This window comes from Enterobacter sp. Ag1 (assembly GCA_000277545.1).
Lineage (GTDB): Bacteria > Pseudomonadota > Gammaproteobacteria > Enterobacterales > Enterobacteriaceae > Cedecea.
Genome location: AKXM01000024.1, coordinates 57,672 through 113,533, shown reverse-complemented (window position 1 = coordinate 113,533; position 55,862 = coordinate 57,672). Strand labels below are relative to the sequence as shown.

Genomic DNA, 55,862 nt, shown 5'->3' with positions numbered 1-55,862 from the left:
CTCTCAGACCAGCTAGGGATCGTCGCCTAGGTGAGCCATTACCCCACCTACTAGCTAATCCCATCTGGGTTCATCTGATGGCAAGAGGCCCGAAGGTCCCCCTCTTTGGTCTTGCGACGTTATGCGGTATTAGCTACCGTTTCCAGTAGTTATCCCCCTCCATCAGGCAGATCCCCAGACATTACTCACCCGTCCGCCGCTCGTCACCCAGGAGCAAGCTCCCTGTGCTACCGCTCGACTTGCATGTGTTAGGCCTGCCGCCAGCGTTCAATCTGAGCCATGATCAAACTCTTCAATTTAAAAGTGTTTGATGCTCAAAGAATTAAAACTGTTTATAAAATCAGTAGTCACTCTTCAAGACTTGATATTTGTTTGCATCCGGAGATGCTGAGATATCAATCCTGCGAGTGCCCACACAGATTGTCTGATAAATTGTTAAAGAGCAGTGAGTCAGTCGCTTTCGCTTGCTAACTCGAGGTGGCGTATATTACGCTTTCCTCTTTCAGAGTCAAGCGTTTATTTTCGCTTTCGTCTGACTGACTGCCGGGTTGTGAAGCCGCTTTCGAAGCCGCTTCGCCGTGTCAGTGGAGGCGCATTATAGGGAGTTCTCAGAGCCTGACAACCCCTAATTTGAAAAAAACTTTCAAGCGTCGTTTTTTTACTCAAAACGGCACTAAAGTGCCAGTTTTTCGAGCCTTTCAAAGCCGTAACGTTGTAAAACGGGCATTAATTGCGCAGTTTCAGGCGTGAATGCCATACAATAGGCAATATTCGGATCTGCAGACGCCGCTTCAGGCGCTTCATGTTCCAGTAACCAAACGGTACGCCTTGCAATCGCGGCACCGGAATCAATCAGCCTCGTCCCCTCAGGTAACACTTCCAACAGTTCTTCCTGTAATAAAGGGAAATGCGTGCAGCCTAATACAACGGTATCCGGCGGCTCCGACATCCGTAACCACGGCCGCAGGATTTTACGCAGCTCGTCCAGCGGTACAGGCTCACCATGAAGCTTCGCCTCCGCCAGCTCCACCAGTTCGGCAGACCCCAGCATCTCAATTTTGCATTCGGTAGCAAATCGGGAGATAAGCTCGTGGGTATAAGGACGCTTGACCGTGCCGCGTGTTGCCAACAGACCCACAACCCCATTTGTCGTCAAACGCGCAGCCGGTTTAATCGCAGGCACAACGCCAACAACAGGGAAGTCGAACTTTTCGCGTAAAGCAGGGAGGGAAACAGTGCTTGCGGTATTACAGGCAATAACAGCGAGGGCTAAAGGATAATGCTGCTGGACAGCAGTCACTATTGAGACCACCCGGTCGACGATAAACTCTTCGCTCTTTTCGCCGTATGGAAACGCCACGTTATCGAAGGCGTAGATGTAATGAAGATCCGGCAGAAGCTGCCGAATCTCATTGTAGACGGACAGCCCACCAACGCCGGAGTCAAAAACCAGCACGGTGGGATGTGCATCAGAAGGTGTAGCTGCCAGACAAGGTGTATTCCCGTCCTGCAGTATGGTAGCCATAAACCGTCTCGTAATCTTTATCGAACAGGTTAGCTATTTTACCACGAACTGTAAGATGTGAGGTGACTGGATACGACAAGGCAACATCCCACAGGCTTACACCGCCCATTTTCACGGTTTGATAGGTATTGAAATCGGTATCGTAGCGTGAGCCCAGGTAATGATAAGTTACGCTCCAGTCCAGATCGTAGAGCGCCCAGTCAAGCTGGTACTTCACCTGTTGCTTAGCGCGACGCGCCAACGGTGCATCGGTCAGGCCATTGCGAGCGTCAACATAGTCATAGCTAACGCTGTGCTGCACGGGCCCGGTATCAAAGGAAGCCGTCCCTTCAATGCCTTTGATATTGGCCTTGCCTACGTTGTAATAGCTGTTCGTCCCGCTGTTGAAGTCGATCAGGTTATCAACAAGGTTGCGGTAACCCGAAACGCGCCAGTTCACGCCGGAAGTTAACCCTTCAAATGCGCCTTCCCACTGACGGCTTTCTTCTGGATTCAGATCTCTGTTCCCGTAGAAGCCAAACAGCTGCCCCTGGTTTGGCGCCTTAAACGCCGTACCGTAGGAGGCAATAAAGCGATACCCCTCAACAAATTCCCATGCCGCACTACTCTGCCAGGTGCCGTGATTACCGAACTCTGAGTTGTTATCGTTACGCGCGGCACCTTCAAAGGTGAAATCACCCAGCTTTTGCAGCGCTGTCAAATAGACGCCAGTATTACGCTGGTCGTAGCCGTCAGTTACATAGTTAGTACCCGGTTCAGTGCTTTGCTTCTGCCAGTCAACGCCCGCCCCAACATTTCCTGCACCGAGATCAACAGAGTTAGTCCACTGCAGGTTGTACTGCTTAATTTCATCCAGGGTAGCGCTTGAGTCGTAGCGCCCGAGGCGTGGATCGAAATTGTAATCTTTGCTGTGGCCGTAGCTGGAAATCAGCTGTGAGTGGAAGATATCGTTACTAAAGCGCAGTCCCGCGTCCCATGTCTGGCTGTAAAGCTGCCGGGTATCCACCAGCACGCCGGGGATATAGCTGCTGCCGTCATAGGCCGTACGGTTATCGTAGCCGTAGCCACGCACAAAGCCGCTCCATTGCTCAGAAAAGCTGTGCTCAAGCGCTCCGTAAAGAGATTTACTCATAAAGCCGTCGCGATCGGGCTGACGCAGGCCGCCGGTATTACCCTCAGCCACAACGTCAAAACCTTTGGTGTACTCATAGTTGCCAGCCAGAGTCACGCGAGTGCTATCCCCCAGCTTTTGCTGCGTGCTGGCGTCATAGTTCTGGTAGCCGTTTGAGCCCACTCCCGCCGTCAGCGTTGTGCCGTCTTTATCTCGGGTGGTGATAATGTTGATGACACCGCCGATAGCATCAGAGCCATAGACAGCTGAACGAGGCCCACGGATGTACTCTACGCGCTGAACAAGAGAGACTGGAATCTGGCTGAGGTCGGAAGAGCCGGTCACGCCGGCCTGATTAAGGCGGATGCCGTCAATCAGCACCAGCACATGGCTGGAATTAGTCCCGCGAATAAACACTGAGGAGAGCTGACCAAGGCCACCATTTTGCGCAATATCTACCCCCGGCAGGCGGCGCATCACGTCAGTCAGAGATTTTGACTGCCAGCGATCGATATCTTCACGCGTAACCACCGACGTCGGCGCCAGAACGCTATTCACCGGCTGCTGAAAACGATTCGCAGTCACTACCAGGGTATTGCCAGTGTTGCTGTCCTGCGCCCAAACTGAAAAAGCCGTTGCGGACAGAGCCGTCAACAGCGAAACCTTCTTTATCATCATTTATATAAGCACCCGCTTTCGACCAGGATGCCGCAGATATGGCAAATAGCACGCGATAGCCATATCACTTGCGACGTCGTTCCGGCAGGTCTTCGGGCTTGGGGGCTTAATTAAGATGAGGACTTCCCGCTTATATAAGAAAGCAGTGTCTGCATAATGCGTTCATCTTGCCGTTCCTTACCGCTGCGCGTCAGCCCCAGAATCACACTGGGTTCCCTTTTAACTCTCAGGAGGCCGGAAAAGCCATGCTACCGTTAGGCTTATACGGATGTCCAGACTTCCGGCTGAACTTCTTAACGCGATCGGGCTGGACATCCCGGGTCGAATCCCTACAATCGCCGCGTAGTTTGTATTCATTGACCGACTGGATGGCTAGCCATGACCCCTGAACACCTCCCGACAGATCAGTACGACGCGCAACTGGCGGAAAAAGTCACTCGCCTCGAAGGCATGATGGCGCCTTTTGCCGCACCGGCCCCGGAGGTATTCCGCTCACCGGTAAGTCACTATCGCATGCGAGCTGAGTTCCGCATCTGGCATGAAGGTGACGACCTGTATCACATCATGTTCGATCAGCAGACTAAAAGCCGCATCCGGGTCAACAGCTTCCCGGCGGCCAGCGAGCTGATTAACGCCCTGATGCCAGCTATGCTGGATGGCGTCCGCGATATTCCAGCCCTGCGCCACAAGCTGTTCCAGATTGACTACCTGACTACCCTGAGCAATCAGGCCGTAGTGTCTTTGCTCTACCACCGCAAGCTGGATGATGAATGGCAGCAGCATGCCGAGGCGCTGCGCGACAGCCTGCGCGCCCGCGGCTTTAACGTGCATTTGATTGGCCGTGCAACAAAAACCAAGATTGAGCTGGACCAGGATTTTATCGACGAACGCCTGCCGGTTGCCGGTAAAGAGATGATTTACCGCCAGGTTGAGAACAGCTTCACTCAGCCAAACGCGGCCATGAATATTCAGATGCTGGAATGGGCGCTGAGCGCGACAGAAAATTCAAGCGGCGACCTGCTGGAGCTCTACTGCGGGAACGGCAACTTCTCGCTGGCTCTGGCCCGCAACTTCGACCGTGTGCTGGCGACCGAAATAGCTAAACCGTCCGTGGCTGCGGCGCAGTACAACATCGCAGCCAACAATATTGATAACGTGCAGATTATCCGCATGGCGGCGGAAGAGTTTACCCAGGCGATGAACGGCGTAAGGGAGTTTAACCGCCTGCAGGGAATCGATCTCAAAAGCTATCAGTGCGAAACCATTTTTGTCGATCCGCCGCGCAGCGGCCTGGATGCTGACACGGTAAAAATGGTGCAGGCCTACCCGCACATCCTTTATATCTCCTGCAATCCACAGACGCTGTGCGAGAACCTGGAAACATTATCCCAGACTCACAGCATCACCCGTCTGGCGCTGTTTGATCAGTTCCCGTACACGCATCACATGGAATGCGGCGTACTGCTCACGCGCAAATAGAAAAAGGACGCCTCGGCGTCCTTTTTGCTATTTATCGGGCTTACTCAGCCGCTTCTGATTTGCGGGAGCGAACTTTAAACAAAATCCAGAACAGCACAACCACCGACAGAATCGAAGGGATAAAGTTAGAGCCAATCGCCGGGTATTCAACGCGAACCACTGAACTATAAAGCAACACACCTAACACAAAACAGGCTGCAGCAAGGCTCGGTAACCCAACCGGCATCGTACGGTTCTGATAGCGCTGATGCAGGCAACAAACCGCCAGCACCAGAGCAATAATAGGAAATATCGAGAACGGAACAACCGAGCTGAACAGCGCGGCAAAAGATCCGTTAATCGACAGACCAGCGATTAACGCCAGCGCCAGCGTACCTCTATCTTGTAACTGTTTCATTGCTCGTTCCTTCACTCTTCGGATAAATGAGCCAGTGCCATTTTTTCTTGTTCCCGGCGATACCAGTAGTAAGCCCCTTTCGAGATCATACGTAGCTGCAACACCAGTCGCTCTTCGAGCTGGCGACGCTGTTCAATATCAACGTCCAGCGCTTCGGCACCTGCACTAAAAACAATCGTGACCATCGCTTCCGCCTGCGCTTCGGTGAAGCTGCGAGGCATGCGATTTTCGAGTTCTAAATAGTCGGCAAGTTCCGCAATGAAGTGCTGAATTTCACGGGCAACCGCGGCACGAAACGCCGCAGACGTGCCTGAACGTTCACGCAACAACAGGCGGAAAGCGTTAGGGTTATTGCCGATAAACTCCATGAACGTTGACACTGAGGTACGGATCACGCTGCCGCCTTTGGCGATGCGCTGCCGCGCCTGCCGCATTAACTGCCGCAGCATCAGGCCACTTTCGTCTACCATTGTAAGACCGAGTTCATCAACATCGCGGAAATGGCGATAAAATGACGTTGGCGCAATACCGGCTTCGCGGGCAACTTCACGCAGGCTCAGGCTGGCAAAGCTTCTTTCGGCGCTTAGCTGGCTAAATGCCGCCTCGACTAAAGAACGCCTGGTTCTCTCTTTTTGTTGCGCTCTTACACCCATCATATTGCCTGAATCCTTCAAACAGAGCTGGAACTATATCAGAGAATCAAGCTACCGCTTTTATAGTGTATTGTGAATGATTGTTTACGGAACATTGACCTGCCCAGGCGGGAAAAAGCACAACGAGAATTGGGGAAATTCCTGGTTGATGTTACCATCGTGTTGCCTTTATGTATAAAAACAGGTAAGCCTTACCATGCCACAAACCTACGATTATGACGCAATAGTGATTGGTTCCGGTCCCGGAGGCGAAGGTGCCGCCATGGGGCTGGTGAAACAAGGAGCCAGGGTAGCGGTGATTGAGCGCTACCACAATGTCGGCGGCGGTTGCACCCATTGGGGCACCATCCCTTCGAAAGCCCTCCGCCACGCCGTCAGCCGCATTATTGAATTCAATCAAAACCCGCTCTACAGCGACCACACTCACCTTCTCCGCTCCTCTTTTGCCGACATCCTGAACCACGCCGACAGCGTGATTAACCAGCAAACCCGCATGCGCCAGGGCTTTTACGAGCGTAACCGCTGCGAGATGCTGCAGGGCGATGCGCACTTTGTGGATGAGCACACTGTCGAGCTTCTGTGCCACGATGGGTCGGTCGAAACCTACACCGCCGAGAAGTTTGTCATTGCCTGCGGTTCTCGCCCTTACCGCCCGCCAGAAGTTGATTTTACCCACCCACGTATCTACGACAGCGACTCAATTCTCAGCCTGCATCACGAACCGCGCCATGTGATCATCTATGGTGCCGGGGTGATCGGCTGTGAGTACGCATCGATCTTCCGCGGGATGAACGTCAAAGTTGATCTGATCAACACTCGCGATCGCCTGCTGGCTTTCCTCGATCAGGAAATGTCGGATTCACTTTCCTATCACTTCTGGAACAGCGGCGTGGTTATTCGCCACAACGAAGAGTTTGAGAAGATTGAAGGCGTGGACGACGGCGTGATTGTTTCTCTGAAGTCCGGCAAAAAAGTGAAGGCGGATTGCCTGCTTTACGCCAACGGACGTACCGGGAATACAGATTCACTGGCGCTGGAAAATATCGGGCTCGAAGCCGACAGCCGTGGACTCATCAAGGTCAACAGCATGTACCAGACCGCGCTGCCGCATATTTACGCGGTGGGCGACGTGATCGGTTATCCAAGCCTGGCTTCAGCAGCCTACGATCAAGGCCGTATCGCCGCTCAGGCGCTGGTGAAAGGGGAAGCCACGGGGCATCTGATCGAAGACATTCCGACCGGCATCTACACCATTCCAGAAATCAGCTCCGTGGGCAAAACGGAACAACAGCTAACCTCGATGAAAGTACCTTACGAAGTGGGCCGGGCGCAGTTTAAACATCTCGCGCGGGCGCAAATCGTGGGTATGAACGTTGGGACGCTGAAAATTCTGTTCCACCGTGAGACGAAAGAAATTCTGGGGATCCACTGCTTTGGCGAGCGCGCGGCCGAAATCATTCACATCGGCCAGGCGATAATGGAGCAGAAAGGTGGCGGTAACACCATTGAGTACTTCGTTAACACCACCTTTAACTACCCAACAATGGCGGAAGCCTATCGGGTAGCGGCGCTTAACGGCTTAAATCGCCTGTTTTAGCGCTGAGTCGAAATGGCCATCCATCTGCGTACGGATGGCCTCTGCCAGCTGCTCATAGCGGCTGCGCAGCGGTGATCCCGGACGATAAACCAGGCCGACGGTACGACGCGGTTCTGGTTTATAACACGGCAGATAAACTACGCCGTCTCGCTGGCGTTCATGCGGCACAGCCAGGGCTGGCAAAAGCGTGATGCCACTTCCTGCAGCCACCATGTTACGCAGCGTCTCTAAGCTTGTTGCCCGGAAATGGGTATCTTCATCCGCACCCGCTTCAAAGCAAAAGCCCATAGCCTGATCGCGCAGGCAGTGCCCGTCTTCCAGCATCAGCAGCTTTTCACCGGCCAGATCGGACATCGGCACGCGGTCACGGTTCGCCCACGGGTGATCCTGATAAACCGCCAGCACCATCGGCTCATCAAACAACGGCACCTCGATAAACGCTTCGCTCTCTTTTACCAGCGCCAGAATGGCACAGTCCAGCTTGCCGCTGTCGAGCTGCGCCAGCAGCTGATGGGTCTGGGCTTCATGCAGATACATTTCCAGCTTAGGGAAAGTCTGATGCAGCATAGGAATAATTTGCGGCAGCAGGTAAGGCCCCACGGTTGGGATCAGGCCAATATGCAGCGGGCCGGACATGGCTTCGCCCTGCTGGCTTGCCATCTCTTTCAGTACTTTGACTTCACGCAGCACCGTCCGCGCCTGATCCACCAGCAGCAACCCCGCCTGGGTGAACAGCACTTTACGGCTGGTACGCTCCAGCAGCATAACGCCCAGTTCATCTTCCAGCTTGCGAATCTGGCCGCTCAGGGTCGGCTGGCTAACGTGACAGGCATCCGCTGCCCGACGAAAATGGCGGTGCTCGGCCAGCGCCACCAGGTATTCAAGATCTCGAATATTCATTCTCTATCCTCCTGCGCCACGATAGTTCATGGCGATAGATAGCATAGCAACGAACGATTATCCCTATCAAGCAATGTTGGTGAATAATAGCCAGCAACAGCAAGGCGCATCGCTCTGACTTACCCCAGAACGACGCGCGGCTGCAGAGACTCTCTGTTCTCTGAACCTGACGAATTATTAAAGCCAACGTGAACTTTTAGCGGACAGTATGTCCGCTTTTTTTTGTTCAAATTTCGAGGGGATTAGACCAGGCGCTGTTTCGCGTCGGCGATAGCCTGAGCAACCTGCTTAGGTGAAACACCGCCTTTCGCGGCGCGCTTGTCGAGGCAGGATTGCAACGACAGAATCGGATAAACGTCGTCGCCAATAACCGCGCTGAATTTCTGCAGGTCGGCCAGGGTTAAGGCTTCCAGCGCTTTACCTTGTTTAATTGCTTCCACGACAGCCTCGCCGACAATGTGGTGAGCTTCACGGAACGGCACGCCTTTAGCAACAAGGTAATCCGCCAGCTCGGTGGCGTTGGCATAGCCTTGCTCAGCGGCTTCCTGGCAGCGAGGACGTTTAACCTGAATGCCGTCCAGCACCAGCACGGACATATGCAGACAATCAAGCCAGGTATCGAGGGCGTCGAACAGGCCTTCTTTGTCTTCCTGCATATCTTTGTTATATGCCAGCGGCAGGCCTTTGAGGGTCATCATCATGCCGGTCAGGGCACCCTGCACGCGGCCGCACTTGCCGCGGATCAGCTCCAGCGCATCCGGGTTTTTCTTCTGCGGCATCAGGGAGGAACCAGAAGTCACGCGATCGGACAGCTCAACAAAACCGGCCTCCCCGGTGTTGAAGAAGATCAGATCTTCTGCAAAACGGGACAGGTGAACCATGCCGATAGAAGCGTTGGACAGCAATTCCAGCACATGATCGCGGTCAGAAACGCTGTCGAGGCTATTGCGGGTCGCGGAAGCAAAACCTAACCAGCCGGCAAGCTGTTCGCGGTCAATTTCATAGGCGGTGCCTGCCAGCGCGCCGCTGCCCAGCGGGCTGACGTCCAGGCGCTGCAGAGTGCTTTGCAAACGGCTTTCATCGCGCGCCAGCATCTCGACGTACGCCAGGCACCAGTGAGCAAAAGTGACCGGCTGCGCGCGCTGCAGGTGTGTATAACCCGGCATCACCGCATCCTGATTGGCTTCGGCTGTTTCAATTAATGCTTGCTGTACCTGGCGGGTGGCAGCCAGCAGCTCGCTGATTTGCATTTTGCACCACAGCTTCAGGTCGGTGGCGACCTGATCGTTGCGGCTACGGCCAGTGTGGAGTTTTTTACCCAGCGCACCGACTTTATCGATCAGCTTGCCTTCCACCCAGCTGTGAATATCTTCCGCGTCGCTTTCCAGAATAGCCTGCGGGTTAACCTGCACTTCTTCCAGCAAGACTTTCAGGGCCTGCTCAAGCTGCTGTTGCTCAGCTTCAGTCAGCACGCCCACGGTGACCAACGCTTTGGACCAGGCGACAGAACCTACGATGTCTTGCTCAGCCAGGCGATAGTCAAAGCGTAAAGAGTCATTGAATTGCTTAAACCGTTGATCGGCTGCCTGAGTAAAACGCCCACCCCAAAGTGCCATAGTCATGCTCCATTCATCATATTGATATTCGTTTGCCCCTCACGCATTCCCGGCCTGGGAACACGTGAGGGTAAAAAATTACTTCTTAAGTTCGTTCAGCGCACGGATACGGGAAGAGAGCGAGAACAGACGGATAAAGCCGCCCGCGTGGCTGTGATCGTAAACTTCATCTTCGCCAAAGGTCGCAAACTCTTCGCTGTAGAGGCTGTTCGGGGATTTTTTCTGAATTGCCGTCACCTGGCCTTTATACAGCTGCAGCACAACTTCGCCGTTCACTTCTTCCGCCAGCGACTCGGCAGATGCCTGCAGAGATTTACGCAGAGGTGCAAACCAGCGGCCATCGTACACAACGTAGGACATTTCGAGACCCAACTGCTCACGCCATTTGAAAGAGTCACGATCCAGCACCAGCTGCTCAACGCCACGCAGAGCAGCCATCATAATGGTGCCCCCTGGGGTTTCATAGCAACCACGAGACTTAATACCCACCAGACGGTTTTCAACGATATCGATACGGCCAATACCGTGCCTGGCCCCGATAGCGTTCAGGGTTTCCAGACACTTGAATGGGCTCATCGCTTCGCCGTTCACGGCCACAACCTTGCCCTGCTTAACGGTCACAGTGACCTGTTCAGCCTGATCCGGCGCTTCCTGCGGGTCAACGGTCCACACCCAACAGTCTTTGTTCGGGGCATTCCACGGGCTTTCCAGCACGCCGCCTTCGGTAGAAATGTGCCAGGCGTTTTCGTCACGGCTGTAGATTTTTTCCAGTGAGGCCGTCGTCGGGATATCACGCTCTTTCAGGTAATCGAGCAGCGCTTCACGGGAACGCAGGTTCCACTCACGCCACGGGGCAACAACCTTCAGATGCGGAGCCAGCGCGGCCCAGGTAGATTCAAAACGCACCTGGTCGTTACCTTTACCGGTTGCACCGTGGCACAGCGCATCTGCGCCCACTTTATTCGCCACATCCACCAGCGCTTTAGCGATCAGCGGACGCGCCATAGAAGTGCCGAGCAGATAGCTGCCTTCATACAGCGCCCCGGTCTGCAGCACAGGGTAAACATAGTCGCTGATAAACTCTTCACGTGCATCGACCACGTAGCACTCAGACGCCCCGGAGCGCAGCGCTTTCTGCTCAACGCCTTTCAGATCTTCACGATCCTGACCTATATCCACCACGCAGGCGACCACTTCGCAGCCGCCGTAGTTCTCTTTCAGCCATGGAATGATGGCTGAAGTGTCGAGGCCGCCAGAGTATGCGAGAACGATTTTTTTGATGCCGTGATTTTGCATTGTCTTGTCCTTGTTAAAACTATTCTTTGTCTATGCCAGAATCCGGGTGCCGATAGCCACACCGTTGAATAAAGAGGGTAGCTGATCCGCGTGGCGCCATGAGGCAATATCCACCGGGCGTCCCAGGGTACGGGCCGCATCCAGCGCCGCGTTCACTTTCACAATCATGCCGTCGGTAATAATGCCTTGCTCAATCAGCTGTTCGGCTTTGGCCGCCGTCATCTCAGCGATGCGCTGACCTTTACCGTCCAGGATACCGCTCACGTCGGACAACAGAATCAAATCCGCGCCGAGCGTTGCGGCCAGCGCCGTTGCCGCCTGATCCGCATTGACGTTCATCAGCTCGCCTTCAGTGGTCACACCGATGGAGCTAACAATCGGCAGGAAGCCGTTTTCCAGCAGCGTATTAATCAGTTTTGGCGAACCCGGTTTAGCCAGGCCGACGTGACCAAGCGCTTCGTCAAGCTGAGTCACCGTAACGCTATCCCCGTCACCGAGGCTCAAGCCAACGCCGTTAATGCCATGCTTCTTCGCCCAGGCCAGCAGAGTCTTGTTGGCCGTGCCCGCCAGCGCACCGGTAATAATGTCAATCTGGTCGGCAGGCGTCACACGCAGGCCGTTTTTCTTTTGTACCGGCAGCGCCAGCTTCTTCATCAGCTCATCCACCAGGCAACCGCCGCCGTGAACAATCACCAGCGAACGCTGATGGGACTGGCGATAGTTCACCAGCGCGGTAAACAGGCGCTCCAACGCCTCTTCGCTATCCAGCAGCACGCCGCCCAATTTGATAATTAAAGGATTCATCATTTCACCCGACCGACGGTTAAATAAGGGACTGCGTTTCGGCAAAGCCAAAACGAATATTAAGACACTGTACTGCCTGCGCCGCGGCACCTTTCAGCAGGTTATCCTCGGTGGCAACAACAATCAGGTGCTCATCCTGCACGGCAAAGCCGATGTCGCAGAACGGCAGGCCAACCACATTTTTCAGCGCAGGAACGCCTTTTTCGTACAGGCGAACCAGCGGCTTGTCGCCGTAGGCCTGGGTAAACGTCTCCGCGATCTGCTGCTGCGTAACGCCAGCTTTCAGGCGACAGGTAATCGTCGCCAAAATGCCACGCGGGAAATTGCCGAGGTGCGGGGTGAAAATCACCGACGCGCCAAGATGGGTAGCGATTTCTGGTTGATGGCGATGATTAAACACGCCGTAAGGCTGCAGGCTAACTTCGCAGAAGCTGTTGGAAATCGCGGCCTTGCGCCCGGCACCGCTGACGCCGCTGGTAGCGTTGATCACCGGCCACTGGTTCAAATCCAGCAGATCGGCATCAATCAGCGGCTTCAGCGCCAGCTGAGACGCCGTCGGATAGCAGCCCGGCACGGCAATTAAATTGCTCTCTTTGAGCGCAGCACCCTGCCATTCGGCCAAGCCATAAACCGCTTTTTCCAGCAGCTCAGGATGCTGATGGGTAAAACCGTAATAACGTTCATAGAACGCCGGGTCGTTAACGCGGAACGCGCCTGAGAGATCGATCACCACGCAGCCTGCCGCCAGGAACTGCGGAGCCAGATCGTGGCTGACTTCGTGGGCGGTGGCGAGGAACACCACATCCACACCCTCGCTGAACTCGCTGATGTCGGACATCGCCTGCAGCGGCAGATCAACAATGCCCTTTAACTGCGGATGCAAATCAGATATCAATTTTCCTGCATCTGAACTTTGCGCTGAAACCGTCAAAGCGGTTATGTTCATATCAGGATGGCGATTCAAATAGCTTACAAGCTCTGCGCCTGCATAACCGCTTGCACCCACAATCAGCGTATTCAACATCTGGGTCGTTCACCTTGTCTTTTCGGTCTGCTCAGAGTGCCAGCCTGACGCTTTCACCCACGTCCGTTAGCGTGGTTTTTTATTCACCGGAACGCTTAACTGTTCCTTTACGCTCAACGTTATTGTATTTTTATTCACAATTAATGCATGAATATTGATACTATCCTAACCTAAGGCCTGTCAACAGTGAAGATGAAATTACCGCCTTTTATCGAGATCTACCGCGCCCTGATCGCGACACCTTCCATCAGCGCCACCGACAGCGCGCTGGATCAAAGCAATGAGTCTTTAATCAATTTACTGGCGGGCTGGTTCCGCGACCTCGGTTTTAACGTCGAAATTCAGCCTGTGCCAGGCACTCGCAATAAATTCAATATGCTGGCGAGCAGCGGCCAGGGCGCTGGCGGCCTGTTACTGGCAGGGCACACCGATACTGTGCCGTTCGACGATGGCCGCTGGACGCGGGACCCGTTTACCCTGACCGAGCACGACAACAAGCTTTACGGCCTGGGTACCGCCGACATGAAAGGGTTCTTCGCGTTCATTCTGGATGCCCTGCGCGACGTGGATGTGACAACCCTGAAAAAGCCGCTCTACATATTGGCCACCGCCGATGAAGAGACCACCATGGCAGGTGCACGCTATTTCGCTGAAACAACCTCGCTTCGTCCGGACTGTGCGATCATCGGTGAACCGACATCGCTACAGCCGGTACGTGCGCACAAAGGACACTTGTCTAATGCCATTCGTATTCTGGGGCAGTCCGGCCACTCGAGCGATCCGGCGCGTGGCGTTAACGCCATTGAACTGATGCATGATGCCATCGGCCACATTCTCACGCTGCGCAATACGCTGAAAGATCGCTATCACCATGACGCCTTCACCGTGCCGTATCCAACCCTCAACTTAGGGCACATTAACGGCGGCGACGCGGCAAACCGCATTTGTGCATGTTGCGAACTTCACATGGATATTCGCCCGCTGCCGGGTATGACATTAAACGATCTGAACGGTTTACTGACCGAAGCATTAGAACCGGTAAGCCAGCGCTGGCCTGGTCGCCTGACGGTCTCTGAACTTCATCCGCCGATTCCAGGCTACGAATGCCCGCCGGACCACCAGCTCGTGCAGGTCGTTGAGAAACTGCTCGGCGCGCAAACGGAAGTGGTGAACTACTGCACCGAAGCACCGTTTATCCAGACCGTATGCCCAACGCTGGTGCTTGGTCCTGGCTCCATCAACCAGGCTCACCAGCCGGATGAATACATCGATACCCGCTTCATCAAGCCAACCCGGGAGTTAATTACTCAGGTAGTGCATCATTTTTGTTGGCATTAATTAATCGCGGTAAAAGGGGGTTTTACCCCCTTTTTAATCTGGAATAATCAGTATTCCTATAAGAAATGCTTATATGCGAAGTTGGTAATTAAATTTCATAAATTCGCGTCATTTCCTCGTTTGCTGAAACGATTTCGTAGCAATTGACGAATGGTTTATGACGTGGCTTTATAAAAGGCGGTGTTGAACCTTCACGGGTGAAATTAAGTTACATAATAGATTGGGCTGGAGTCATATGAACGAACGCTATTCTGCTTTGCGAAGTAATGTCAGCATGCTCGGAAAACTGCTCGGAGATACCATCAAAGATGCGCTGGGAGAAAATATCCTCGACCGCGTAGAAACGATCCGTAAGTTATCCAAGTCCTCCCGCGCCGGTAATGAAGCCAATCGTCAGGAGCTGCTGAGCACGCTGCAGAACCTCTCAAATGATGAACTGCTCCCCGTCGCCCGCGCCTTTAGCCAGTTTCTTAATCTTGCCAACACCGCAGAGCAGTACCACAGCATCTCCGCGACGGGCGAAGCGGCCAGCAACCCAGAAGTCATCGCTAAAACGCTGCAAAAACTGAAAAGTCAGCCGAGCATCAGCGAAGCAGACATTCGGGCAGCCGTTGAGTCTCTCTCTCTGGAGCTGGTGCTCACCGCTCACCCTACCGAGATCACTCGCCGTACCCTGATTCATAAACTGGTCGAAGTGAACAGCTGTCTGAAGCAGCTCGACCACAGCGATCTCGCCGACTACGAGCGCAACCAAATCATGCGCCGCCTGCGTCAGCTGGTTGCTCAGGCATGGCATACCGACGAAATTCGTAAGCATCGCCCTTCCCCGGTCGACGAAGCCAAATGGGGCTTCGCGGTGGTAGAAAACAGTCTGTGGGAAGGGGTGCCAAACTACCTGCGTGAGCTTAACGAACAGCTCGAAGAGAATCTGAATTACAAACTGCCGGTGGACTTCGTCCCGGTACGCTTTACCTCCTGGATGGGCGGCGACCGCGACGGCAACCCGAACGTAACGTCCGAAATCACCCGTCACGTCCTGCTTCTCAGCCGCTGGAAAGCCACCGACCTGTTCCTGCGCGATATCGCGGTCCTGGTTTCCGAGCTGTCGATGGTGGAATGCACGGCGGAGCTTAGCGAACTGGCAGGGCCGGATGCGGGCCAGGAACCTTATCGCCACATCATGAAAGGCCTGCGCCAGCAGCTGCTCTCCACCCAGGCCTGGCTTGAAGCCCGCCTGAAAGGCCAGCGTCTGCCGAAGCCGGAAGGTCTGCTCATTCAAAACGAGCAGCTTTGGGATCCGCTCTACGCCTGTTATCAATCCCTGCAGGCCTGCGGCATGGGCATCATCGCTAACGGGCAGTTGCTGGACACCCTGCGCCGCGTGAAATGCTTCGGCGTGCCGCTGGTACGCATTGATATTCGCCAGGAAAGCACGCGCCACAGCGAAGCGCTGGGCGAAATGACCCGCTATCTTGGCATCGGCGACTACGAAAGCTGGTCAGAGGCTGATAAACAAGCCTTCCTGATCCGCGAACTGAACTCCAAGCGCCCTCTGCTGCCTCGCCAGTGGGAGCCAAGCGCTGACACTCAGGAAGTGCTGGAAACCTGCAAAGTGGTAGCCGAAGCGCCACGCGGTTCCATTGCTGCCTACGTTATTTCGATGGCCAAGACGCCGTCAGACGTGCTGGCCGTTCACCTGCTGCTGAAAGAAGCGGGCTGTACCTTCGCCCTGCCGGTTGCGCCACTGTTTGAAACCCTCGACGACCTGAATAACGCCGACGACGTCATGACCCAGTTGCTGAATATCGACTGGTACCGTGGCTTTATCCAGGGCAAACAGATGGTGATGATTGGCTATTCCGACTCGGCGAAAGATGCTGGCGTGATGGCCGCATCCTGGGCGCAATATGAAGCGCAAGATGCGCTGATCAAAACCTGTGAGAAAGCCGGTATCGCCCTGACGTTATTCCACGGGCGCGGCGGCTCCATTGGCCGTGGCGGTGCGCCAGCGCACGCAGCTCTGCTTTCTCAGCCACCAGGCAGCCTGAAAGGTGGCCTGCGCGTCACCGAGCAAGGTGAGATGATTCGCTTTAAATACGGCCTGCCAGAAATCACCATCAGCAGCCTGTCGCTCTACACCAGCGCGATCCTTGAAGCTAACCTGCTGCCGCCGCCAGAGCCGAAGAAAGAGTGGATTCAGATCATGAACTCACTTTCTGCGACGTCCTGCGAGATGTATCGCGGCTATATTCGCGAGAACACAGACTTCGTGCCGTATTTCCGTTCCGCCACGCCGGAGCTGGAATTGGGCAAACTGCCGTTGGGCTCTCGCCCAGCTAAACGTCGTCCAAACGGCGGGGTAGAATCTTTACGTGCGATCCCGTGGATCTTCGCCTGGACCCAAAACCGCCTGATGCTGCCGGCCTGGCTGGGCGCAGGCGCGGCGCTGCAAAAGGTCGTGGAAGAAGGCAAGCAAAGCGAGCTGGAAACAATGTGCCGCGACTGGCCGTTCTTCTCCACTCGCCTTGGCATGCTGGAGATGGTGTTTGCCAAAGCCGACCTTTGGCTGGCGGAATACTACGATCAGCGCCTGGTGAAGCCAGAGCTGTGGAAACTGGGCAAACAACTACGTGACCAGCTGGAAGCCGACATCAAAGTCGTGCTGGATATCGCCAACGACTCACACCTGATGGAAGATTTACCGTGGATTGCCGAGTCGATTACCCTGCGTAATATCTATACCGATCCGCTGAACGTCCTGCAGGCCGAACTGCTGCACCGCTCGCGCCAATCGGAAGAGAAAGGCGAAGCGCCTGATGCCCGCGTAGAGCAAGCCCTGATGGTCACCATCGCCGGGGTTGCCGCCGGGATGCGTAATACCGGCTAAGATTTTTTAGCTTTGTCATTTCCCCCGCAAACGCGGGGGTTTTTATTTCTAACTAGTGAAAACGCTCATCGCCACTCAACGTACTTAACACGTTTATTGCCCCCGCCATCTTCAACAAATAAACAACAAAAAACCAAAAGCATTGGCCGTATAAATATCCCCGGAACAAGCCTGAAATTACGCTGTCATTATTCCGACACATTTTCTATATTGTGCGCAAAAGTCATCCAGCAATGGGTGACTTTTTTCGTGAGTACAAGCCACCGTAGCGTTCATAACTAAGGCTTACTTAAGGTTTTCTCATTACGGTTAATGATAATTTAATAGCACAGGCAAGAGTATGCACTTCACATTGAAACAGTCTGAACGTAAGTTCAGCATTAAAGCCCTTGGATGGGTTTTACTCTACTTTTGGTATTTTTCCTCGGTTTTGCAGATTGCCATCTTAACAACAGGCTACAGCGGTACAACAGGGCTGCGTGACTCCTTACTGTTTAGCTCTCTGTGGTTTATTCCTGTATTTCTGTTTCCACAGCGTACGCGCATTATTGCCGCCTTTATTGGCGTTATCCTTTGGGCAGCCTCAATCGCCGCCCTGGGTTACTACGTTGTCTACGGGCAGGAGTTCTCGCAAAGCGTTCTGTTTGTGATGTTCGAAACAAACGCCAGCGAGGCCAGCGAATACCTGAGTCAGTATTTCAGCCTGAAGCTGCTGCTCATTGCGGTTGCCTATACGCTGGGTGCCATCTTTCTTTGGACCCGTCTGCGCCCGGTTTATATTCCAAACCCGTGGCGCTGGTTGGTTTCCTTCGCCATCCTGTTCGGCCTGGTGCTCAATCCGGTGGGTAAAGAGTGGCTTATCAACAAACGCAGCCTTGGCGAATCCTTCTCCAGTATTTCTTATCGCCTTGAGCCTGCGGCCCCCTGGCAGTTTATCGTCGCCTATACCGAATATCGCCAGCAGTTGGACAGCCTGAATAACCTGCTAACGTCCAACAATGCGCTGCCGCCGTTGGCTAACCTGAAAGACGCCTCCGGTAATGCGCCGCGCACTTTGGTACTGGTTATTGGTGAGTCAACGCAGCGTGGCCGCATGAGCCTGTACGGCTACCACCGCCAGACAACGCCAGAGCTGGATGAGTTGCATAAAACTGACCCGCAAATGACGGTGTTTAACGACGTCGTCACTTCACGTCCTTACACCATTGAAATTCTGCAGCAGGCGCTGACGTTTGCAGACGAGAAAGATCCGGATCTCTACCTGACTAAGCCTTCGCTGATGAACCTGATGAAGCAGGCCGGGTACAAAACCTTCTGGATCACTAACCAGCAGACCATGACCGAACGCAACACCATGCTGGCCGTATTCTCAAAGCAGACTGACAAACAATATTATATGAACCAGCAGCGTACCCAGAGCGCGCGCGAATACGACACGAACGTCCTCGCGCCGTTTAAAGAGGTTCTGGCCGACCCTGCACCGAAAAAATTCATTATTGTGCACCTGCTCGGCACGCATATTCGGTATGACTTCCGCTACCCGGAAAACTGGAACAAGTTTGATGGTAAAACGGACGATTTACCGGCTGGATTAACCAAAGATCAGCAAGAATCCTACAACAGTTACGATAACGCCAACCTGTTTAACGACCACGTGGTTTCCACGCTGATCAAAGACTACAAGGCCAGCGATCCTAACGGCTTCCTGCTCTATTTCTCTGACCACGGGGAAGAGGTTTACGACACACCGCCGCATCAGACCCAGGGGCGTAACGAAAACAAACCTACGCGTCATATGTACACCATCCCGTTCATCGTCTGGACGTCACCGACCTGGCAGCAGGCCCACCCGCGTGACTTCTCGGGAGATATAAACCGCAAATACAGCAGCTCAGAACTGATTCATACCTGGTCTGATTTAGCCGGTTTAAGCTATGACGGCTACGACGCAACACGGGCCATCACCAGCCCGCAGTTTGTCGAAGCGACCCGCTGGATTGGTAACCCGTATGATAAAAATGCGCTGCGGGATTACGATGCGCTGCCTTACGGCGATAGCGGCAGTAATCAGTAACGCTTTTAGCCCGTAAAGTAAAAAGCCCCGCTCACAGTTGAACGGGGCTTTTTTAATGTGAAATCAATGTCTACAGCTTGGGTCGAACGCCTAAAGTGTGGCAGATCGCATAGCTCATTTCCGCCCGGTTAAGCGTGTAGAAGTGGAAATCCTTCACGCCTTCCCGGCTCAGGATTTTCACCATATCCATGGCAATGTTCGCGCCCACCAACTGGCGGGTTTCGGCATCGTTATCCAGGCCTTCAAACATTTGTGCCATCCACGACGGAATACGCACGTTAGTCATATCGGCAAATTTCTTCGCCTGCCGGAAGTTTGAGACAGGCAGAATACCCGGGATTATCTCGACATCAATGCCTGTGGCCGCACAGCGATCGCGGAAGCGAAGATAGCTTTCAACATCAAAGAAGAATTGAGTAATCGCGCGGTTAGCACCGGCTTCAATTTTACGGCGCAGGCTGAGTAAATCCGCCTGGGCGCTTTTGGCTTCGGGATGGACTTCCGGATAGGCCGCAACGGAAATATCAAAGTCGCCGACTTCCTTGAGCAGCCCCACCAGGTCAGAAGCATACATATCCGGCTTACCGCTGCCAGGCGGTAGATCACCACGCAATGCAACGATATGGCGGATGCCGTTGTTCCAGTAGTCCTGCGCAATCGCCTGCAGTTCATCCCGCGTTGCATCGACACAGGTCAGATGCGGGGCTGCTTCAAGGCCAGTACGCTCTTTGATGCCTTTGATGATGCTGTGGGTACGGTCACGCTCGCCGGAGTTCGCCCCGTAGGTCACGGAAACAAACGTTGGTTTCAGGATGCTTAGCCTGTCGATAGACTTCCACAGGGTTTGTTCCATTTCACTGCTGCGCGGCGGGAAAAACTCAAAGGAAACATGAATATGCCCGGCCACTTCGGCCAGACTCTGGTTCAGCGCTTCCCGCTGATTCGCGTGAAAAAAGCTCATACCCTTACCTCGTCAATCGCATCGTTATCGTGTGGTGGCGTTTTATTGCTATCCAGACGTTTAGACGTCCAGATAGAAAGATGACCGAAAAGGCGAAAGTCGTCAATGAAAATGTCACCACAAAATGTGGAGGAATTCTCACATAAGATGAATTTTTTTCAGGAGAAACGGAGAAAGGGACATGCAGGAAAACGCACTCTCTTCCAAAGAAAGAGAGTGCGGGAAAGAAACTACAGCAGTTGTGCCAGGCGGTTCAGATCGGACTGAATGGCCCCGGCGGTAACATCGCGCCCGGCGCCAGGCCCGCGGATCACCAGCGGGTTGTCACGGTACCAGCGGCTTTCAATCGCGAAGACGTTGTCACACGGCAGCAGAGCGGCAAGCGGATGCTCTGCCCGCACGGCTTCAACCCCCACGCGAGCCTTGCCGTTCGCATCAAACCGGGCCACATAACGCAGCACCAGCCCCATCTCCTGGGCCGCCTCGAGCCGCTGCAGCATTTGCTCGTTCAGCTCATCACCGTTTTCAAAGAAATGGTCAATGGAGCCGCCTTCACAACCTGCGGGCACCAGAGATTCCACACGGACCTGATCCGGCTCGATGTCATAACCCGCCTCACGGGCCAGGATCACCAGCTTACGCATGACGTCTTTACCGGACAGGTCCACGCGCGGATCTGGCTCGGTTAGCCCCTGCTGCCAGGCCTGATCAACCAGTTCAGTAAACGGCACTGTGCCGTCAAACTGCAGGAACAGCCATGAAAGCGTCCCCGAGAAAATACCGCTGATAGCCAGAATAGCATCGCCGCTGTCACGCAGGTCGCGAACCGTATGGTTAACCGGCAGCCCTGCGCCCACCGTGGCGTTATACAGCCAGTGCCTGCCCGTTTTCTCAAACGCATCACGAATCTGGCGATACTTCTGGCCGTTCCCTGCGCCGGCAAGCTTATTGGCGCTGATCACATGGAAGCCATGGCTGGCGAAGTCCAGGTATTGATCGGCGAGCTGCTCGCTGGCGGTCACGTCCAGTACCACTAAATCATCATACGGATGAGCCCGCATCCACAGGAACAGCGACTCTTCGTCCTGCTGAACTGCCTCATCATTGAAGAAGGCCAACGCGCGACTGGCATCCAGACCGTCGTAATTCAGCAAGCTACGGCTGCTGTCCACCACGCCAGCCAGCACAAATTCAAATCCGGTACGGGCGGAGAGAATTTCCTGTTCGCGGGCAAACAGCTCAAGCCAGCGGGAACCGATGTTGCCTTTGCCGAACAGCATCAGACCGATACGCTTCTCAGCACGAAACAGCGACTTGTGTAGCCCCTGAATCAGGCTTTCCGTTGGGCCTACGCGCAGCACGGCCACCAGGCTAATGCCGTCTTCCGACTGCCAGATAAACTCCACGGGATGATCTTTCAACTGCTGCCAGAAACGGTGGCTATGCAGCGGGTTACGGCAAACACCGGCCCCGACCATTGCCACCAGCGCCAGGCCTTCACGCAGACGAAGCTCGCCCTGCAGGCTGGCATTCTGGAGAAGTTGCAGCACGCTGTTGGCGACTTCCGAGGTGTAGCAAAGCTGCAGTAAATTACGATCGGGATGCACGCCAATCGACAGTGGACGCACCTGACCGCGCTTGAGGATCATATCCAGCTCTTTTTGCGCCAGCTTGAAATCCTGATGCGACGGCACCTGATATTCGATCAGGCAAACATCGTCGTGACTGGTGACAATCCGGGCACCCGTGCCGGACGCCAGAACGCGCTCAATACGGGTCGAACCTTGCTCTGGCGAATAGCTGCAGCGCAGTTGCAGGTCGATATCGCTGCCGGATACGGGCTGTAATGTACGAGCGTGTAGCACCGGCGCGGCAAGACGAGCCAGCTCGCTGGCTTCATCCAGACGTAGCAGAGGCAACAGGCAGGCATCTTTCACTTTACGCGGATCCGCGCTGTAAACCCCGGCCACGTCGCTCCAGATAGTTACGCGAGAAACGCCAGCCAGCGCGCCAATCTGCGTCGCTGAATAGTCAGAACCGTTACGCCCCAGCAGCACAGTTTCACCCGCTTCATTGCTGCAGATAAAACCGGTCACAACCAGGCGTTTATTCGGGTGCTGGGCAAGCAAGTTTTGCAGCAGCGGCCAGGAACGGCCTTCGTCAACCTGTGGCTGGGCCGCACGTTCAGCACGCATAAAATCGCGGGCGTCCAGCCAGGCGGCTTCAACGCCCTGCTGATTCAGCACCGCAGCCATCAAACGCGCCGACCAGACTTCCCCGTGACCAACAACCTCTGCATAAACGGCATCGGTCATTTTACCGTCCAGCAGAACAGCAAGGCGCTCAAGGTCGTGGATAAACCCGGCAATCAGGCCATCCGCCACTTCCGGCGGCAATAAACCGCTAATAAGGTCGCTCTGATAGCGGCGCAGCGTTTGCTGAACCTGATGCGCGGAAAGCCTGTCGCTCTGGCTCAGCTTAAGCCAGTTAATCAACTGGTTAGTGGTACTGCCGGCGGCCGAAACCACCATCATGTCACCCGGTCTGGAATATTCGGTCATGATACCCGCCACGCGCAGGTAACATTTCACATCGGCAAGACTGCTGCCCCCAAACTTGTGCAGTTGACGAACCGGCGTCCCTGCTGGTGCTGAAACACTCATGCTTACCCCTCGGCAGCGACCCGGAAGGCATTTTCCAGATCGGCAATTAAATCTTCACTATCTTCTATACCTGTTGAAACGCGCAGCAGCGTTTCAGAAATGCCGGCGGCAGCTCGTGCCTCCGGCGCCATGCCCGCATGTGTCATGGTTGCGGCGTGAGAAATCAAGCTTTCCACGCCCCCCAGCGATTCCGCCAGGGTAAACAGCGACAGCGCCCCCAGGAAACGACGCAGCGTTTGCTCGTCACCGTCGAGCTCAAAGCTCAGCATCGCGCCAAACCCTTTTTGCTGACGGGCCGCAATCTCGTGGCCCTGGTTTTCCGGCAGTGAAGGATGATACAGCTTTTTCACCAACGGTTGCTGCTTGAGAAACTCAACAATGGCCTGAGCATTACGTTGAGCCACTTCCATACGTGGCGACAGAGTGCGCAGGCCACGCAACAGCAGGTAGCTGTCAAATGCGCTGCCGGTAACGCCAATGTTATTCGCCCACCATGCCAGTTCGGTGACCGTGGCAGGATCTTTTGCAATAACAACGCCCGCAACCACATCCGAATGGCCGTTGAGGTACTTAGTGCAAGAGTGCAGAACCAGATCGGCCCCCAGCGCCAGCGGGTTTTGCAGTGCCGGGCTCAGGAAGGTGTTATCCACCACGCTAATCGCACCCGCTTCACGCGATGCGGCACAGATTTTCGCAATATCCACGACGCGCAACAATGGGTTACTTGGACTTTCTACCAGTACCAGCTTTGGTTTTTCCGCCAGCGCAGAGTTTAAAGCCTCTTCATCATTCTGATCGACGAATAAAACGCGGTAAGCCCCACGTTTTGCCAGACTATCGAACAGGCGGTAGCTGCCACCATAGCAGTCGTGAGGCGCCACCAGCAGGTCGCCAGGTTTCAGGAATACGGTGGTGACCAGATGAATGGCCGACATGCCGGTATTGGTCATTACTGCCCCAGCCCCGCCTTCCAGCTCCGCTAACGCCCGCTGTACTACGTCGCGCGTTGGGTTACCCCGGCGTGAATAATCATGGGCACGCGGTTCATTAAAGCCGGTAAAGTTATAGGTGCTGGACAGGTGAATAGGTGGAACGACGCAGCCGTATTGCTCGTCATCATTCAAACCGCTACGAACTGCGATGGTTGCCTGTTTACGCGTCATGGTGTGCCCGATCCTTGCTGGTCGAATAAAAGTCAGGCCTCAGAGTAAACAACCGCAGTATGGACGTCAATACATCTGGACATCTAAACCTCTTTGCGTATAGATTGAGCAAAAGGCAAATAGCCGTTAAAATTATGCGTTTTAGAGTGTATATGTCTGAGTTTCGCGCTCAGGAAAGGGTTATCCTGTGCTGTACACTAAAAGAGATAATCGTCAACGCCGCGGATTTACCCGGCTTTGGCACGTTTTCATAGATTAAGAGGATTAAGGTATCTCATGGCTGAATGGAGCGGCGAATATATCAGCCCCTACGCTGAGCACGGTAAGAAGAGTGAACAAGTAAAGAAAATTACGGTTTCCATTCCTCTGAAAGTGTTGAAGATCCTCACCGACGAGCGCACGCGTCGCCAGGTGAATAACCTGCGTCATGCGACCAACAGTGAATTGCTGTGTGAAGCTTTTTTGCACGCCTTCACCGGCCAGCCGCTGCCGAACGATGCTGACCTGCGTAAAGAGCGCAGCGATGAAATCCCGGAAGATGCGAAGGTCATTATGCGTGAACTGGGGATCGATCCGGATACGTGGGAATATTAAGATCTGATGTTAAGGCGTCTGCGGGCGCCTTTTCTTATTGCGTTACCGGATAACAGACACAAAAAAGGCGCCTTCAGGCGCCTTTCTCTTTCCAGGGTGCGAAACTTATTTTTTCGCGCCTGGTACGCTGAAACGCTTGTTGAAGCGATCAACACGGCCGCCGGTAGCAACATCACGCTGTTTACCAGTGTAGAACGGGTGGCACTGACCACATACGTCCAGGTTCAGATCGTGACCTACGGTGGAGCGGATCTTGATAACATTACCGCAAGAGCAGTTTGCAGTAATTTCTTCGTATTTAGGATGGATATCTTTTTTCATGGTAAACCTCGGTAAAGGCCGCGTCGCTCTTCCAGCCCTAACGCCAGACACCACGCGATGTTAATAAATTAGGTTTTTTGATACCAAAACTGCGCATCAAAGGCGGCGAATCATACAGAAATTGCTCACCCGGTGCAAACTGATCCGCAATTTTGCAAGCGCACAGTGTACACTAATACGTCATTTTTTTCAGCCTGGATGCTTTCATGCCCGTAGCCCACGTTGCACTGCCGGTTCCGCTGGCCCGTACCTTCGACTATCTGCTGCCAGAAGGCGTGCAGGTTAGCGCAGGCTGCCGCGTACAGGTGCCGTTTGGCAAGCAACGCGAAGCTGTCGGTATCGTCATGTCGGTCAGCCAGTCGAGCGATCTGCCGCTGGAAAAACTCAAGCCCGTTGGTGAAGTTCTCGATGGGCGCTCGCTGTTCACGCCGTCACTCTGGCGCGTGCTGCTGTGGGCTGCGGAGTATTATCATCACCCGATTGGCGAAGTGCTCTTTCACGCTCTGCCAATTCTTCTTCGCCAGGGGAAACCTGCGCACCATGCTCCGCTCTGGTACTGGTTTGCTACGGAAGAAGGAAAAGCCGTTGATCTGAACAGTCTCAAACGTGCGCCTAAACAGCAGCAGGCACTGGCGGCGCTGCGGCACAATATCGTCTGGCGGCATCAAATCGGCGAGCTGGAAATCAGTGAGCCGGGGTTACAGGCGCTGAGAACAAAAGGCCTGTGTGATTTAAAAAGCGCGGCGCCTGCGGAAGAAGACTGGCGGGCAAGCTATGCCGTTGCCGGTGAGCGGCTGAGACTGAATACGGAACAGGCCACCGCCGTGGGGGCTATCCACAGCGAATCTGACCATTTCTCCGCCTGGCTGCTCGCCGGCATCACCGGCTCCGGCAAAACTGAGGTTTACCTCAGTGTGCTTGAAAATGTGCTGGCGCAGGGCAAGCAGGCTTTAGTGCTGGTGCCCGAAATTGGCCTGACTCCGCAAACTATCGCCCGCTTCCGGGAGCGTTTTAACGCGCCGGTTGAAGTCCTGCACTCCGGGCTGAATGACAGTGAAAGGCTCAGCGTGTGGCTAAAAGCACGCAGCGGTGAGGCGGCCATCGTCATTGGTACCCGTTCTTCTCTGTTCACGCCGTTCTGCCGTCTCGGCGTCATCGTCATCGATGAGGAACATGACAGCTCCTATAAACAGCAAGAAGGCTGGCGCTATCACGCTCGCGATTTAGCCGTTTACCGGGCGCATGCCGAAAACATTCCGATCATTCTCGGCTCGGCAACGCCAGCATTAGAAACTCTGCACAATGTTCAGGTGGGAAAATATCGCCAGCTACGCCTGACTAAACGTGCCGGAAACGCTCGCCCGGCTCACCAGCAGGTTGTCGACCTGAAAGGGCAGCAGCTCAAAGCCAGCTTAGCCCCTGCACTGCTCAAAAAGATAGGCGAGCATCTTGCCGCAGATAACCAGGTGATCCTTTTCCTTAACCGCCGCGGCTTCGCACCTGCCCTGCTCTGCCACGAATGCGGCTGGATTGCGGAATGCGCACGGTGCGATCATTACTACACGCTGCACCAGGGCCAGCGCCATCTGCGTTGCCACCATTGCGACAGCCAGCGCGCGATCCCGCAGCAGTGCCCGCAGTGCGGCTCCACGCATCTGGTTCCGGTGGGAATGGGGACCGAACAGCTTGAACACAGCCTTGAACCGCTGTTCCCGAACGTACCGATTTCCCGCATCGACCGCGATACCACCAGCCGCAAAGGCGCACTGGAACAACAGCTGGCCGAGGTGCACCGGGGTGGCGCGAGAATTCTTATCGGCACACAAATGCTGGCTAAAGGGCACCACTTCCCTGATGTCACGCTGGTCGCCTTACTCGACGTAGACGGCGCGCTTTTCTCCGCAGATTTCCGTGCCGCCGAACGCTTTGCCCAGCTCTACGTCCAGGTTTCTGGTCGAGCGGGGCGAGCCGGTAAGCAAGGTGAAGTCCTGCTGCAAACGCACCATCCTGAACACCCTTTGCTGCAAACTCTGCTGACCAAAGGCTACGATGCGTTTTCCAGCCAGGCATTGAGCGAGCGCCAAACGGTATTTTTGCCGCCGTACACCAGCCATGTATTGATTCGGGCCGAAGATCAGAACAACCACCAGGCCCCGCTATTTTTGCAGCAATTGCGTAATCTGCTGGAGGCCAGCCCGCTGCGCGATGAGCAGCTCTGGATCATGGGGCCAGTTCCCTCGCTGCAGCCCAAACGCGGCGGGCGTTTTCGCTGGCAAATCTTGTTGCAGCATCCATCGCGCGGGCGCCTGCAAAAACTGGTCAGCCATTCACTCACGCTGATCAACACGCTCCCCGAAGCCCGGAAAGTGAAATGGATGCTGGATGTTGATCCTATCGACGGGTAGCACAATCGGGCTGGTTATGCGAAGCCGATCGAAAAATCTAATACTCATCACATTTCTTGTGAAAAATTTGTAACCGCTTACAGCCAACTTCTGCTAAGAATGTGATGACTGTCAGACACACAGGAGTGTTGACGATAGCGGCGTGCATGTGAGGAGAAGAAGTGAAGCCGAAGAAACCGGTGGTGAATGCCACCATGAAAGATGTCGCCGTGCAGGCAAAAGTGTCTACTGCAACGGTATCCCGCGCCTTAATGAACCCGGACAAAGTTTCACAAAGTACCCGTAATCGCGTGGAACAGGCGGCGATTGAAGTGGGGTATTTGCCTCATTCTCTGGGGCGTAACATCAAACGCAGCGAATCACGCACTATTCTGGTCATCGTGCCGGATATCTGCGATCCGTTTTTCAGCGAAATCATTCGCGGTATTGAAGTTACCGCAGCTTCACACGGCTATCTCGTGCTGATTGGCGATTGCGCCCACCAAAATCAGCAGGAAAAAACCTTCATCGACCTGATAATCACAAAACAAATTGATGGCATGCTGCTGCTGGGCTCACGCCTGCCGTTTGACGCCAGCAAAGAAGAGCAACGCAATCTGCCGCCGATGGTCATGGCCAATGAGTTTGCCCCTGAGCTGGAACTGCCCACGGTGCATATCGACAATCTGACCGCCGCCTTTAACGCCGTTTACTATCTGCAAGAGCTCGGGCATCAGCGCATTGCCTGTATTGCCGGGCCTGAAGAAATGCCGCTTTGCCATTATCGCTTACAGGGATACGTTCAGGCGCTTCGCCGCAACGGCATCGTCGTCGATCCTCACTATATTGCGCGCGGTGATTTTACCTATGAAGCAGGCGCCGCAGCGCTGGCACAGCTTATTGCCCTGCCCGAACCCCCAACCGCCATTTTCTGCCATAGCGACGTGATGGCGCTAGGGGCGCTGTCTCAGGCAAAGCGCAGTGGGCTTAAAGTCCCGGAAGATTTATCGATTATGGGCTTCGACGATATTGCCCTGTCGCAGTTCTGTGACCCGCCCCTCACCACCGTCGCACAACCCCGTTTCGATATTGGTAAGGAAGCTATGCTGCTATTGCTGGACAACATGAACGGCCAAAACGTTAACAGCGGCTCACGCCTGCTGGACTGCGATCTTATTGAGCGAGGCAGCACTGCCGCGCCCGGCAGCAGAAATTGAGCCGTTTTTAAGACTGCATAAACTGGTCAAAGCCCCGCCCCTTAAGTAACATGGCGGACTGATAAACGAATAAAGACAGCGAAACGATAGTGGCACAACGAGATTATGTAAGCCGCGGGCAATCGGCAGGGACGCGGCGCAAAAAAAGTACACCCCGCAAAAAGCAACGTAGTCTGCCCTCCGTCTCTCCAACGATGGTTGCCATTGCGGCCGCAGTCGTGGTGGCCTTTGTCGGCGCTCTTTACTTTATTACTCACCATAAGAAAGAAGAGATTGACGCGCTCCCTGGCCACAAAGTGACCGGCAATGGCTTGCCGCCAAAACCGGAAGAGCGCTGGCGTTACATTAAAGAGCTGGAAAACCGCCAGCCTGGCGTACGTGCGCCTACCGAACCGACAGCCGGCGGCGAAGTCATGAACCAAAGCCAGCTAACCAACGAACAGCGCCAGTTGCTGGAGCAAATGCAGGCGGATATGCGCCAGCAGCCTACGCAGCTGAATGAAGTCCCGTGGAATGAGCAAACCCCTGCCCAGCGCCAGCAAACGCTGCAGCGCCAGAAACAGATTGTGCAGCAAACTCAGCCTGTGCAACAGCAGCAGTGGAACACGCAGACGCAGCAGCCTCGCGTTCAGCAGCGTGTAGCGGAACAGCCATACCAGCAGCCGCGTAACACGCAACAAACCACGCAGCCTTATCAGCAGCCAAAAACTGTGCCGCAGCAACAGCCGAAAACCTCTACGGCAAATAATCAGCAGCCGTATCAGGATCTGCTGCAAACGCCACCGCACAGCCAGCAAAAAGCGCCACAGCAAACCAAACCGGTTCAGCGTGAAGCTCAGCCTGCACCAATTACGCGTGAGCCAGAAGTGGCTAAGCAGACTCCTGCTGCTCAGGAGAAAAAAGATGAAAAACGCTGGATGGTGCAGTGTGGTTCATTTAAAGGCAGCGAGCAGGCGGAAACCGTTCGTGCTCAGCTGGCGTTTGAAGGCTTTGACTCCCGCATTACCACCAATAACGGCTGGAACCGCGTCGTTATTGGGCCAATCAAAGGTAAAGACAATGCCGATGGCACCATCAATCGGCTGAAGATGGCTGGACATACCAGCTGTATTCGTCTTGCCGCCGGGGGTTGAAACCCCAAAATTGCCCCCCATTTATAATGGCATTAGGCCCTGCGCACCGCGCAGGGCTCCTGTTTAGCTGATGCAAAAGGGGTCCGATCGTGACAACAATAGTAAGTGTACGTCGTAACGGCCATGTGGTTATTGCCGGCGATGGCCAGGCCACGCTGGGTAATACCGTCATGAAAGGTAACGTCAAAAAAGTACGTCGCCTGTACAACGATAAAGTGATCGCGGGTTTTGCCGGCGGTACTGCGGATGCCTTCACGCTGTTCGAACTGTTTGAGCGCAAGCTGGAAATGCATCAGGGTCACCTGGTCAAAGCCGCCGTTGAGCTGGCGAAAGACTGGCGTACCGACCGCATGCTGCGCAAGCTTGAAGCGCTGCTGGCCGTGGCCGATGAAAGCGCATCGCTTATCATCACCGGTAACGGGGACGTCATCCAGCCTGAAAACGATCTGATTGCCATTGGCTCCGGCGGCCCGTACGCCCAGGCGGCAGCCCGTGCCCTTCTGGAAAATACCGAAATGGGCGCGCGCGATATCGCTGTGAAAGCGTTGGATATTGCAGGTGATATCTGCGTTTATACCAACCACTTCCATACCATCGAAGAATTACCGTCTAAAGCGTAAGGATCTCCCATGTCTGAAATGACCCCACGCGAAATTGTTAGCGAGCTGAATAAACACATTATCGGCCAGGACAACGCTAAGCGCTCCGTCGCTATCGCCTTACGTAACCGCTGGCGCCGTATGCAGCTTGATGAAGAGCTGCGCCATGAAGTTACCCCTAAAAACATTCTGATGATCGGCCCAACCGGCGTGGGTAAAACCGAAATTGCCCGCCGCCTGGCAAAACTGGCCAACGCGCCGTTCATCAAAGTTGAAGCAACCAAATTCACCGAAGTCGGCTATGTGGGTAAAGAAGTGGACTCCATTATCCGCGATCTGACCGATGCCGCAGTCAAAATGGTACGCATGCAGTCTATCGAGAAGAACCGCTACCGCGCTGAAGAAATGGCCGAAGAACGTATTCTCGACGTGCTTATCCCACCGGCGAAGAACAACTGGGGTCAGGCGGAAGCCCAGCAGGAGCCATCGGCTGCTCGCCAGTCGTTCCGCAAGAAACTGCGCGAAGGCCAACTGGATGATAAAGAGATCGAAATCGATCTCGCCGCTGCACCGATGGGCGTAGAAATCATGGCACCTCCTGGCATGGAAGAGATGACCAGTCAGCTGCAGTCCATGTTCCAGAACCTGGGCGGCCAGAAGCAAAAGCCACGCAAGCTGAAAATCAAAGATGCGATGAAGCTGCTGGTGGAAGAAGAAGCGGCGAAGCTGGTGAACCCGGAAGAGCTGAAGCAGGACGCCATCGACGCAGTTGAGCAGCACGGGATCGTGTTTATCGACGAAATCGACAAAATTTGTAAGCGCGGCGGCAACAGCTCCGGCCCGGATGTGTCCCGCGAAGGCGTACAGCGTGACCTGCTGCCGCTGGTAGAAGGCTGCACCGTATCCACCAAGCACGGCATGGTAAAAACTGACCACATCCTGTTTATCGCTTCCGGCGCATTCCAGGTTGCGAGCCCGTCAGACCTGATTCCTGAGCTGCAGGGGCGTTTGCCTATCCGCGTTGAGCTGCAGGCGCTGACCGTAGACGATTTCGAGCGCATCCTGACCGAACCTAACGCCTCCGTGACCGTACAGTACAAAGCGCTGATGGCAACCGAAGGCGTGAACATCGACTTTACCGAGGACGGTATTCGTCGTATTGCTCAGGCTGCCTGGCAGGTAAACGAATCTACCGAAAACATCGGGGCGCGTCGCCTTCACACCGTGCTTGAACGTCTGATGGAAGATATCTCCTATGACGCCAGCGAGTTAGATGGTCAGTCCATCCTGATCGATGCCGAATACGTCGGTAAACATCTGGATGAGCTGGTTGCAGATGAAGACCTGAGCCGTTTTATCCTATAATCCGGCTAACGCATTTTCTTCATTTGAAATGGAGGGCTTATGCCCTCCATTTTTTTATCTAAACTGGCAACCAAATAATGAGCGATTCGCAACCTACAAGTGTCACCCAGGCCTGGCTGGAAAGCCTTCGCCCACGCACGCTACCTCTGGCGTTTGCTTCAATCGTCTGCGGTTCGGCCCTGACTTACTGGCAAGGTGTCTTTGACCCGGCTGTGGCGCTGCTGGCGCTGCTGACCGCCGGACTTTTGCAGATCCTGTCTAACCTCGCCAATGACTATGGCGACGCGGTCAAAGGCAGCGACAAAGAAGACCGTCTCGGGCCACTACGCGGGATGCAAAAAGGAATGATTACTCAGGCGCAGATGAAACGTGCGCTGGTCATCACCGTCATCCTCATTTGTTTGTCGGGTCTGTCGCTGGTCGCTCTTGCCTGCCATACCTTCTCCGATTTCATGGGCTTCTTGCTACTTGGGCTGCTGTCTATCGTCGCCGCCATTACCTACACCGTCGGCACCCGTCCTTATGGCTACATGGGGCTGGGAGATATCTCAGTGCTGGTGTTCTTCGGCTGGATTAGCGTGGCGGGTACCTGGTATCTGCAGGCTAATTCGCTGGCGGCGCTGGTGATTCTGCCGGCCACGGCCTGTGGGTTACTCGCCACCGCAGTGCTGAATATCAATAACCTGCGTGATATCGATAGCGATCGTGAGAACGGTAAAAATACCCTTGCTGTACGTCTTGGGCCCATTGTTGCACGCCGCTATCATGCCGCTCTGCTCATCGGGGCTTTGGCCTGTCTCGCCCTGTTTAACCTTATCTGGCTCAAGAGCCTGTGGGGATGGTTATTTGTTCTGGCCGCGCCGCTGCTGCTCAAGCAGGTTACCTACGTCATGCGGGAGCAAGATCCCGTGGCGATGCGTCCGATGCTGGAACGCACCGTCAAAGCCGCGTTGCTGACGAATCTGCTGTTTGCTCTGGGCGTCGTCCTCAGTACCGTTGTGTGATGACTGACAAATATCAATTAACAATTGATGATTTTGCCAACAGTTAACAGAACGCGATATACTGACAACTCCTGCAGCAAATGAACCTTAATCCTATGAAATACGATACTTCTGAGCTTTGTGACATCTACCAGGAAGAGGTCAACGTCGTTGAGCCGTTGTTCTCCAACTTTGGTGGCCGCTCGTCATTTGGTGGGCAAATCATCACGGTGAAATGTTTCGAGGACAACGGGTTGCTGTACGATCTGCTCGAAGAGAATGGCCGTGGGCGAGTCCTGCTGGTAGACGGCGGTGGTTCAGTACGCCGCGCGCTGATTGATGCGGAACTGGCTCGTCTTGCGCTGCAAAACGAGTGGGAAGGCATTGTGGTTTACGGCGCGGTGCGCCAGGTGGATGACCTGGAAGAGCTGGACATTGGCATCCAGGCGATTGCCGCCATCCCGGCTGGCTCCGCGGGAGAAGGCATCGGCGAAAGCGATGTGCGCGTCAATTTTGGTGGCGTGACCTTCTTCTCAGGCGACCATCTGTATGCCGATAACACCGGCATCATTCTCTCCGAAGATCCGCTGGATATTGAGTAATCCGGTCGATGAATAGCAAAACGGGCGCCTCAGGCGCCCGTTTTTTTTTGTCGGAAGCAGGAATTACACTTCTTCCATTTTGCCCAGCAGCGCGTGTAAACGCTCCTGCCAGACATGCTGTTGTTCTTTCAGGCTGCTGTTTTCACGCACCAGCTCTTCATGGTTGCTTTGCGCCTGCTGAACTTCCTGAGCCAGACCGTTATTTTTCTCTTTCAGCTCTTCGATTTCCATCTGTAACAACGTAATCGTGTCAACCGCCTGCTGAACTTTTGCTTCCAGTTTCTCAAACACTTCAAATGACATTTCGAACTCTCCTGAATGGCAAGGCGTTGATGGATGGCTATCCTCGTCCCGATTCTACGGCGACGCCTTTATGAACGTATGCACAACACGTAGCGTAACTCGATTGTAAGTAGCCCGGATGCCCGTGTCCAGCGGCTTACCGCGCTCTTTGCGTAACATGACGTTTTTCAGCCTATGCTGAAAGCCAGGGTTCACGGTCGATTCGAATTGTTAAAAAACACGTTAACAAAACGCGTAATTCCCCCTTCTTTCCCATGAGGCACCGCTCATTTTTTAGCGCGAAAACGCTCATTTTCTTGACGCACCACGCACATTTTAAGTTCGATATTTCTCGTTTGTGCTCGTTAACGATAAATTAACACCATGCCTACATGGCATAAAGGTGACAAGGATGCTCGACAACAATAATCATCAATTTGCCTTCAGGACCCCACTATGAGTCAGACCGCTACAACAACCTTAAAAGGCCAGTGCATCGCCGAATTCATGGGTACCGCGTTGTTGATCTTCTTCGGTGTGGGATGTGTTGCTGCATTGAAAGTGGCCGGTGCCACGTTCGGGCAGTGGGAAATCAGCATCATCTGGGGCTTAGGGGTGGCAATGGCCATCTATATGACCGCAGGTGTTTCCGGCGCACATCTTAACCCGGCAGTAACGATCGCACTCTGGCTGTTCGCTTGTTTTGACGGACGCAAAGTCGTGCCGTTTATTATTTCACAGTTCCTTGGCGCATTCTGCGCCGCCGCGTTGGTTTATGGCTTATATTACAATCTGTTCCTCGACTACGAACAAACGCACCATATGGTGCGCGGCAGCGTAGAAAGCCTGGATTTGGCGGGCATCTTCTCCACCTATCCGAACCCACACATTAACTTCGTCCAGGCATTCGCCGTAGAAATGGTGATCACTGCCATTCTGATGGGCGTCATTCTGGCGCTGACCGATGATGGCAACGGCGTGCCGCGTGGCCCACTGGCTCCGCTGCTGATTGGCCTGCTGATTGCGGTGATCGGCGCGTCCATGGGACCACTGACCGGGTTTGCGATGAACCCAGCGCGTGACCTTGGGCCGAAGACCTTTGCGTGGCTGGCTGGCTGGGGCGACGTCGCCTTCACCGGTGGGAAAGATATTCCTTACTTCCTGGTGCCGCTGTTTGCGCCTATTCTCGGCGCTTCCCTCGGCGCATTCGGCTACCGTAAATTGATTGGTCGCCACCTGCCATGCGACGTCTGCGTTGTCGAAGAAGACAAGCCGGACAGCAAGGTGACCTCTCAGCAAAAAGCACTGTAATACTGACTTCAGGACTTGATTATGACTACAGAAAAAAAGTACATCGTCGCTCTCGACCAGGGAACAACCAGCTCGCGTGCCGTCGTCCTGGATCATGACGCCAACATCATTAGCGTTGCACAGCGTGAATTTGAGCAAATCTATCCTAAGCCAGGCTGGGTAGAGCATGACCCGATGGAAATCTGGGCCACCCAAAGCTCCACGCTGGTAGAAGTGCTGGCGAAAGCCGACATCAACTCCGACGAAATCGCGGCCATCGGCATCACCAACCAGCGTGAAACCACAGTAGTTTGGGAGCGCGAAACCGGTAAGCCAATTTACAACGCTATCGTCTGGCAGTGCCGCCGTACCGCTGATATCTGTGAAGAGTTGAAGCGCAACGGCATGGAAGAATACGTGCGTCACAACACCGGCCTCGTGGTGGACCCGTACTTCTCCGGCACTAAAGTTAAATGGATCCTCGACCACGTCGAAGGTTCCCGCGAGCGTGCTCGCCGTGGTGAACTGCTGTTCGGTACCGTGGATACCTGGCTCATCTGGAAGATGACTCAGGGGCGTGTACACGTCACCGACTACACCAACGCTTCTCGTACCATGCTGTTTAACATCCACGAGCTGGACTGGGATGACCGCATGCTGGAAGCGCTGGACATTCCTCGCGCTATGCTGCCGGAAGTGCGCAAGTCTTCCGAAGTCTATGGCCAGACCAACATCGGTGGTAAGGGCGGCACGCGTATTCCTATTGCCGGGATCGCGGGTGACCAGCAGGCCGCGCTGTTTGGCCAGCTGTGCGTGAAAGAAGGGATGGCGAAGAACACCTACGGAACCGGCTGCTTTATGCTGATGAACACCGGTGAGAAAGCCGTGGCCTCCACCAATGGCCTGCTGACGACTATCGCCTGCGGCCCGAAAGGTGAAGTGAACTACGCGCTGGAAGGCGCCGTATTCATGGCGGGGGCATCCATTCAGTGGCTGCGTGACGAAATGAAGCTGATTGGCGATGCGTTCGACTCCGAGTACTTCGCCAACAAGGTGAAGGATACCAACGGCGTCTACGTTGTGCCTGCGTTCACCGGCCTCGGCGCACCTTACTGGGACCCGTATGCACGTGGGGCTATTTTCGGCCTGACCCGCGGCGTGAACTCTAACCACATCATTCGCGCTACTCTGGAATCAATCGCCTACCAGACCCGTGACGTGCTGGAAGCAATGCAGGCAGACTCCGGTATTCGTCTGCACGCGCTGCGCGTGGACGGCGGTGCGGTAGCCAACAACTTCCTGATGCAGTTCCAGTCCGACATTCTGGGTACCCGTGTTGAGCGTCCTGAAGTTCGCGAAGTCACTGCGTTGGGTGCGGCTTACCTGGCCGGTCTGGCCGTGGGCTTCTGGCAGAACCTCGATGAGCTGCAGGAGAAATCCGTCATCGAGAAAGAGTTCCGCCCTGGTATCGAAACCACCGAGCGTAATTACCGCTACGCCGGCTGGCAGAAGGCGGTTAAACGCGCCCTTGCCTGGGAAGATCACGAAGAGAAATAATCCCTACAAGGCCCCTGAAAAGGGGCCTTTCAGTCTCTGCCTTTCCCGCCCCTTTTCTCGCCTGTGCTAAACTCCCCGGCAATTCTGTTTGCTAAATGAGTCTGCTATGAAACGAGAACTTGCCATCGAATTTTCCCGCGTGACCGAAGCCGCCGCCCTTGCTGGCTACAAATGGCTTGGCCGCGGCGATAAAAATGTCGCCGACGGCGCAGCGGTAAACGCCATGCGTATCGTCCTTAACCAAATCAATATCGACGGTGAGATCGTCATTGGCGAAGGCGAAATTGACGAAGCGCCGATGCTCTACATTGGTGAAAAAGTCGGGACCGGGAAAGGCGACGCGGTAGATATTGCCGTTGACCCCATCGAAGGTACGCGCATGACGGCGATGGGCCAGGCCAACGCTCTGGCTGTGCTCGCGGTGGGAGATAAAGGCACGTTCCTCAATGCGCCCGATATGTATATGGAAAAACTGATTGTTGGGCCTGGAGCCAAAGGCGTCATCGACCTTAATCTCAGCCTCGAGGATAATCTTCGCCGCATCGCCGCTGCGCTGGAAAAACCGCTTAGCGAATTGACCGTAACCATTCTGGCCAAGCCACGTCACGACGAAACGATCAAAGAGATGCAAAAGCTTGGCGTGCGCGTGTTCGCTATTCCGGATGGCGACGTAGCGGCTTCTATTTTGACCTGCATGCCGGACAGCGAAGTGGATGTCCTCTACGGCATCGGCGGTGCGCCGGAAGGTGTGGTTTCAGCGGCAGTAATCCGCGCTCTGGACGGCGACATGCAGGGCCGCCTGCTGGCTCGCCACCACGTAAAAGGCGACAGTGAAGAAAACCGCCGCATCGGCGAACAGGAACTGGCGCGCTGCAAAGCAATGGGCATTGAGGCTGAACGCGTGCTGAAGCTCGATGAAATGGCGCGTAACGACAACGTTATTTTCTCCGCAACAGGCATCACCAAAGGTGATCTGCTGGAAGGGATCACCCGTAAAGGCAATATGGCCACCACGGAGACGCTGCTGATTCGCGGTAAATCCCGCACGATCCGCCGCATTCAGTCTATTCATTATCTCGATCGTAAAGATACCGAGGTACAGAAGCATATTCTGTAACGTTTCTCGTTTGTTGGTTCGAGCTTTCCGGCTCGTTTGGGCTGGAAATGCTGCCACATTCTGGTGAAGATAGGTAAAAAGCAACGACGGGAGTACAACATGGCGGAGTGGGTTACAGGTAAAGTTACCAGAGTTCAAAACTGGACGGATTCTCTCTTCAGCCTGACGGTTCATGCGCCGGTGCATGCGTTTACCGCCGGGCAATTTACCAAGCTTGGGCTGGAAATTGACGGCGAACGCGTACAGCGCGCCTACTCCTACGTGAATGCCCCCAGTAATCCCGATCTCGAGTTCTATCTGGTCACCGTTCCCGAAGGGAAACTCAGCCCACGTCTGCATGCGCTCAAGCCTGGCGATGAAGTGCAGCTGGTAAGCGAAGCCGCCGGGTTCTTTGTGCTGGAAGAAATTCCTGAGTGCAAAACACTCTGGATGCTGGCGACCGGCACCGCGCTGGGGCCTTATCTTTCAATCCTGCAGGAAGGCAAAGACCTTGAGCGTTTTGAGAATATCGTGCTGCTCCATGCGGTTCGCTATGCCAACGATTTAAGCTATCTGCCGCTGATGCTTGAACTACAAGAACGCTACCAGGGCAAACTGCGTATTCAAACCGTGGTCAGCCGCGAAACGGTCGCAGGTTCGCTCACCGGGCGTGTTCCGGCGCTGATAGAAAGCGGTGAGCTGGAGGCCGCCGTTGGTTTACCGATGGATATTGAAACCAGCCATGTGATGCTATGCGGTAACCCGCAAATGGTGCGTGACACGCAACAGCTCTTGAAAGATACCCGGCAGATGGCCAAACATCTGCGCCGCAGGCCTGGCCACATGACCGCCGAGCATTACTGGTAAATCAGCGGAATTTAACTTCGCTGGTCTCTTTCCCGAAACGGTTTTCACCCTGGGTGCCAACAAAAGCGCCCAGGTCCATCAGCACCATGACGAAAATCAGCGTGGGGATAAAACGCCCCAATCCCCACTGCCACAGGGTGCCAAAGGTTTCCCAGTTGCCTGCCACAAGCAGCCACGCAGGAATAAACAGTAAAGCCCACCAGCCTTTTTTATCTCTGTCGTGCAGGCGTTTCACGATCACCGCCGCCGTCGGAATCAACGAGCCGGTGAGGAAGAAACCCGCTGTGGAATACGGCATGATTTCGGCCCCGGCCAGGGTAAACAGAATAATCAGCCCGACTATCCACGCGCCGATCCAAATCCAAAAATCGCGGCGTCCAATACGCCCTTTAAAAGAGAACAACCATTGCTGTATGGTCATGGGTAAGGTCCTTATTATTTTATCGCGGCGTAGTGTACCCTGGTCACCGCCCGTTTTGACAAGCCAACGGATTGCCGATTTAATCGGGATGATGAACCCATCAGGAGAAGTGTGTCGATGAAATACCTGCTGCCTGCCCTCGTGCTGCTGGCGCTGCCTTTGGCGGTGAGCCGGGCAGATCCTGCGTCAGACGCAGTTTCTCAGCTTCCGGCGGCGCCTTATCTGCTGCCCGGCGCACCCACTTTCGATCTGACCATTACCCAGTTTCGTGGCAAATTTGATATTGATAATCCGTCGCTGCCGCTGAACGAATTTCGCGCCGTGGAGAAGAGCCGCGACAAAGCCAATCTGACCCGCGCCGCTACCAAGATCAACGAAAACCTTTATGCTTCTGTGGCACTGGAACTCGGCACCCTAAAAATTAAGTCGATGCAGATAACCTGGCTACCTATTCAGGGGCCGGAGCAAAAAGCCGCCCGTGGCAAAGCGCTGGAATACATGGCTGCGATCATCCGCAGCTTCACGCCAACGCTTTCCAAAGCGCAAAGCCAGCAGAAGCTGACCAAACTACTCAGCGACGGCAAAAATAAACGCTATTTCGCGCAGAACGACGGTGCTATTCGCTATGTCGTGGCAGATAGCGGCGAAAAGGGGCTAACTTTCGCCGTTGAACCGATTAAGCTAACGCTATCTGAGACGCTAAACAGCGGCGAATAAATGACAAAAAGCAAAGCCTTTCGCCCGCCGACTCTCTATACTGTTTCACAGACCAAGCTGCCCGACGGGCAGTGATTCTTTTTATTGCTTACCGCGTGGAGAATTAAAATGCGACATCCTTTAGTGATGGGTAACTGGAAACTGAACGGCAGCAAACACATGGTTAACGAGCTTGTTGCTAACCTGCGTAAAGAGCTGTCTGGCGTGGAAGGCTGCGGCGTGGCTATCGCCCCACCAACCATGTACCTGGACCTGGCGAAACACGCTGCTTCCGGTAGCCACATCATTCTTGGCGCGCAGAACGTAGACGTTAACCTGTCCGGCGCGTTTACCGGTGAAGTTTCTGCAGAGATGCTGAAAGATATCGGTGCTAAATACATCATCATCGGTCACTCTGAGCGTCGTACCTATCACGCTGAGTCTGATGAGTTCATCGCTAAGAAATTCGCCGTGCTGAAAGCAGCAGGGCTGGTGCCAGTTCTGTGCATCGGTGAAAGCGAAGCTGAAAACGAGGCGGGCAAAACCGAAGAAGTTTGTGCACGCCAGATCGACGCCGTGCTGAAAACTCAAGGCGCAGCAGCATTCGAAGGTGCGGTAATCGCTTACGAACCAATCTGGGCTATCGGTACCGGTAAATCTGCAACCCCAGCTCAGGCTCAGGCGGTACACAAATTTATCCGTGACCACATTGCTAAAGCTGACGCGAAAGTAGCAGAGCAAGTGATCATCCAGTACGGCGGCTCCGTTAATGATAAAAACGCAGCAGAGCTGTTTGCTCAGCCAGACATTGACGGCGCGCTGGTTGGCGGTGCATCCCTGAAAGCTGACGCTTTCGCGGTTATCGTTAAAGCAGCAGCTGAAGCGAAAAAAGCGTAATCACGCCAATAATATTGATGAACGGCTCCGCTTGCGGAGCCGTTTTTTTAGAGTTTGTGCAGCAGTTGGAACCAGCCATAGTCCAGCGGCAGCAAAATCGAAAACGTCACCACGGCCAGCGCCAGGCAAAGCTTCATCCCTTCCCTTGCCGGGACTTTTCCCAACCCCATCGCCACCACAATCGGCGACGCCATATACGGCAGAAGCGGCGTTGAGTAACCCAGCACCTGAATCATAATCACCGACAAAAGTGGAAAATCGGTCGCCTGTGAGAAGCTTTCGGCAAAAGTGGTATAGAGCGCGGGAACACCGTTCGCAGTGACGATGAAGTTGAGCAGGCTGGTGATACCGGTTAGCGCGGCAAAGCTGGTGAACGGCCTGCTGGCATCCAGGGGCATAATCGCCATTAGCTTCTCACCCACAAGTGCCCCAAGACCGATATGCGTCACAGTCGTGGCCAGCGCCAAAATGCCCGCCACATAGAAGCAGGTACGCACATTCACACCGCTGGCAAACTCCTCGCCGGAGATAAACCCCACTCGCGGTAACAGCGTCATACAGGCGGCAATCAGCCCTATCCATGCAGGACCAATGCCGTGCCAGCTTTCCGTCACCCACAACCCGAGCACAACGACCAGCAGCCACGCTAGCCGTTTTTCTTCAGGGCTCATCGGCCCTGGACTCTCAATTTGCTTTGGCGGCTGCGGTTTGCCAGGAAATAGCCAGGCAATCAGGCCTATCAGCACTAATCCTTTCAGAATGCCAAGCACCGGCGTGTGCAGCAGCAAATAAGGCAGATAGTTAAGATGCAGGCCATAAGACCCTTCCGCCGCTCCGCTCATCACCAGATTCGGCACATTCGCCGGTAAAATCGTCGCCGAGAGCTGGAAAGTGCCAAACCCCACGGCCAGCGCCAGACCGTACCAGGCGCGGGTGCCGTCGCCGATGGACGCTCTTTTCGCCATCGCCGCAACAATCGGCATCAACAGGGCAATGCGCCCCATATTTGAAGGCATAACAAATGCCAGCGCATAGCTTAGAAGCACGACGCTGCCGACCATATGTAGCCAGGAGTCGGTCAGCCGGGCGGACAGCGCCCGCGCAACTCGATCGGCCAAACCCGTTTTGCGAATCGCAATCCCCAGCACAAAACCGCTGAACACCAGCCAGAAGGCCGATGAGGCAAAACCACTAAAAATCACCTCGGCCGGGGCTATCTTTGCCACCATCGCCGCGGCAAAAAATAACAGTGCAGTCAGGTATTCCGGGAGGGCAGAAGTGGCCCAAAGGACAATGGTGATAAGGATAATAATGCCGGGCAGGATCAGAGGGTCCGATAACCAGAGCGACATACCTGTCTCCTGTAGAGTTTTTCAGCACTCTACGGGAAGATATTCTGCGAGTAAATGTCAGACCGTGGAAACAAAAATGGCCCCGCAGGGCCATTTAACGTTAACGCTTGCTGATTTGGTCGAAACTGCCGCCGTTGGAGAAGTGATCCTGCTGTGCTTTTGCCCAGCCGCCAAACTCTTCATCTATCGTGTAGAGCTTCAATTTCGGGAATTCTTTTTCGTATTTCTTCGCGACTTCAGGATCGCGCGGACGATAGTAATTCTTCGCCGCAATCTCCTGACCTTCAGGTGAGTAGAGATACTTCAGGTATGCTTCTGCCACGGCCTGAGTCCCTTTCTTCTCAACAACCTTGTCCACAACGGACACAGTCGGTTCCGCAAGAATAGATTCGCTCGGGGTCACAATCTCAAATTTGTCTTTGCCCAGTTCATTGGTAGCCAGTAACGCCTCGTTTTCCCACGCAATCAGCACATCACCAATGCCGCGCTCAACAAAGGTGTTGGTCGAACCACGGGCACCGGAGTCCAACACCTCTACGTTTTTGAATAAGGCTTTAACGAAGTCCTGTGCTTTCGCCTGATCGTTATTGTTATGGTGCAGCGCATAACCCCACGCCGCTAAATAGTTCCAACGCGCGCCGCCGGAGCTTTTCGGGTTTGGCGTGATGACAGACACACCCGGTTTGATCAGGTCGTTCCAGTCATGAATTTGTTTAGGGTTGCCTTTGCGCACCAGGAATACGATGGTGGATGTATATGGCGCAGAGTTGTCTGGCAGGCGCTTGATCCAGTTTTTATCAATGCGCCCGCGCTCGGCGATGGCATCAACATCATAGGCCAGCGCCAGGGTTACGACGTCGGCTTCAATGCCATTAATGACCGACGTTGCCTGCTTCCCGGATCCGCCGTGTGACTGGCGCACGGTGACCGTATCACCGGTTTGCTGCTTCCAGTGAGCACTGAACGCTTTGTTGTATTCTTCATACAGTTCACGAGTCGGATCGTAAGACACGTTGAGTAACTGAATATCCTTCGCCAGTACGCCACCAGAAGCCAAAAGTAATGTTAAACCCACGCCCCACTTGTTCATCGCACGCTCTCTTTATGAAGTTTGATGCGACCAGCCTGCCAGAAACTATTTCAAGGATTAAAGAATAAAAAAAGATTGGCTATAACTTTTGGCGATATAACAGGCAATAAAAAACCGGGACATGCCCGGTTTTTACTGACAGCAATCTGGATTAATACAGCTTTTTAGCGCAATCCAGCCAGTCACCTTTGAACGGACGCTTCATGTTTTCAATCGCGTCGATGATGTCATGGTGAACCAGTTTTTCGTTCTGAATACCGACGCAGCGGCCGCCAAAGCCCTGTAGCAGCAGCTCGATGGAGTAAGCCCCCATACGGGATGCCAGAATACGGTCATACGCTACCGGGGAACCACCGCGCTGGATGTGGCCCAGAACGGTAGCACGGGTTTCGCGTTTGGTTTCGGTTTCGATGTATTTAGCCAGTTCATCAACATCGCAAATGTGCTCGGTAATAGCCACAATGGCGTGTTTCTTACCTTTCGCAATCCCGGCTTTGATTTCTGCCACCAGATCTTCACGGCTGAATTCAACTTCCGGCAGCACCACAAACTCACAGCCGCCGGCGATAGCCGCAGCCAGGGTCAGGTCGCCGCAGTAACGCCCCATCACTTCAACGATGGAGATACGCTGGTGTGAAGAGGAGGTATCGCGCAGGCGGTCAATCGCTTCAACCACGGTTTCCAGCGCAGTGAAGTAACCGATGGTGTAATCGGTACCTTTAATATCGTTATCGATGGTGCCCGGCAGGCCGATGCAAGGGAAGCCCATTTCGGTCAGGCGCATCGCCCCCATGTAAGAACCGTCGCCGCCAATAACCACCAGCGCATCAATGCCGCGTTTTTTCAGGTTTTCGATAGCCACGGCGCGAATGTTTTCATCGCGGAACTCAGGGAAGCGAGCGGAGCCGAGGAATGTACCGCCACGGTTGATCATGTCGGACACGCTGTAGCGGTCCAGCTGCACCATGCGATCTTCGTACAGACCCAGGTAGCCATCATAGACACCCATGACTTCCAAACCTTCTGACAGCGCTGCACGCACCACACCGCGGATAGCCGCGTTCATGCCCGGCGCATCACCGCCACTCGTCAACACACCAATTTTTTTGATCATGACTACCTCTGAACTTTGAAAGCAAAATTAATCCTGTTGCCGGAAAACGCTGCGGGCAATCCGAAACTTCGACGCTGCCCAAATAGTATAACAACGGCTCCCAGCTGAATTGATTCAGGTCAGGCCAAATGGCGGTACATTATGCAAAAACTGCCAGTCAGCGCCAACTTTCCAACGTAAAACTAAAGCTCGAAATGCCCCTGCCGTCCCGTCGGAACAACAGAGCAAGGATCCTGGTGGATAATCACATCCGATCCTGGGAAACGCTGCAGAATCGCCTGCTCCACCTGTTCAGCCACAACATGCGCCTGAACCAGCGGTAAATTATCTTCCATCTCAATATGAAGCTGTATAAAGCGGGTCGGCCCTGACTGCCGCGTTCGGAGATCGTGGGCTCCTCTGACACCGGGCCACGCGTTCACGATATCAATAATAGCCTGACGTTCCTCGTCTGGTAACGCCCGATCAAGCAGCGATTGCACGGCTTCATAACCCATTCGCAGCGCGCTATACAAAATGTACACGCCAATACCCAAAGCAAACAGCGAATCAGCACGATGCCAACCGTACCAGGAAAGGGCCAGCGCAATAAGAATTGCGCCATTCATCATAACATCAGACTGATAATGAAGCATATCGGCCCGGACGGCCTGGCTTTGTGTTTTTCGTACCACCCAGCGCTGGAAAGTCACCAAAACTAAGGTGCTTATCAGTGCCACAATCGTCACCGCCACGCCAATGCCAGGATCTTTCATCGGTGAAGGGTCAGCCAGATGCTGAATACCGGTTAAAAACAGGAACAGGGCCGAGCCTGAGATGAACATGCTTTGTGCGAGAGCGGCCAGCGATTCCGCTTTGCCGTGACCGAATGTATGTTCTTCGTCTGCGGGCTGGAGTGAATAACGCACCACAAGCAAGTTCGTCAATGAAGCTGCGATATCGACCAGTGAGTCCACCAGCGCCGCCAGAATACTGACCGAGCCGGTATACCACCAGGCGAAAATTTTTATTAACAGTAGCAACGACGCCATAACGGTCGCCGCGATTGCAGCCCGGCTAACCAGCTGCCCATATTGTTGATTCATGGGGGCTCCCGCAGGTGAATGCCGGTAGTATAGCGGATCAGACCTGAGCGTCGGGCAAAAAAAACCCGCCTGGTGAGGCGGGGAAGACAGGGATGGTGTCTATGGCAAGGAAAACAGGGTTTGTTACTGGTTACTACGGGTACTGCTACTACTCATGGCCTGCAGCGAAACACCCTGCTGCAGTTCCGACAGTTCACGGAGATGGTCCATGCGCTGCTGGTGTTTCTCATTTAAAGCGGCTTGCTGTTCAGGACTGAGTAAGTGGTACATTTGGTTGCGTACTTTTGCCATCTCGACCTGGCGGGCAACCTGTTCTTGTGCCATTTTTTCAGCCTGAGCTTTCACTGCCACTTCATCAAATTTATCGGCGGTGATCAGACGATGCATGATCTCCATTTCGCTAACATTAACGGGTGGGCTATCATGCCTTGCCCGGTGCATAAGATCTCGCATCTGTTGGCGCTGTTGCTCAGTCAAACTTATGCCGTCAAACATGTGGTTCTGAGCGTTGTTTCGTTTTGCCAGATTATCGCTTTGTGGCCAGTTAACGCCGGTCGGCAAATCATCGGCCGAGCTGGCTAAAGAGATAAATGCCAGTGTTGAGGCCATGACGACAGCGGTAACATTGCGCATCACTTGCTCCCAAAATCTGTGTGTGCTGCGATTCAACGAGAGCCAGTCTACGATTCCCGCTGCAAACTAGCGTCAGGGGGTGTAAAACAACGTAAAGTCATGGATTAGCGCGCCTTGATGACGTAATTTCTGCCTCGGAGGTAATTTCACAATGAATAAAATCCTGTTAGTTGATGATGACCGAGAGCTGACTTCCCTGCTAAAGGAATTGCTCGACATGGAAGGTTTTGACGTGATTGTTGCTCACGATGGTGAGCAAGCGTTGACGCTTCTGGACGACAGCATCGACCTGTTATTGCTTGACGTAATGATGCCCAAGAAAAACGGTATTGATACGTTGAAAGAACTTCGCCAGACACACCAGACACCCGTCATTATGCTTACCGCTCGCGGTAGCGAACTTGACCGTGTACTCGGCCTTGAGCTGGGTGCCGATGACTACTTACCAAAACCCTTTAACGATCGTGAGCTGGTCGCCCGTATTCGCGCCATCCTGCGTCGTTCACACTGGAGCGAGCAGCAACAAAACAGCGACAGCAGTTCACCGACGGTAGAAGTCGATGGGCTGAGCCTCAATCCAGGCCGCCAGGAAGCGAGTTTCGACGGACAAGCGCTGGACTTAACCGGCACAGAGTTTACGCTGCTGTATCTCCTCGCTCAGCATCTGGGCCAGGTGGTTTCTCGTGAACATCTGAGCCAGGAAGTATTGGGTAAACGCTTAACACCGTTCGACCGCGCCATAGACATGCATATTTCCAACTTGCGTCGTAAATTGCCGGATCGCAAAGACGGTCATCCGTGGTTTAAAACCTTACGTGGTCGCGGCTATCTGATGGTTTCCGCTTCATGATAAGTAGCCTTACCGCGCGCATTTTTGCCATCTTCTGGCTGACACTGGCTCTGGTACTGATGTTAGTTTTGATGCTGCCGAAGCTGGATTCACGCCAGATGACCGAGCTGATGGAAAATGAGCAACGTCAGGGCTACATGATTGAGCAACACGTCGAAGCTGAACTGGCAACCGATCCACCGAATGATTTGATGTGGTGGCGGCGTCTGTTCCGTGCCATCGACAAATGGGCACCTCCAGGCCAGCGTTTGCTGCTGGTCACCAGCGAAGGGCGCGTCATTGGCGCCCAACGCAACGAAATGCAGATCATCCGTAACTTTATCGGCCAGTCCGATAACGCCGATCATCCCCAGAAAAAGAAATATGGGCGAGTTGAGCTAGTTGGCCCATTTTCGGTGCGAGATGGTGAAGATAACTACCAACTTTACCTGATTCGCCCAGCCAGCAGCTCGCAATCTGACTTTATCAACCTGCTATTCGACCGGCCTTTACTACTGCTAATTGTCACCATGCTGGTAAGTTCTCCGCTATTACTTTGGCTGGCCTGGAGCCTCGCGAAACCTGCCCGCAAGCTCAAGAATGCAGCAGATGAAGTCGCCCAGGGCAACCTACGCCAGCATCCAGAACTCGAGGCTGGGCCACAGGAATTCCAGGCCGCGGGCGCGAGCTTCAACCAAATGGTGACTGCGTTGGAGCGAATGATGACGGCGCAGCAGAGGTTGTTGTCGGATATCTCCCATGAACTCCGCACGCCGCTGACCCGCCTGCAGCTTGGAACCGCGCTACTGCGTCGCCGCAGCGGTGAGAGCAAAGAGTTGGGGCGCATAGAAACAGAAGCCCAGCGTCTGGACGGCATGATTAATGACCTGCTGGTGATGTCGCGCAATCAGCAAAAAAATGCGCTGGTCAGCGAAACAATGAAAGCGAACCAAATCTGGGCAGAAATGCTGGATAACGCTGCGTTTGAAGCAGAGCAAATGGGTAAGTCGTTGGAAGTCACCTACCCGCCGGGTCCGTGGCTGATGTACGGTAACCCAAATGCCCTGGAAAGTGCGCTGGAGAATATTGTTCGCAATGCTCTGCGTTACTCGCACACCAAGATAGCTGTGAATTTCTCCGTCGATAATCAGGGCATTACCGTCACCGTTGACGATGACGGCCCGGGCGTCAGTCCGGAAGACAGAGAGCAGATTTTCCGTCCGTTTTATCGTACGGATGAAGCGCGCGATCGCGAGTCGGGGGGGACAGGTCTCGGTCTGGCTATCGTGGAAACCGCCGTGCAGCAGCATCGTGGCTGGGTAAAAGCTGACGACAGCCCGCTGGGCGGCCTGCGCCTGACGCTCTGGCTGCCGCTTTATCACCGCTGACAAACAGGATAAACATTCGCAATACCAGGCTCTACGGAGCCTGTTTTCATTTCTGCTCAGGCGCTATTTTGCTATTCTGCGCCCCTAGTTGATGGGGGTTGTATGTTAAATATCGTTTTGTTTGAGCCAGAAATTCCGCCCAATACCGGGAACATTATCCGCCTGTGCGCCAACACTGGTTTCCGCCTGCACATCATCGAGCCAATGGGCTTTCCCTGGGATGATAAACGCCTGCGTCGCGCCGGGCTGGATTATCACGAATTTACGACAGTGCTGCGCCATCGCGACTATAACGCCTTTCTGGAAGCCGAAAACCCTCAGCGCCTGTTTGCTTTAACAACCAAAGGAACACCCGCCCACAGTGCTGTGAGCTATCAGGCTGGGGATTATTTGATGTTTGGCCCGGAAACTCGCGGGCTACCCGCTGAGATACTGAACGCCATGCCGCCAGAACAAAAGATTCGCATTCCCATGATGCCGGACAGCCGCAGCATGAACCTCTCTAACTCGGTGTCCGTAGTGGTCTATGAAGCCTGGCGCCAGCTAGGGTATCAGGGCGCTGTTCTCAGAAGCTAAATGCCGTCGCCGTATTCAAAGCCTGCGCCGTTGAAGTGCTGATCCATATCTATCGCTGGCTTGTCACTTCCCGGCGTACCCACGATTCGCGCCGGCACGCCAGCTGCCGTTGTATGCGGCGGAACAGGCTGGAGCACGACGGAGCCTGCGCCAATTTTTGCGCCGGTTCCGACCTCAATATTGCCGAGGATCTTGGCACCCGCACCAATCATTACGCCTTCGCGGATTTTCGGATGGCGATCGCCACTGGTTTTACCGGTACCGCCCAGCGTGACTGATTGCAGAATAGACACATCGTTTTCGACGACCGCAGTCTCACCAATGACAATCCCGGTGGCATGGTCAAGCATAATCCCGCACCCAATTTTTGCCGCAGGGTGAATATCAACCTGGAAAGAGACGGAGACCTGGTTCTGCAAGAAGATAGCCAGCGCCTGTCGCCCCTGCAGCCAAAGCCAATGGCCAATGCGATACGCCTGCAGCGCATGGAAGCCTTTAAGATAAAGCAGCGGCGTTGAATACTTGTCTACCGCAGGGTCACGCGTACGCACCGCCTGGATGTCGCAAGCGGCAGAGGCAATCATCTGCGGATCGGCAGCGTAGGCCTCTTCAACCACTTCGCGAATGGCAATGGCCGGCATAATCGGCGAAGCCAGCTTATTGGCCAACATGTAGCTGAGCGCGTTTCCAAGATTATCGTGCTTGAGGAGCGTCGCATGATAAAAACTGGCCAACATGGGTTCACAATCCGCAAGCGCTCGCGCTTCGGCTTTAATATTGCTCCACACCAAATCCAGTTCTTCAGACGACATTGCTCTCTCCAGACAGAAAAACAACGCCCGACACCAGGGTCGGGACGTTTCAGTTATTGCGGTGTATTAGGCGATCCTTCATTTGCCGCTTCGTTCATCCTTACGAGTACGACCAAGCAACGTTAATGCTGCCTCGCGCGCATTTTTTCCGCAATACAATACCTGATAAATTTCCTCGGTTATTGGCATTTCGATGCCTACCCGAGCCGCCAGCTCGCGAACTTCTTTGGTATTGCGATAGCCTTCAACCACCTGGCCAATCTTTTGCTGTGCTCCATCTACATCCATTCCTTGACCGAGCATCATGCCAAAGCGACGGTTGCGAGACTGGTTGTCGGTACAGGTCAGTACCAGATCGCCCAAGCCGGCCATGCCCATAAAGGTTTCCGGCGAAGCACCGAGCGCGCTGCCAAGGCGAGTCATCTCCGCGAGACCACGAGTGATAAGCGCAGTACGCGCATTGGCGCCAAACCCGATGCCGTCCGACATCCCTGCGCCAATAGCGATAACGTTTTTAACCGCACCGCCAAGCTGAACGCCGATGAAATCAGGATTGCTGTAGACACGGAAGCTTTTACCGCAGTGCAGAAGATGTTGGAGGTCATCCGCAAACTGGTCATCGGTTGCCGCAAGCGCAATCGCCGTCGGTAAACCTGCTGCCAGCTCTTTCGCGAATGTTGGGCCAGAAATGACGGCCAGGGGAACATCATCCCCCAGCGCCTCTCGGGCAACATCCTGCAGTAGACGACCCGTTTCAGCTTCCAGCCCTTTTGTCGCCCACACAATACGTGCATCCGGGCGCATCAGCGGCTTGATTTGGCGCAACACTTGCCCAAACACATGGCTCGGTACAACCACCAGAATATTACGGCTGGCGGCCAACGCTACGGCTAAATCACTCTCAAGATGTAAAGTGTCGGGAAAAGGGACATCGGGCAGGAAAGCCGCATTGCAGCGATCGGCCTGCAGCGTGGCAATATGTTTGGCATCATGACCCCACAACACAACGTGGTGGCCATTTCTCGCAAGGGTGATTGCGAGAGCGGTGCCGTAAGAGCCGGCACCGATAACAGTCATTGAAGCATTAAGGCTGTTCATCAGGCATCCTGATGGTTTTCAGCACCTTCGCCAGCTTGCTGCTGCAGATAGTTCATGAACAACGCATCGAAGTTAACCGGTGCAAGGTTCAGCTGCGGGAAAGTGCCGCGAGAAACCAGGCTAGTGATACATTCACGCGCATATGGGAACAGAATGTTCGGGCAGTATGCGCCCAGGCAATGCGCCAGCTGCGTGCCTTCGATACCGTCAACGGAGAAGATACCCGCCTGCTGAACTTCACACAGGAAAGCGGTGTCTTCACCCAGCGTAGCGGTCACGGTTACGCGCAGCACAACTTCATAAACATTTTCAGCCAGTTGGCTGGATGCAGTATCCAGATCCAGTTTTACTTCCGGCTGCCAGTCTTTCTGGAAGACGTGCGGTGCGTTAGGTGCTTCGAAAGAGACATCCTTGGTGTAAACACGCTGAATCTGGAAACCCATTTCTGTATTGTTTTGTTCTGACATTGTTAACCCTTAAATTTAAACGTCCTTACTCTGCGATACACGGCAGACAAACCGCACTAGCTCAGCAGGGGATCGAGTCCACCACGCGCATCCAGTGCGTACAAGTCATCGCAACCGCCAATGTGCTGTGCGTCAATAAAAATCTGCGGTACCGTGGTGCGACCACTGCGTTTGATCATCTCTTCCCGCTTAGCGGCATCACCATCAATAGGTAATTCCTGAAACGCCACGCCTTTTTCGTTCAGCAGGGCTTTTGCACGGTGGCAAAAAGGACAAGTCGCTTTGGTATAGATCTCAATATTCGCCATGGTTTACCTCAGTTTTCCAGATTATTTACCGCGAACCAGCGGCAGGTTTTCCCCGTTCCAGCCGGCAATACCTTCTTTTAGCAGCGCAACATGCTCAAAACCAGCCTTGTGCAACAAAGCCGCTGATTCTTGTGAAGAAACACCATTAGCGCATACCACAATAATGGGCTTCGCTTTATGTTTTTCAAGTTCACCCAAGTTGCCGTTTTTGATTTCAGTTGGCAGCACGTTCAGTGAATTTGCAATGTGGCCTTTACGGAAGTCGTCACGCTGGCGCACATCAACCACCACCGCATCTTCTTTGTTAATTAAGCGAGTGGCTTCACCACGAGTGATCACTTTAACTTTAGAGGCCAGGCCTTTAAAGGTCATGAAAAGTACCGCGGCCAGCAGGCCAACCCACGCCAGACTAAGTATGGGGTGGCGACCAACGAATTGCATAATTTCTTGCATGGGGGGTAATAACTCCCGACTAAGTAATGATGAGAAAACCAGGTGGGGAGTATACCTTCGCGTTGTGGCAATTACAGCCAGTCTGAATAATGTTATGTGGATTCTGCGGGCTGTTACGGAAAAAAAGAACCAGACTGATGAAATCCGATCGCCATCCAACCTCTTTCTTTGATCTTCCGCGGCTATTCGCCCGGATCGGCTGTAGTAAAATTACGCAAATTTTGTCTTAGACTCAGAGGTTGTTGCAATGTCGGTTACTAAAAAACCTATGGTCCTGGTCATTCTCGATGGCTATGGCCACCGCGAAGAGCAGCAGGATAACGCGATTCTTAATGCTAAAACGCCGGTGATGGATAGCCTGTGGGCCCAGCGCCCGCATACCCTGATCAACGCATCAGGCCTGGAAGTCGGCCTGCCAGACGGGCAAATGGGTAACTCCGAAGTGGGCCACGTCAACCTCGGTGCCGGCCGCATCGTCTACCAGGATCTGACTCGCCTGGACGTTGAAATTAAAGAACGTGCTTTCTTTGCTAATCCGGTCCTGACCGGTGCGGTAGACAAAGCCGTTGCCGCCGGTAAAGCGGTACATATCATGGGTCTGGTTTCTCCCGGTGGCGTTCACAGCCATGAAGACCATATTCTGGCGATGATCGAGCTGGCGGCCGAGCGAGGCGCTGAAGCTATTTATCTGCATGCTTTCCTTGATGGCCGTGACACGCCGCCACGCAGCGCAGAGTCTTCCCTGAAGAAATTTGCCGACAAGTTCGCTGAGCTGGGCAAAGGCCGCGTTGCCACCCTGATTGGCCGTTACTACGCTATGGACCGCGACAACCGCTGGGATCGCGTTGAGCTGGCTTACGACCTGATGACTCAGGCCAAAGGGGAATTCCAGGCAGACAATGCGGTTGCTGGTCTGGAAGCCGCTTACGCTCGTGACGAAAACGATGAATTCGTTAAGCCAACCGTGATTCGCGCCGCAGGTGAAGCCGGATCTGCTATGAACGACGGCGATGCATTAATCTTCATGAACTTCCGTGCTGACCGTGCCCGCCAGATCACTCGCGCCTTTGTTAACGGCGATTTCGACGGCTTCAGCCGCAAAAAAGTGGTGCAGTTTGGCGACTTCGTGATGCTGACTGAATATGCCGCAGACATTAAAACGGCCTGCGCTTACCCACCAGCGTCACTGACCAATACTTTCGGTGAGTGGATGGCGAAACACAATAAAACTCAGTTACGCATCTCCGAAACCGAGAAATACGCTCACGTGACCTTCTTCTACAACGGCGGCGTTGAAGAGCCGTTCGCGGGTGAAGATCGCGTCCTGGTGAATTCTCCGAAAGTGGCGACCTACGATTTGCAGCCTGAAATGAGCTCTGCTGAACTGACCGATAAGCTGCTGAGTGCCATCAACAGCGGCAAGTACGACACCATCATCTGCAACTACCCGAACGGTGACATGGTTGGCCACACCGGCGTCTATGATGCTGCGATTTCCGCCGTTGAAGCCCTCGACAACTGTGTCGCTCAGGTGGTTAAAGCCGTTGAGGCCGTTGGCGGTCAGCTGTTGATCACTGCAGATCACGGTAACGCTGAGCAAATGCGCGACCCGGCTACCGGCCAGGCCCATACCGCGCACACCAGCCTGCCGGTTCCGCTGATCTACGTGGGTGAAAAAAACCTGAAAGCTGTCGCTGGCGGCAAGCTTTCGGACATCGCGCCAACCATGTTGAGCCTGATGGGAATGGAAATCCCGCACGAGATGACTGGCAAGCCGCTGTTCATCGTGGAATAATCCCTCCCCATGAGGGGAAAGGCGATTTTTTCAAAGACATGGGCTGTGAAGCCCGTTATCTACGCCAGCGTGTTTAGCGCTGGCGTCTTGTTATGGCCTTTTTCCAGCCACGCTGACGACAAGCAGCAGCTGCAATCCATTCAACAGGATATCGCTGCCAAAGAGCGTGCGGTGCGTCAGCAGCAGCAGCAACGCTCCGTTTTACTCGCTCAGCTCAAAGCTCAGGAAGAAGCGATTTCCGCGGCCAGCCGTAAGCTGCGCGAAACCCAGAACACCCTCGCCGATTTAAACAATCAAATCGCGACGCTGAACAACTCCCTCGCCAAACTGCAAAAACAGCAGGCAACCCAGGAACGTAACCTGGCTGCCCAGCTAGATGCGGCGTTTCGTCAGGGTCAGCATACTGGTATTCAGTTGATTCTTAGCGGCGAAGAAAGCCAGCGTGGCCAGCGCCTGCAGGCCTATTTCGGTTACCTTAATGCTGCGCGTCAGCAGACTATCGAAGCGTTAAAACAGACCAAAGCAGAAGCCGCACAGCAGAAAACCGAGCTGGAAAGTAAGCAAAGCGAGCAGCAAACCTTGCTGTATGACCAGCAGGCGCAACAGGCCAAGCTGGAGAGCGCCCGCAACGAACGCAAAAAGACGCTGGCAGGCCTGGAATCCTCCATTCAGCAGGATCAGCAGAAGCTGAGTGAGATGCGCCAGAACCAGACGCGCTTACAAAATCAGATAGCCCGTGCAGAAGCAGCGGCAAAAGCTCGAGCCGAGCGTGAGGCTCGCGAAGCAGAGCAGGTTCGTAATAAACAGCAGGAAGCCTCCAACAAAGGCACAACCTACAAGCCAACCGAAAGCGAACGTTCATTAATGTCGAGAACAGGTGGCCTGGGTGCGCCACGTGGGCAGGCATACTGGCCGGTTCGCGGTTCGTTACTGCATCGCTATGGCGAACAGCTGCAAGGTGAACTACGTTGGAAAGGTATCGTTATTGCGGCGTCAGAAGGCACAGAAGTTAAAGCCATTGCCGACGGACGCGTGATCCTTGCCGACTGGCTTCAGGGCTATGGTCTTGTTGTCGTCATTGAACACGGTAAAGGCGATATGAGTCTCTACGGCTACAACCAGAGCGCGTTGGTCAGCGTCGGCACCCAGGTACGTGCCGGACAACCTATTGCACTGGTCGGTAGCAGTGGCGGCCAAGGCCGTCCGTCACTCTATTTCGAAATTCGTCGCCAGGGCCGGGCAGTGAATCCACAACCGTGGTTGGGAAGATAAGTTTTGCCTCAGTTCCGCACCGTTTTTTTCGTCGCCGCCAGCGGGCTAATGCTGGCAACCTCCGCGTGGGCCGGTAAGCTCTCAATCGTCATCGACGACTTCGGCTATCGTCCTCAACAGGAAAACCAGGTGCTGGCCCTGCCGACTAACGTCTCTGTCGCCGTGCTACCCAACGCACCACACGCTCGCGAAATGGCCACTAAAGCCCATAATGCCGGGCACGAAGTTCTGATCCATCTGCCGATGGCGCCACTTAGCAAACAACCGCTAGAGAAAGATACGCTCCGCCCGGACATGAGCAGCAGCGAAATCGAGAGAATTATCCGCGACGCGGTGAACAAAGTCCCTTATGCAGTTGGGATGAATAACCATATGGGCAGCGCGATGACCTCCAGCCTGTTCGGTATGCAAAAAGTGATGCTGTCGCTGGAGCAGTACAATCTCTATTTCCTGGACAGCATGACCATCGGTAACAGCCAGGCCACGCGCGCCGCGGTCGGCACTCGTGTCAAAGTGATTAAGCGGAAAGTGTTCCTCGACGATACTCAGAACGAAGCGGATATTCGCTTTCAGTTCAATCGCGCTATCCAGCTTGCTCGCAAAACCGGGTCAGCAATCGCCATCGGTCACCCCCATCCTTCAACGGTTCGTGTCCTCCAGCAGATGGTGTACAACCTGCCGCCGGACATCACCCTGGTGCGGCCGAGCAGCCTGCTTAATGAGCCACAGGTAGATACCTCAACGCCGAATAATACTCAGCCGGGGAAACTGCCACCGCCGCGTAACCCGTTCCGTGGCGTGAAGGTGTGTAAACCGAAACAGCCTCTTGAGCCGGTGTACGCCACCACCTACTTTAAAGTCATCAGTGAAAGTATTGCCGAGAGCGCGCTGGTGAAATATCTCCAGCATCAGTGGCAGGGTTGGGCCAAACAGGCCTGATTGAAAAACCAGAGGGCGCGATGCCCTCTGGTTCAATGATTAATCCCAGCTCAGGATAACTTTGCCTGACTGCCCGGAGCGCATCGCGTCAAAGCCTTTCTGGAACTCATCAATAGAGAAGCGGTGGGTGATAATCGGGGACAGATCCAGGCCAGACTGAATCAGGGCGGCCATCTTGTAC

Annotated in this window: 51 protein-coding genes, 1 rRNA gene and 1 riboswitch (1 of these 53 only partly in view); of the genes, 25 read left to right on the top strand and 27 right to left on the bottom strand. The window is 54.3% G+C overall.

The annotated features are described in order from the left end of the window. The 3 genes from A936_RS10675 to btuB form a co-directional block, all read right to left on the bottom strand. Positions 1-299 (bottom strand): 16S ribosomal RNA (locus A936_RS10675); the annotation flags it as partial. A gap of 374 nt (positions 300-673) precedes the next feature. Continuing rightward, positions 674-1,525: a glutamate racemase gene (gene murI, locus A936_RS10670; RefSeq protein ID WP_008457583.1), complete on the bottom strand. Its 852-nt coding sequence runs from the start codon at positions 1,523-1,525 to the stop codon at positions 674-676. After that, complete coding sequence (btuB, locus tag A936_RS10665; protein ID WP_008457581.1) at positions 1,470-3,311, bottom strand: TonB-dependent vitamin B12 receptor BtuB; 1,842 nt, start codon at positions 3,309-3,311, stop codon at positions 1,470-1,472. The genes murI and btuB overlap by 56 nt, the downstream gene beginning before the upstream one ends. A gap of 69 nt (positions 3,312-3,380) precedes the next feature. Then, positions 3,381-3,568: riboswitch (cobalamin riboswitch) on the bottom strand. Positions 3,569-3,692: 124 nt separating this feature from the next. Here btuB and trmA point away from each other — a divergent pair. Next, positions 3,693-4,793, top strand: coding sequence for a tRNA (uridine(54)-C5)-methyltransferase TrmA (gene trmA / locus A936_RS10660; RefSeq protein ID WP_008457579.1), 1,101 nt, complete (start codon positions 3,693-3,695; stop codon positions 4,791-4,793). A gap of 40 nt (positions 4,794-4,833) precedes the next feature. Here trmA and A936_RS10655 read toward each other — a convergent pair whose 3' ends face one another. Beyond that, positions 4,834-5,190, bottom strand: a complete 357-nt coding sequence (locus A936_RS10655; RefSeq protein WP_008457577.1) for a YijD family membrane protein — start codon at positions 5,188-5,190, stop codon at positions 4,834-4,836. Positions 5,191-5,201: 11 nt separating this feature from the next. After that, positions 5,202-5,843: an HTH-type transcriptional repressor FabR gene (gene fabR / locus A936_RS10650; RefSeq protein WP_039289193.1), complete on the bottom strand. Its 642-nt coding sequence runs from the start codon at positions 5,841-5,843 to the stop codon at positions 5,202-5,204. Positions 5,844-6,039: 196 nt separating this feature from the next. On the opposite strand from fabR, the gene sthA reads away from it, so the two are divergent. Continuing rightward, positions 6,040-7,440: a Si-specific NAD(P)(+) transhydrogenase gene (sthA, locus tag A936_RS10645; protein WP_008457573.1), complete on the top strand. Its 1,401-nt coding sequence runs from the start codon at positions 6,040-6,042 to the stop codon at positions 7,438-7,440. On the opposite strand, the gene oxyR is transcribed toward sthA, so the two are convergent. The 5 genes from oxyR to argC all read right to left on the bottom strand — a co-directional run bounded on the left by oxyR (position 7,423) and on the right by argC (position 13,080). Further along, a complete protein-coding gene (gene oxyR, locus A936_RS10640; RefSeq protein ID WP_008457571.1) occupies positions 7,423-8,340 on the bottom strand; it encodes a DNA-binding transcriptional regulator OxyR in 918 nt (305 codons plus the stop codon). The genes sthA and oxyR overlap by 18 nt on opposite strands. 242 nt (positions 8,341-8,582) lie before the next feature. After that, positions 8,583-9,956: an argininosuccinate lyase gene (argH, locus tag A936_RS10635; RefSeq protein WP_008457569.1), complete on the bottom strand. Its 1,374-nt coding sequence runs from the start codon at positions 9,954-9,956 to the stop codon at positions 8,583-8,585. A 78-nt stretch (positions 9,957-10,034) separates the two neighbouring features. After that, the gene (locus tag A936_RS10630) at positions 10,035-11,252 is read right to left on the bottom strand and encodes an argininosuccinate synthase (RefSeq protein WP_008457567.1); all 1,218 of its coding nucleotides are present in this window, start codon (positions 11,250-11,252) and stop codon (positions 10,035-10,037) included. A gap of 30 nt (positions 11,253-11,282) precedes the next feature. Beyond that, on the bottom strand, positions 11,283-12,059 hold the full coding sequence (gene argB / locus A936_RS10625; RefSeq protein WP_157141403.1) for an acetylglutamate kinase: 777 nt from the start codon (positions 12,057-12,059) through the stop codon (positions 11,283-11,285). A 16-nt stretch (positions 12,060-12,075) separates the two neighbouring features. Further along, positions 12,076-13,080: an N-acetyl-gamma-glutamyl-phosphate reductase gene (argC, locus tag A936_RS10620; RefSeq protein WP_008457564.1), complete on the bottom strand. Its 1,005-nt coding sequence runs from the start codon at positions 13,078-13,080 to the stop codon at positions 12,076-12,078. A gap of 186 nt (positions 13,081-13,266) precedes the next feature. Between argC and argE the strand changes: the two genes are divergently transcribed. The 3 genes from argE to A936_RS10605 all read left to right on the top strand — a co-directional run bounded on the left by argE (position 13,267) and on the right by A936_RS10605 (position 19,379). After that, positions 13,267-14,418 carry an acetylornithine deacetylase gene (argE, locus tag A936_RS10615; RefSeq protein ID WP_034808745.1) on the top strand — a complete coding sequence of 384 codons (1,152 nt, stop codon included), beginning with the start codon at positions 13,267-13,269 and terminating at the stop codon, positions 14,416-14,418. A 235-nt stretch (positions 14,419-14,653) separates the two neighbouring features. Continuing rightward, entirely contained in the window at positions 14,654-17,305 is a 2,652-nt protein-coding gene (gene ppc, locus A936_RS10610; protein WP_008457560.1) for a phosphoenolpyruvate carboxylase, read from the top strand. A 340-nt stretch (positions 17,306-17,645) separates the two neighbouring features. Further along, positions 17,646-19,379, top strand: a complete 1,734-nt coding sequence (locus tag A936_RS10605) for a phosphoethanolamine transferase CptA (protein ID WP_008457558.1) — start codon at positions 17,646-17,648, stop codon at positions 19,377-19,379. Between the two features lie 70 nt (positions 19,380-19,449). On the opposite strand, the gene metF is transcribed toward A936_RS10605, so the two are convergent. The 3 genes from metF to metB form a co-directional block, all read right to left on the bottom strand. Next, a complete protein-coding gene (metF, locus tag A936_RS10600) occupies positions 19,450-20,340 on the bottom strand; it encodes a methylenetetrahydrofolate reductase (protein WP_008457556.1) in 891 nt (296 codons plus the stop codon). Positions 20,341-20,570: 230 nt separating this feature from the next. Further along, positions 20,571-23,003, bottom strand: coding sequence for a bifunctional aspartate kinase/homoserine dehydrogenase II (locus A936_RS10595; protein WP_008457555.1), 2,433 nt, complete (start codon positions 23,001-23,003; stop codon positions 20,571-20,573). A gap of 2 nt (positions 23,004-23,005) precedes the next feature. Beyond that, on the bottom strand, positions 23,006-24,166 hold the full coding sequence (gene metB, locus A936_RS10590; RefSeq protein ID WP_008457554.1) for a cystathionine gamma-synthase: 1,161 nt from the start codon (positions 24,164-24,166) through the stop codon (positions 23,006-23,008). A 276-nt stretch (positions 24,167-24,442) separates the two neighbouring features. On the opposite strand from metB, the gene metJ reads away from it, so the two are divergent. Continuing rightward, positions 24,443-24,760: a met regulon transcriptional regulator MetJ gene (gene metJ, locus A936_RS10585; protein WP_008457553.1), complete on the top strand. Its 318-nt coding sequence runs from the start codon at positions 24,443-24,445 to the stop codon at positions 24,758-24,760. 105 nt (positions 24,761-24,865) lie between these two features. On the opposite strand, the gene rpmE is transcribed toward metJ, so the two are convergent. Beyond that, complete coding sequence (gene rpmE / locus A936_RS10580; RefSeq protein WP_008457552.1) at positions 24,866-25,081, bottom strand: 50S ribosomal protein L31; 216 nt, start codon at positions 25,079-25,081, stop codon at positions 24,866-24,868. A gap of 206 nt (positions 25,082-25,287) precedes the next feature. On the opposite strand from rpmE, the gene priA reads away from it, so the two are divergent. From priA to rraA, 7 genes are all read left to right on the top strand, one after another. Beyond that, a complete protein-coding gene (gene priA, locus A936_RS10575) occupies positions 25,288-27,486 on the top strand; it encodes a primosomal protein N' (protein ID WP_008457551.1) in 2,199 nt (732 codons plus the stop codon). 161 nt (positions 27,487-27,647) lie between these two features. Continuing rightward, entirely contained in the window at positions 27,648-28,682 is a 1,035-nt protein-coding gene (gene cytR / locus A936_RS10570; RefSeq protein WP_008457548.1) for a DNA-binding transcriptional regulator CytR, read from the top strand. An 89-nt stretch (positions 28,683-28,771) separates the two neighbouring features. Continuing rightward, entirely contained in the window at positions 28,772-29,815 is a 1,044-nt protein-coding gene (gene ftsN / locus A936_RS10565; protein WP_034808743.1) for a cell division protein FtsN, read from the top strand. An 89-nt stretch (positions 29,816-29,904) separates the two neighbouring features. Next, positions 29,905-30,435: an ATP-dependent protease subunit HslV gene (gene hslV / locus A936_RS10560; RefSeq protein WP_008457544.1), complete on the top strand. Its 531-nt coding sequence runs from the start codon at positions 29,905-29,907 to the stop codon at positions 30,433-30,435. A 9-nt stretch (positions 30,436-30,444) separates the two neighbouring features. Continuing rightward, positions 30,445-31,779: an ATP-dependent protease ATPase subunit HslU gene (gene hslU, locus A936_RS10555; protein WP_008457542.1), complete on the top strand. Its 1,335-nt coding sequence runs from the start codon at positions 30,445-30,447 to the stop codon at positions 31,777-31,779. Between the two features lie 77 nt (positions 31,780-31,856). Beyond that, positions 31,857-32,783, top strand: a complete 927-nt coding sequence (gene menA, locus A936_RS10550) for a 1,4-dihydroxy-2-naphthoate polyprenyltransferase (RefSeq protein ID WP_008457540.1) — start codon at positions 31,857-31,859, stop codon at positions 32,781-32,783. 95 nt (positions 32,784-32,878) lie between these two features. Next, on the top strand, positions 32,879-33,364 hold the full coding sequence (rraA, locus tag A936_RS10545; RefSeq protein ID WP_008457535.1) for a ribonuclease E activity regulator RraA: 486 nt from the start codon (positions 32,879-32,881) through the stop codon (positions 33,362-33,364). A 63-nt stretch (positions 33,365-33,427) separates the two neighbouring features. Here the strand turns inward: rraA and zapB are convergent, their stop codons facing one another. Further along, complete coding sequence (gene zapB / locus A936_RS10540; RefSeq protein WP_008457532.1) at positions 33,428-33,667, bottom strand: septal ring assembly protein ZapB; 240 nt, start codon at positions 33,665-33,667, stop codon at positions 33,428-33,430. 435 nt (positions 33,668-34,102) lie between these two features. On the opposite strand from zapB, the gene A936_RS10535 reads away from it, so the two are divergent. The 4 genes from A936_RS10535 to fpr all read left to right on the top strand — a co-directional run bounded on the left by A936_RS10535 (position 34,103) and on the right by fpr (position 38,456). Then, positions 34,103-34,957, top strand: a complete 855-nt coding sequence (locus A936_RS10535) for an MIP/aquaporin family protein (RefSeq protein WP_008457530.1) — start codon at positions 34,103-34,105, stop codon at positions 34,955-34,957. Between the two features lie 21 nt (positions 34,958-34,978). Further along, positions 34,979-36,493 (top strand): glycerol kinase GlpK, encoded by a 1,515-nt coding sequence (gene glpK / locus A936_RS10530; RefSeq protein ID WP_008457520.1) that lies wholly within the window; start codon positions 34,979-34,981, stop codon positions 36,491-36,493. A 106-nt stretch (positions 36,494-36,599) separates the two neighbouring features. Further along, positions 36,600-37,610 carry a class II fructose-bisphosphatase gene (glpX, locus tag A936_RS10525; RefSeq protein WP_008457517.1) on the top strand — a complete coding sequence of 337 codons (1,011 nt, stop codon included), beginning with the start codon at positions 36,600-36,602 and terminating at the stop codon, positions 37,608-37,610. Positions 37,611-37,709: 99 nt separating this feature from the next. Next, positions 37,710-38,456 carry a ferredoxin--NADP(+) reductase gene (gene fpr, locus A936_RS10520; protein ID WP_008457514.1) on the top strand — a complete coding sequence of 249 codons (747 nt, stop codon included), beginning with the start codon at positions 37,710-37,712 and terminating at the stop codon, positions 38,454-38,456. 1 nt (position 38,457) lies between these two features. Here fpr and A936_RS10515 read toward each other — a convergent pair whose 3' ends face one another. Further along, positions 38,458-38,877: a DUF805 domain-containing protein gene (locus tag A936_RS10515; protein WP_008457512.1), complete on the bottom strand. Its 420-nt coding sequence runs from the start codon at positions 38,875-38,877 to the stop codon at positions 38,458-38,460. A gap of 117 nt (positions 38,878-38,994) precedes the next feature. On the opposite strand from A936_RS10515, the gene A936_RS10510 reads away from it, so the two are divergent. Further along, the gene (locus tag A936_RS10510) at positions 38,995-39,594 is read left to right on the top strand and encodes a DUF1454 family protein (protein WP_008457510.1); all 600 of its coding nucleotides are present in this window, start codon (positions 38,995-38,997) and stop codon (positions 39,592-39,594) included. Positions 39,595-39,702: 108 nt separating this feature from the next. Then, positions 39,703-40,470, top strand: a complete 768-nt coding sequence (gene tpiA / locus A936_RS10505; RefSeq protein ID WP_008457509.1) for a triose-phosphate isomerase — start codon at positions 39,703-39,705, stop codon at positions 40,468-40,470. A gap of 47 nt (positions 40,471-40,517) precedes the next feature. On the opposite strand, the gene A936_RS10500 is transcribed toward tpiA, so the two are convergent. The 5 genes from A936_RS10500 to cpxP form a co-directional block, all read right to left on the bottom strand. Then, a complete protein-coding gene (locus tag A936_RS10500; RefSeq protein ID WP_008457505.1) occupies positions 40,518-41,822 on the bottom strand; it encodes an SLC13 family permease in 1,305 nt (434 codons plus the stop codon). Positions 41,823-41,922: 100 nt separating this feature from the next. Continuing rightward, a complete protein-coding gene (locus A936_RS10495; protein ID WP_008457502.1) occupies positions 41,923-42,912 on the bottom strand; it encodes a sulfate ABC transporter substrate-binding protein in 990 nt (329 codons plus the stop codon). A 151-nt stretch (positions 42,913-43,063) separates the two neighbouring features. Further along, positions 43,064-44,026 carry a 6-phosphofructokinase gene (gene pfkA, locus A936_RS10490; protein ID WP_008457500.1) on the bottom strand — a complete coding sequence of 321 codons (963 nt, stop codon included), beginning with the start codon at positions 44,024-44,026 and terminating at the stop codon, positions 43,064-43,066. A gap of 182 nt (positions 44,027-44,208) precedes the next feature. Continuing rightward, the gene (gene fieF, locus A936_RS10485; RefSeq protein ID WP_008457498.1) at positions 44,209-45,111 is read right to left on the bottom strand and encodes a CDF family cation-efflux transporter FieF; all 903 of its coding nucleotides are present in this window, start codon (positions 45,109-45,111) and stop codon (positions 44,209-44,211) included. A 123-nt stretch (positions 45,112-45,234) separates the two neighbouring features. Beyond that, positions 45,235-45,744, bottom strand: coding sequence for a cell-envelope stress modulator CpxP (gene cpxP / locus A936_RS10480; RefSeq protein ID WP_008457489.1), 510 nt, complete (start codon positions 45,742-45,744; stop codon positions 45,235-45,237). Positions 45,745-45,895: 151 nt separating this feature from the next. Here cpxP and cpxR point away from each other — a divergent pair, with 151 nt between their 5' ends. The 3 genes from cpxR (at position 45,896) to trmL (ending at position 48,537) form a co-directional block, all read left to right on the top strand. Further along, a complete protein-coding gene (gene cpxR / locus A936_RS10475) occupies positions 45,896-46,594 on the top strand; it encodes an envelope stress response regulator transcription factor CpxR (protein WP_008457487.1) in 699 nt (232 codons plus the stop codon). Continuing rightward, complete coding sequence (cpxA, locus tag A936_RS10470) at positions 46,591-47,961, top strand: envelope stress sensor histidine kinase CpxA (RefSeq protein ID WP_008457485.1); 1,371 nt, start codon at positions 46,591-46,593, stop codon at positions 47,959-47,961. The genes cpxR and cpxA overlap by 4 nt, the downstream gene beginning before the upstream one ends. 102 nt (positions 47,962-48,063) lie before the next feature. Continuing rightward, on the top strand, positions 48,064-48,537 hold the full coding sequence (trmL, locus tag A936_RS10465; protein WP_008457484.1) for a tRNA (uridine(34)/cytosine(34)/5-carboxymethylaminomethyluridine(34)-2'-O)-methyltransferase TrmL: 474 nt from the start codon (positions 48,064-48,066) through the stop codon (positions 48,535-48,537). On the opposite strand, the gene cysE is transcribed toward trmL, so the two are convergent. The 5 genes from cysE to A936_RS10440 form a co-directional block, all read right to left on the bottom strand. Next, entirely contained in the window at positions 48,534-49,349 is an 816-nt protein-coding gene (gene cysE / locus A936_RS10460) for a serine O-acetyltransferase (RefSeq protein WP_008457483.1), read from the bottom strand. The genes trmL and cysE overlap by 4 nt on opposite strands. Positions 49,350-49,427: 78 nt before the next feature. After that, on the bottom strand, positions 49,428-50,447 hold the full coding sequence (gpsA, locus tag A936_RS10455; RefSeq protein WP_008457482.1) for an NAD(P)H-dependent glycerol-3-phosphate dehydrogenase: 1,020 nt from the start codon (positions 50,445-50,447) through the stop codon (positions 49,428-49,430). Continuing rightward, positions 50,447-50,914, bottom strand: a complete 468-nt coding sequence (gene secB, locus A936_RS10450; RefSeq protein WP_008457481.1) for a protein-export chaperone SecB — start codon at positions 50,912-50,914, stop codon at positions 50,447-50,449. Before secB ends, gpsA begins: the two co-directional genes overlap by 1 nt. Positions 50,915-50,970: 56 nt before the next feature. Further along, positions 50,971-51,222 (bottom strand): glutaredoxin 3, encoded by a 252-nt coding sequence (grxC, locus tag A936_RS10445; protein WP_008457480.1) that lies wholly within the window; start codon positions 51,220-51,222, stop codon positions 50,971-50,973. 21 nt (positions 51,223-51,243) lie between these two features. Continuing rightward, entirely contained in the window at positions 51,244-51,675 is a 432-nt protein-coding gene (locus tag A936_RS10440; RefSeq protein WP_008457479.1) for a rhodanese-like domain-containing protein, read from the bottom strand. Positions 51,676-51,922: 247 nt separating this feature from the next. Here A936_RS10440 and gpmM point away from each other — a divergent pair, with 247 nt between their 5' ends. The 3 genes from gpmM to A936_RS10425 are packed head-to-tail and all read left to right on the top strand — an operon-like array spanning position 51,923 to position 55,681. Next, the gene (gene gpmM / locus A936_RS10435; RefSeq protein WP_008457478.1) at positions 51,923-53,470 is read left to right on the top strand and encodes a 2,3-bisphosphoglycerate-independent phosphoglycerate mutase; all 1,548 of its coding nucleotides are present in this window, start codon (positions 51,923-51,925) and stop codon (positions 53,468-53,470) included. 9 nt (positions 53,471-53,479) lie between these two features. Beyond that, a complete protein-coding gene (gene envC / locus A936_RS10430; protein WP_034808738.1) occupies positions 53,480-54,742 on the top strand; it encodes a murein hydrolase activator EnvC in 1,263 nt (420 codons plus the stop codon). 48 nt (positions 54,743-54,790) lie between these two features. Then, entirely contained in the window at positions 54,791-55,681 is an 891-nt protein-coding gene (locus A936_RS10425) for a divergent polysaccharide deacetylase family protein (RefSeq protein WP_085938899.1), read from the top strand. A 39-nt stretch (positions 55,682-55,720) separates the two neighbouring features. On the opposite strand, the gene tdh is transcribed toward A936_RS10425, so the two are convergent. Then, positions 55,721-55,862 carry the final stretch of an L-threonine 3-dehydrogenase gene (tdh, locus tag A936_RS10420; protein ID WP_008457475.1) on the bottom strand. It continues 884 nt past the right edge of the window, so the window shows 142 of its 1,026 coding nt (coding positions 885-1,026); the start codon falls outside the window, past its right edge; it ends in the stop codon at positions 55,721-55,723.

What these genes read in the sequence shown, in the direction of transcription:
- murI (WP_008457583.1), bottom strand. Translation starts at nt 1,525, where the DNA reads ATGGCTACCATACTGCAGGACGGGAATACACCTTGTCTGGCAGCTACA.
- btuB (WP_008457581.1), bottom strand. Translation starts at nt 3,311, where the DNA reads ATGATAAAGAAGGTTTCGCTGTTGACGGCTCTGTCCGCAACGGCTTTT.
- trmA (WP_008457579.1), top strand. Translation starts at nt 3,693, where the DNA reads ATGACCCCTGAACACCTCCCGACAGATCAGTACGACGCGCAACTGGCG.
- A936_RS10655 (WP_008457577.1), bottom strand. Translation starts at nt 5,190, where the DNA reads ATGAAACAGTTACAAGATAGAGGTACGCTGGCGCTGGCGTTAATCGCT.
- fabR (WP_039289193.1), bottom strand. Translation starts at nt 5,843, where the DNA reads ATGGGTGTAAGAGCGCAACAAAAAGAGAGAACCAGGCGTTCTTTAGTC.
- sthA (WP_008457573.1), top strand. Translation starts at nt 6,040, where the DNA reads ATGCCACAAACCTACGATTATGACGCAATAGTGATTGGTTCCGGTCCC.
- oxyR (WP_008457571.1), bottom strand. Translation starts at nt 8,340, where the DNA reads ATGAATATTCGAGATCTTGAATACCTGGTGGCGCTGGCCGAGCACCGC.
- argH (WP_008457569.1), bottom strand. Translation starts at nt 9,956, where the DNA reads ATGGCACTTTGGGGTGGGCGTTTTACTCAGGCAGCCGATCAACGGTTT.
- A936_RS10630 (WP_008457567.1), bottom strand. Translation starts at nt 11,252, where the DNA reads ATGCAAAATCACGGCATCAAAAAAATCGTTCTCGCATACTCTGGCGGC.
- argB (WP_157141403.1), bottom strand. Translation starts at nt 12,059, where the DNA reads ATGATGAATCCTTTAATTATCAAATTGGGCGGCGTGCTGCTGGATAGC.
- argC (WP_008457564.1), bottom strand. Translation starts at nt 13,080, where the DNA reads ATGTTGAATACGCTGATTGTGGGTGCAAGCGGTTATGCAGGCGCAGAG.
- ppc (WP_008457560.1), top strand. Translation starts at nt 14,654, where the DNA reads ATGAACGAACGCTATTCTGCTTTGCGAAGTAATGTCAGCATGCTCGGA.
- A936_RS10605 (WP_008457558.1), top strand. Translation starts at nt 17,646, where the DNA reads ATGCACTTCACATTGAAACAGTCTGAACGTAAGTTCAGCATTAAAGCC.
- metF (WP_008457556.1), bottom strand. Translation starts at nt 20,340, where the DNA reads ATGAGCTTTTTTCACGCGAATCAGCGGGAAGCGCTGAACCAGAGTCTG.
- A936_RS10595 (WP_008457555.1), bottom strand. Translation starts at nt 23,003, where the DNA reads ATGAGTGTTTCAGCACCAGCAGGGACGCCGGTTCGTCAACTGCACAAG.
- metB (WP_008457554.1), bottom strand. Translation starts at nt 24,166, where the DNA reads ATGACGCGTAAACAGGCAACCATCGCAGTTCGTAGCGGTTTGAATGAT.
- metJ (WP_008457553.1), top strand. Translation starts at nt 24,443, where the DNA reads ATGGCTGAATGGAGCGGCGAATATATCAGCCCCTACGCTGAGCACGGT.
- rpmE (WP_008457552.1), bottom strand. Translation starts at nt 25,081, where the DNA reads ATGAAAAAAGATATCCATCCTAAATACGAAGAAATTACTGCAAACTGC.
- priA (WP_008457551.1), top strand. Translation starts at nt 25,288, where the DNA reads ATGCCCGTAGCCCACGTTGCACTGCCGGTTCCGCTGGCCCGTACCTTC.
- hslU (WP_008457542.1), top strand. Translation starts at nt 30,445, where the DNA reads ATGTCTGAAATGACCCCACGCGAAATTGTTAGCGAGCTGAATAAACAC.
- menA (WP_008457540.1), top strand. Translation starts at nt 31,857, where the DNA reads ATGAGCGATTCGCAACCTACAAGTGTCACCCAGGCCTGGCTGGAAAGC.
- rraA (WP_008457535.1), top strand. Translation starts at nt 32,879, where the DNA reads ATGAAATACGATACTTCTGAGCTTTGTGACATCTACCAGGAAGAGGTC.
- zapB (WP_008457532.1), bottom strand. Translation starts at nt 33,667, where the DNA reads ATGTCATTTGAAGTGTTTGAGAAACTGGAAGCAAAAGTTCAGCAGGCG.
- A936_RS10535 (WP_008457530.1), top strand. Translation starts at nt 34,103, where the DNA reads ATGAGTCAGACCGCTACAACAACCTTAAAAGGCCAGTGCATCGCCGAA.
- glpK (WP_008457520.1), top strand. Translation starts at nt 34,979, where the DNA reads ATGACTACAGAAAAAAAGTACATCGTCGCTCTCGACCAGGGAACAACC.
- glpX (WP_008457517.1), top strand. Translation starts at nt 36,600, where the DNA reads ATGAAACGAGAACTTGCCATCGAATTTTCCCGCGTGACCGAAGCCGCC.
- fpr (WP_008457514.1), top strand. Translation starts at nt 37,710, where the DNA reads ATGGCGGAGTGGGTTACAGGTAAAGTTACCAGAGTTCAAAACTGGACG.
- A936_RS10515 (WP_008457512.1), bottom strand. Translation starts at nt 38,877, where the DNA reads ATGACCATACAGCAATGGTTGTTCTCTTTTAAAGGGCGTATTGGACGC.
- A936_RS10510 (WP_008457510.1), top strand. Translation starts at nt 38,995, where the DNA reads ATGAAATACCTGCTGCCTGCCCTCGTGCTGCTGGCGCTGCCTTTGGCG.
- tpiA (WP_008457509.1), top strand. Translation starts at nt 39,703, where the DNA reads ATGCGACATCCTTTAGTGATGGGTAACTGGAAACTGAACGGCAGCAAA.
- A936_RS10500 (WP_008457505.1), bottom strand. Translation starts at nt 41,822, where the DNA reads ATGTCGCTCTGGTTATCGGACCCTCTGATCCTGCCCGGCATTATTATC.
- A936_RS10495 (WP_008457502.1), bottom strand. Translation starts at nt 42,912, where the DNA reads ATGAACAAGTGGGGCGTGGGTTTAACATTACTTTTGGCTTCTGGTGGC.
- pfkA (WP_008457500.1), bottom strand. Translation starts at nt 44,026, where the DNA reads ATGATCAAAAAAATTGGTGTGTTGACGAGTGGCGGTGATGCGCCGGGC.
- fieF (WP_008457498.1), bottom strand. Translation starts at nt 45,111, where the DNA reads ATGAATCAACAATATGGGCAGCTGGTTAGCCGGGCTGCAATCGCGGCG.
- cpxP (WP_008457489.1), bottom strand. Translation starts at nt 45,744, where the DNA reads ATGCGCAATGTTACCGCTGTCGTCATGGCCTCAACACTGGCATTTATC.
- cpxR (WP_008457487.1), top strand. Translation starts at nt 45,896, where the DNA reads ATGAATAAAATCCTGTTAGTTGATGATGACCGAGAGCTGACTTCCCTG.
- cpxA (WP_008457485.1), top strand. Translation starts at nt 46,591, where the DNA reads ATGATAAGTAGCCTTACCGCGCGCATTTTTGCCATCTTCTGGCTGACA.
- trmL (WP_008457484.1), top strand. Translation starts at nt 48,064, where the DNA reads ATGTTAAATATCGTTTTGTTTGAGCCAGAAATTCCGCCCAATACCGGG.
- cysE (WP_008457483.1), bottom strand. Translation starts at nt 49,349, where the DNA reads ATGTCGTCTGAAGAACTGGATTTGGTGTGGAGCAATATTAAAGCCGAA.
- gpsA (WP_008457482.1), bottom strand. Translation starts at nt 50,447, where the DNA reads ATGAACAGCCTTAATGCTTCAATGACTGTTATCGGTGCCGGCTCTTAC.
- secB (WP_008457481.1), bottom strand. Translation starts at nt 50,914, where the DNA reads ATGTCAGAACAAAACAATACAGAAATGGGTTTCCAGATTCAGCGTGTT.
- grxC (WP_008457480.1), bottom strand. Translation starts at nt 51,222, where the DNA reads ATGGCGAATATTGAGATCTATACCAAAGCGACTTGTCCTTTTTGCCAC.
- A936_RS10440 (WP_008457479.1), bottom strand. Translation starts at nt 51,675, where the DNA reads ATGCAAGAAATTATGCAATTCGTTGGTCGCCACCCCATACTTAGTCTG.
- gpmM (WP_008457478.1), top strand. Translation starts at nt 51,923, where the DNA reads ATGTCGGTTACTAAAAAACCTATGGTCCTGGTCATTCTCGATGGCTAT.
- envC (WP_034808738.1), top strand. Translation starts at nt 53,480, where the DNA reads ATGAGGGGAAAGGCGATTTTTTCAAAGACATGGGCTGTGAAGCCCGTT.
- A936_RS10425 (WP_085938899.1), top strand. Translation starts at nt 54,791, where the DNA reads ATGCTGGCAACCTCCGCGTGGGCCGGTAAGCTCTCAATCGTCATCGAC.